We start from the raw sequence: 56,409 nt of genomic DNA, 5'->3' as shown, positions 1-56,409 counted from the left end.
GCAACCATGGGCAATCCCCTTGGCAGAATTCCCATTCCTATGCCGATCTTGCCGATGATCTAAGTGCGGTGATCGACGGGCCTTGTGATGTCTTGGGCCATTCCATGGGGGGCAAGGCGGCGATGGTTCTGGCGCTGTCCCGCCCCGATCTGGTGCGCCGGTTGATCGTGGCCGATATTGCCCCGGTGGGATATTCCCACACCCAGATGCCCCTGATCCAGGCGATGCGCGGGCTTGATCTGTCCACCGTCAAAACCCGGGGCGAGGCCGAGGCCGCCCTTGCCCCCGCCATTCCCGACTCCGGCGTGCGGGCCTTTTTGCTGCAATCCCTTGATGTGGCCGCGCAAAAATGGCGCCTGAACCTTGATGTTCTGGCGGCGGAAATGGACAAGATCATCGGCTGGCCCGCCATGACAGGGCAATACACCGGGCAAACCCTGTTTCTGACCGGCGCGCTTTCCGATTACGTTCTGCCCGAACACCGCGCCCGCATCCGCGAATATTTTCCCGCCGCACGGTTCGCGAAAATCCCCGGGGTCGGGCATTGGCTCCACGCCGAAAAGCCCCGCGAATTCGAAGCGGCAGCCCGCGCGTTTCTGGATCGCAGCGACCCGTCGCAGGTGTCCTAACCCCCGGTCCGTTCCCACAACAGGCGCTGATCGCCGCCCAGCTTTGAATTGACCAGCGCCACGCCCTGCGCCGCCCCCTGTGCGGCCTGATCGTCGGGAAACAACGTCAGATAGGCGGGCAACCACGCCAGCGCGTGCGGCTCCAGTTTCTGGGTGCCGTCGAAATAGGTTTGCACCTGCCCGGAATATTGCGCCGTGCGCGTGCCACCGGCTGCGTAATCCTCCAACGCATAGACGACCACCCGGGGCAATGCGCCGTTGCAGATGCCGGCCAAGGTGGGGCCATCATCAGACGCGAGCGCTATGATCGTGACAAGGGGGGCGATGGCGTGAAACTGATAATGCAGCCCCCATTTACCGCGCCGGGTTTCCTGGGGCAGGCTGCCGTCGTCGCGGGCGCTGCACAATATCCGCGCGACCGAGGCAAAAGCCCAGTACCGCGCCGCATCATCCCCGGTCAGATCGCCGGTCAGGAAAATCGCCAGACTGGCCCAGGCCCGCAGATTGCCACGCCGCGCGCCGTGGGTTGCATCCTTTTCCCAGAAATCAATCTGTTCACCCGCGCGTTTGGTCAGCCACCGCTCAATCGCGGCGGTGCGGTGGTTGGTTTCGGCATAGGGGCGCACCTGACGATAGGCTTCGGCGATCCCGGCAAGACGCCCGCCAACCGAAAGCTGCGCCGTCAGGCTGCCCAGATCGGACAGGGCATCGGCCCAGGCCCAGGCCGCAAGGCGCGCAACCACGCAATTGGCCAGATCCGTTTCAGCGGCCCCGCCCCGCGTCACCGTATTGGCGGCGCGCGCCAGATCGCGGATGAAATCATCCACCGGGGCCAGTGCCGCGTTTACCTCGGCGTTGCTGTCATCGTCGATGATCGAACGGGACGGATCATCCGCCACATAGCGGCTGCCGTAATCCAGCGCGACAACCGGTTCGGTCGCGGCGAAACATCCGGCGGCGACAGGCCCGGCCAAGGCGAATGACAGGCACAGGGCCGACAGGGCGGGTTTCAACATCACTGACTGGCTCCGTTGCTTAACCCGACAAGGCGGGTGATTTCGCGGGCCTTGTCGCTGCCCTGGGCCGCGGCGCGTTGCAACCAGCCAAGGGCCTGTTCCCGATCTGCGGTGACACCAATGCCAAAGGCCAATGCCTCGCCATATTCGGTCATTGCGGTGGTATCGCCTGCCTCGGCGGCACGGGCCAGCCACGCCATGGCAGCGGCCAGATCGCCCCCCGCCACCGCGTTTTCGCGCAGGACAAGCCCGTGAATGCGCATGGCGACAGGATCACCGGTTTCAGCGGCCACACGGTACAGCGTCGGCATGTCCAACTGCGCCTCAATCAACGCGCGGCTGTCTGCATCGGCCCCGCGCAGGGCCGCCAGATAACTGCCCAACACGTCAAGGTCTCCGTTATCCAGCGCTTCGGCCATCATGATGGCGGCGCGATCCGTGTCATACACCGGGGTGCCTTTGGTCACGATCATGCGGAAGATTTCGCCATCTGCGCGGGTATCGCCCCGGGCGCTGGCCTGTTGCAACAGATCAAGGGCGCGGGGCATTTTATCGGGGTTGCCACCGCGCAGATAGGTGCGGGCCAACGTGATCATCCATGATGTCCGTTCCACGGCCAGTACATCAGCCGCCGCCAGCCACCGGGCGATGCCACCCACCTGCCCCAGTTCTTCGCTGAAGGCGGTCATTTCCATGGCCCCGCCAAAGGTGCAGGGCATGACCCCGGCAGCGCGGGTCATGTAATACGCGGGGTTGGCCGAATAGCGGGCGGCGAACAACTGCGCCGCATAATCACCGTCACGGTCGATCACCGGGTGGTATTTATCAAACAATGCCTGTTGCTGCGCCGGGTCTGTGGACAGGGCCGCCAAGGCGAACATCGCGCGCCCATATCCAAGGGCGGACGACCCCGCCAGCACCTCGGCTGCACTGATGCGGGCCTTGGGGCCGATCCGGTCAAGCACGCCGGGGGCATACATTTCTTCGATCAACTGCTGGCTTAACCAGACGGCGAATCCGGGGCCAGAGGTGGCATGGCGTTCGCGCAGGGCGGCATAGATGATGTCATGGGCCGCAGGATCGCCGGTCAGGCTCAGGTCAAGTTTCGCCTGCGCCACCAACCGTGCGTCAGTGTGCTCAAAGTAATCCGCCCAGAAATCACGCATGGCACCGTCGGCAAAGGCGGCCTTTTCGATCAGACGGCGCCACATGGCCAGACCATCGGGCGATCCGCTGAGCGCGAAGGATTGAATTTCCGCGATCCGGGGCCAATCGGTTTCCATCCGCAACCCAAGAAGCGGCCCGTATTCCTCGGCGGAATCCGACACGCCAATCGCCAGTTTCTGCCCCAGCCAATAATCGGCTGCGGCGCGGTCGGGGGGTATCGGCCCGGCACACATGGGCGCTGCGGATCATGATCATCGGCTGCGCCCCGCCCCGGTCCGTGACCACGCGCGCCAACAGATCGACCGCGCGATCAACCTTGGTCACGTCGGGGTTGTCGGCCAGTATCAGGCGCGCCAACAGGACATGGCCGTCAAGATTGCCCCGCTCCACCGCCTGTTCCAGCAACACCCGCGCATCCGGCACCCCGGCCCAGCGGCCCTGATCCTCTAGCATTGTTTCGGCCAGTTGGGAAAACGCCCAGCCCGGCGCATCGTTGCGGGTGACAAGTTCACGCAGGGTGGCGATCCGCATCGCGCGATAGGCGGGGATGGCCGTTTCATGGCGGCGCAGGAACAACGCAAACTGGGAAAGACCGCGCAGATCACCCGACAGCGACGCCGCGCGATAAAGATCAAACGCACGGGCCTGATCCTCGGGGGCCAGCGCGCCCCGTTCCAGAACGCGGGCCAGTTCGATCTGTGCATAAGACAATTCAGCCGCCGCCGCCTTTTCCAGATAGCGCAGCAGGATGTCGTTGGATTTCTCGAACCCTTCGGCGCGGATATGGTATTCAAACACCTTCCATGCCGCATGGCCGCTGCCCAGATCGGCGGAAAAGCGATACCAGTCATGGGCCAGTTGCGCATCGGCGGTCACGATCCGGCCAAACCTGTATTGGGTGGCGATCCGGGTGGTGCGTTGGCAAATCTGCGGGTCCAGCTCGCCCACCATGTTGCTGAACGCGGTGGTGACGGACAATTCCAGCGGAACAACCCAATCCGCCGGCGCCTTGTCGGCCAGTTGCAACGCCGCCAGCGCCAACAGGGCCTTGGGTTCGCCCGAAAACCCCGCATCGGTCAACAGGCGGTCGGCCAGCACGGGATCCGCCGCAATCCCGATTCCGCTGCGCAGATAGCGCGACAGCACCAGCTTTGACGCGGGTTTCATCACGTCGATCAGTTTGGCCAGTTCCGGCACCAGACCGCTTTTGGTCAGGTCATCAAACTTGCCCGCCGCGTCCAGCGCCGTGATCCGCATGACAAGGGCGGTTTCCCCCACGAACGCCGGGTCGGCCTTTTCCAACAGGTCCATGGCCCGCGCCGTGGTGTCAAACCAGCGGATGCCGTCGATCTGGGTCAGCCGGTTCATATCGCGCCGGATGCTGCGCATGGGGCGGTCGGGCAACACGCGCCCATCCCATTGCCCCCAGAAATCGGTCGTTTCATCATCGGTTGGCGGAGAAACACAGATCGGCGCGGTGGTGATCGCGGGGGCGGAACGCCAGATCAAGCGTGTTTTGCGCCTGCGCCGCGCCGCCAACAGACAGCGCGAACAGTGACGCCAACACGCACCGAAGGCCCGACAGCCGCCGGGTGGGGGGCGATTGATGTGGGCCTTCGGTCATCACGGGTTACGCCGTATAGGTGTTTGGCACCGCCACGGCGGCAAGCGCCTGATCGGCACCGGTCAACACAACCGACACGCCACCACGGCGTTTCAATTCGACCCCCGCCACCGAGGCAAGGGTTTCATCGCCCACCCGGAAATCAAAATCGAGGGTCAGCGGCGCCTTGAGGGCCACCGATTTTGACCCCGAAACAGGCACCGCCTGAAGCGCCAGCGCACGGGCGGCGGGCACAAAAAGATCAACGCCGTCGCGATTGCTCAGGTTATACAGCGACACATCGGCCTTTGCCGGGTTCAGTTTCAGATCATCCACCAAAACCAGAGGCGCAGCACCATCGCGCAATACCACGGTATAATGGGTGCTGGGCGCCACCGTCAGATCAGCCGCGCCGCCCATGTGGGTGACGGAAACAACCCCGGGCATCACGTTGACATAGGACGAAAGACCGCCGGTAAAGTCACTCAGCCGGGTGCCACCCACGGCGGCAAATGTCTGACCGGGGGCGAGAACGCGGATAAAGCTGGATTGCGGGTCGAATACATCCTGATAGAGGCCCGCATCGCCAGCGGCAAACGCGGCAGTGCCGGAAATGATGGCAAGGCCCGAAACGATAAAACTGCGTCGGTCGATCATGGTTCAATCCTTTATATTTTTGGTTCAGGGGGCAGGCAAAAATCGTGGGCGCGTCGCCCAGTGGAACAGGAACAGTGATGGCAACACTGGTGGCCCCACCGGGCCACAACCCGGTCAGCGGCATATAAAACCGACCATTCAGGCGCAGACGCTTGCCCCGTTGAATTGTTTTGCTGCGCATCCGGCCCGCATCATTGGCAAAGCGGAATGTTGCGGCTGATGTCGCCGCGCTGGTGGTATCAAGCAGCAATGTATGCCCTGCCCCAAGGCCCGCAGGCAAGGTCGCGGTCAGGCCAAGCCGGTCGTCATCCACCTCAACCGGCACCGCAATGGTGCAAAGCCCGGCGGCCGCCGCGATCAGTTCGCGCATTTCGCCATCGCCGGTTTGTGCCAGATTGGCATAGATCGGGTTTTCCCACACCAGAAACGCAGGCGGCGCTTTCTGAAAATCATCTGACGTCAGATAGGATGTGATCGCGCCATACTGGCCACCGCCGGTGATGGCGTAATTCACAACCTCAAGGCCCGCATGCTGTGCCACGAACCCTGGAAAATTGCTGACCGCAAGGTTGGTAAAGGATGTTCCCGCCATCGCGACGGGCAGAACATCGGCGGGGTCGCGCGGCGCGGGTGCCTCGCCGTCCGGGCCGGTGTCAGGCGTGTCATCGTCAAGCCCGATGTCCACGAGCGTGTCGTCGTCAAGACCGATATCCAGCACCGGCGCATCATCCAGCCCGATGTCCAGTGCCGGCTCATCGCCCAACCCGATATCAAGCGGCGCATCATCGCCCAGCCCGATATCAAGCGCACCCCCGGCCACCTTGGTGCCAGTGGCCGCGACACGGGTGTCATAGGTCATGGTGGTGGGTTCGGGCAGGGTTTCCTTGCAGCGGCGCTGAAGAATGCGGCGCATCCCCGAAAACGGCACCTTTTCACCGGCTTCAACGGTTTCATAGGTGGTCTTGGCCAGAACATCATAAACCGGCTGCGCCTTCAGCACCTCTGCCACCGCCTTGGCGCCCAGCTCGGCCCCGTAGGCGTTCCAATGGGTATCGGTCCCGAAAAAGACGTGGCGCCCCGGATCGCCCTTCAACATTCCCGCCCGCAGATCAACGGTGACAACCCCGGCCTCGTTCAGGCGGTCAAGGATTTCGCGCTGCACATCCGTCGCCACGGCAAGGTCAAACCCCATCAGCCTCGCGCGATCGGGCAGGAATTGGGCCATGGTCACGGCCTTGGTCGGGATCGGCGCGAAAACCAATGTGGTGCCCCGCGTGGCCAGCGCCCGTGACAATTCGGCCAGATCGGCCACCGTGGCGTCGGAAAACGGCCGGTCCATGCGCAAGTCAGATACCATGCGAAAGAACACGCCGTCGCGCCCCTCGATGGTTTCAAGATCGACATCGGTTTCCAGCCCGGAACAGCCATAGGCGCTTTGCGCCCAAACGGGTGCGGCACACAGGGTGGCTGCCAGCGCGGCGATGGTTGCAAGCACTCTCATCCGTTCGCCCCTGTCCCTTGTGCGGTGGGGGTAAGGGTTTGAATGCGCGCCTCAAGCACCGGCAGAAAATTCCCGGCGATCAGTTTGATCCGTATGGAATCAGATTTGCGCGCGCTGGTCAGATACCCGCGCGCCTGAACCAGAACCGCCGGATCATCCCACCCCGTCTGAATCAGATCCCCCGCCAGCCGAAGCGCGATCACCGCGTTGCCGATGCCGTGGCTGCCGGATGCCAGCGCGGCAATCTCATCCGGCATCGCCCCAAAGGGGCGCTTTGCCAGATGAAACCTCATCATCGCAGCCGAGGCCACCGAATTGCCGACGCGGGCATAGGCCAGAACGATATTTTTCAACAAATCCAAACGCGCCGGGCTGGTTTGGGCCGGATCAACCTGCTCCAGCGTCCGCACCAGGCCAATCAGCCCGGCAACCCGGCCCGTCGAGGCGGCAAGGCCGTAATAATGCGCCAGATTTTCGGGGGCGACGACGTGCCCTTCGGTTTCAAGCTGCCTGATCAGGCGCAGGGCGGCAACGCCGTCACCCGCATCGGCAAGGGCGCGCAGGGTGTCTGTCTCGACCGGCTGCCCATTGACCATCCGTTCACGGGCAACCCGCAGTTCGCGTGTCTTGAGATCACGCCCGCTGCGCACGCCCGGGGTCAGGATGACGGCGCGGCGGCGCGCCGTGCTGTCATAGGTGCCAAGGCCGGTCAGATCCAGCAACATCGGCGGTGCAGATTGCGCCATCAGCGGCCCCGCCATCAGCAAAACCACGATCAGCGGCACGGCCAACACCCCGCCAATTTTGGCCAAACGCATCATTCCACGCCCTTGCCCTTTGCCAGATCGGGGTCGGTAAGATAGCGGATGGGGATTTCCCAGATCACCGTTTCCGGCAGGGCCAGCGGATCAAGTGCCGCCAGATAGGTTGCCATCGGTTCAAACGGCCCCTGCCCCTCTTCTGCGTGGTTGATGACATCGCGGTGCAGGGCCAGTTTCAGCGCCTCGGCAAAGCTCCAGTTCGGGTTGGCGGAATAGGACGTGCCAACCAGATCAACGCCGCCGCCCCCGCCGCCAAACAAATCAACCAGCCCCGTTTCAGCCGCCTGAACCGTGGCGGTATAAGGGGTGACGCTTTCACGTCCCAAACCCAGAATCGGCGCAAGAGTATCGGATGTGATGTATGTCACCAGATCACCGGCAAAGGACGTTTGCACGCCGGTCTGTACCGTGAATGCGTCATTGCCCCGGGCAACCAACCCGCTGTCAGCGATACGTTTGGCGACAGCGCGCGCGCCTTCAGGCGTCCAATGGGTATCGGTTGCCAAAAACGGGGCCGGCAATGCGGCAAGTGCGGGCCGGGTATCGACGGCGGCAATGCCACGCGCTGCCATTTCTGCCCTGAATTGATCGTAGAGCACCGCCAAAGCCCCGGACACCGTAGCATCCCCGGCGTCATCACGCAGCAGATCAACCTTGGCCGGAACCGGCACCACGACCAGGTGCACGCCCTCGGCGCGCAGCCCTGCGGCGGTCTGTTCGATCTTGTCCAGCGCGACACCATAGGCGGCCGCATCAACCGGGCGGAATTCCTCGGCGGTGAACAGATGCCCTGTGTCCCCCACCACCACGCCGGAACGGCCCTCGTTCAACAGTTCGTATCGTGCCGCGCCGATCAGCCCGATCGAGGGTGCCTTGTGGGGCAGGTTATCACGGTACAGCCCGTCAATGGCATGGGTAACCTTGCCATTCAGCAACCCATCGAACCCCGGCAAACGGACACCGGGAACGGTGAACAGCGCCAGATTGGCGATCACCGCATAGCCGAAAAAGGCAACCGGGACGGTCAGCTTGAGCGCAAGAGAGGGGGCGGGAAACATCATCGCATCGGCCCTTAGAATTGGAAATACAGGAAAGGTGAAAAGTTCTGCTCGGCCAGTTTCATCACCGTGAACGCCCCCAGCATGACAAGGCCCATGGACACGGCCCCCTGCACCAGTGGCAGCGCGGCGGTGCCATCGGGGCGGATGCCAACATCGTCGCGCCGCTCAAACAGCGACCAGGCGCGCGGCTCCAGCACACAGATGGCGGCGGCCAGACAGGTGAACGCCAGACTTTCGCGTGTTACCGACAGCCACAGGGCCGGGTCGCCCAGCCACCCGTGCAGGCCCAGCATGGCGGCGTAAATCTCAAATCCCTGCCCCACATGTTCGGCCCGGAACATCACCCAGCCGATCAGCACACACAGCAACGTCAGCGGCAGCGCCCAGGGCAGGCTGGCGGCGCGCCGGTCATGGCCCGTGGCCCGCTCGATCGCCAACAATCCGCCATGCCACAGCCCCCACAAAGCGAAGGTCCAGTTCGCACCGTGCCACAGCCCGCCCAACACCATCACCGTCATCAGATTGCCATAGGTGCGCAGCGCCCCCTTACGGTTGCCGCCCAGCGAAATATACAGATAATCACGCAGCCAGTTGGACAGGGAAATATGCCAGCGACGCCAGAATTCGGTGATCGAGCGGCTGATATAGGGAAAGCGGAAGTTTTCGAGAAAGTTGAACCCCATCATCTTGCCCAGCCCGATGGCCATGTCGGAATATCCCGAAAAATCGAAATAAAGCTGCAACATATAGGCCACCGCCCCGGCCCATGCCAACGCCATGCCAACATCGCCTGAGTTGTCAAAGGCCAGGTTGGCAAGGGGCGCGACGGCATCGGCCAGCAGCACCTTTTTGGCCAGACCAATCAGGAACCGCGCCATGCCATCGGCGAACATCTCGGCGGAATGGCTGCGCTGTTTGAATTGATCCTCAAGGTCTTTGTAGCGCAGGATCGGCCCCGCGATCAGTTGCGGAAACAGCGCGATAAACGCCGCGAAATCAACGAACCGCGCGTCGGCTTTGGCATCGCCCCGGTGAACATCAATCAGATAGCTGAGCGCCTGAAACACATAAAACGAAATGCCGATGGGCAGGATAAGGCGCCAATGAATGCCAAGCCCCGCCGTATCGGTGCCAACCAGCGCGGCGAAACTATCAAGGAAAAAGTTGAGGTATTTGAACACGCCCAGAACGCCCAGACATCCCACCACCCCAATGCCCAGCCACACCCGCCCGCGTGGGGTGTGCCGGTGCTGTGACACCTTTTGCCCGACAACATAGGCAAACGCCGTGGTCAGAAACAAAAGGCCCAGAAAATCGACCCGCCACCAGGCATAAAACACGTAAGACCCCGCCAGGATCGTATATGATTTTGCCCGGGTCGGGGTCATGTAATAGACCGCCAGAAACAGGGGCAGGAACAGAAACAGGAAGGATTCAGACGAAAATACCATGTCTTAATGCTCTTGAATTGCGGGGCAAACGGGGGTGTTGGTCGGGGCAACGGGCACGCCGCCGCCCACCAGAACGATGCGCGCTTTTCCGGTAAGATCGCGCAACAGATCGGGGGTCATGAATTGCACGTCGCCCGCCAGAAACCGGGGGAACTGATCCTGAAAATCGTTGCCTTGCAGGTCAATCTGGCCCGGGGCTGCGGTTTCAATGCCGACCCGGTTCACGGCAAAGCGGTTGCCCACAACCCGGGTCACCGCATCACCGGGCAATTCCGCCACCAGCAGCCCCGCCCGTTTTGACGCAATCACGGCACTGTTTTCCAGAACCACCTCGCGCGAGGCGCGCAGCGCGATACCCTCTTGGCGGGCCGCAAAAATGCGCGCGCCGCTGATATTCACACAGTCAGAGTGTTCAGCGTGAACTCCGTTGTGACGGGGGTGCCAGATCGTGACATCGCGGATCGTTGTGCCCGCACTGCCCGGCAAAAGGGCGATGCCACTTTCGCGCGGGTTGAAAATTTCATTCTCGCGAATGTCGGTTCCGATGGCATTTGGCGCAATGCGAATTGCATCGCCCGCCGCGCCGTCAAGGAATGTATTGCGATGAATGCGCGCAGTGTTCGTGGCCCGTAAAATCAGTGCCGTGCGCTGCGGGTCAATAAACCGATTGTCCATGACATCAACGCCCACACCACCCACGAAAACCGTGGATGCAACAGCGCGCAAGGCCGATCCAGTCAGCGCCGAGGCCAGTTCACCCTGATAGAAACTGTTCACCACAACCGAAAGGCCGCCAAACGCCAGATCCGCGCCGAACCCCAGATTCGCGAAATATGCGCCATGGGCCGTCATGACCCCACGCCCGGCCGTGGCGACAAAGGGCGCAAACGCAGGCGCGGCCTTATTGCGCAACCCCGCGCCGACGATGCCGCCACCGCGAATATCAAGCCTGCCAAAGTTGGCAAGAAAGGCGCCGCTTTCCCGGTTCAGGGTCAACACGGCCCCCTTTTCCAGCACCAGCGTCGCGCCTTCTTCGACGACCAGCGGAATATTCAACCTGCCCTTTTCAATCGCCCCGGGAAGCGCCCGTTGCGCCTCGGTCAGCAGCTCGGGCAGGGTTATCCTGCCTTCGGTCAGGGACAGCGCCACCGCGCCCCGCCCCCCTGTGCGGACAGAACGATTGCCCGGGCGTCGGCCTCTCCGTCGCGGGCCAGTTTCAACAACGCCACCCGCAGATCGACCTTCATCAGATTGGGTGTGGTCGCGCCGCCCACTGCCCCGGCGCCTGCGATGTTTTCAACCGCTGGGTCGGGGGCGTTTATGCCCTGGGCCTGTTCAACCAGATCGTGATATCGTGCCTCGGTTTCCGCCATAAGCAACGCCACCGGGCGGGCGAACGCCTGTGACGATACCGTCAACACCAGCGCGGCTGCAAAGGCCAACACCCGAACCGCCGCACCCCACCCGCCACGGGGCAAGGCGGCGGTGTGCAAGGTTGGATAAAAGACAGGCCGGGCGGTCATTGTTGGTCCTTGTTCAGTGGCGTCGCGGGGTGAAGGGCTGCATTTTTACCGCAGGAATTCGGGCAGCAGGCTGCGCCGGAATCGCAGGCGCGCCACCTGGCCGACACTGGCGCCGGCGGTTTCATCCAGTTTCATTTCCACCTGAACCATCCTGTCTCCATCCGTTGGCGAGGGCAGGATTTCCGGTGTCGCCGGCACGATGGTGCCATCGGCCAGCACCAGTTCGGCCTGCTGGCCCGCGACCAGCTTGACCGCGCCTTCGGCGCTGATTTCCGTGGTGGCCACCAGACCAGGCGCACCGGACAACAGGCGAATGATCGGCGTGCCTCGCATGATCGTGGCCCCCTCGACGAAATTGCGCATTGGCAGAATGGTGCAATCGCATGGCATTTTGACGCTCAGGTAATCGCCCGAATTGGCCGAAATCGCATAGACCACCTCGCCTTTGGCGGCGTTCGGGTCCACATAGGTCAACTGACCGGCCGCCGTCGCCGACAGGGTTTGCCCCGGGGCCGTGACGATCACGGGACGCGCCTCATAGGAAAACGCAAAACGCTGGTGCGCCAGATTAAGCGCAACAAGGGCCAGCCCCACCGTCAGGCCAATCACGACACCGCGCCGCACCACATTCTGAAGCTTGTGCGACAGACCGGGCTTTTCAACGATTTTCTTGGCCTTGACCGTCAGCGGCCCGGAATACGTCATCATACCCCCAAGCGACACGATATCACCGGCGATATAGCTGTTCAGCAGATAGCGCAGGGGCGCCAGATGTTCACCCGTGGGTTCGGTGAAATGAAGAATGAACACGTCTTCATCAATAATTTCGACCCAGGCATCGCAATAAAGCAGCACCGCAAAGCCTGAAAAATTCAGGCGCAACGCCGCCGACACCACCAACCCCTCAAGATCGCCATCCAACGGCCCCGACACAACCGCATCTGTCAACGAAAGGCTGCGCCCCTCCAGAACCTGCGCCCCGATCAGAACGGTGAACGGCACCTCGAGCCGCGGATGTTCGCCCTGATGGGCAAAACCGACAGGCAGGGCGACGGCACCTTCGGAAGATTGCAAATCGGCATGTTTCATAGGAAATCAGACTTTCGGGGAATTAAGAACTTTTGAGACCTGCATTAAGATTCATAACCCTCCTGCAAGGAAAAGCAGGCCGACCAGAAGCCAGCCAAATGTAAGAAACGTCATGTAAGTGGAACTTGCCGCGATCATCCGCTGGCCAGCGGAAATGCGGGACGCGGCAACATTCGTCGATTGGCGGGTCCATTTCTGTCGGTCAAGGCGGAACAGAACGAAACTTTTGATCAACGCCCCGTAAAGCTGACAGAAATAGAGCAGGAATGGAAAAGAGATCGGAAAGCCAAGCCGCCCCCGGAACGCCGTAATAAGCGTTACATAGGTATAGCGCGTCAGCATGATCCAGGCGACATAGGCCACCAACATCGCAACGTCGTAAAACAGCGCTGCCATCACGGCCAGGGTTGGCCCGGCGATGGTTGTCCAGATGGACACTCTCTGATCCAGAATAGACCACCAGGTGAACAGGCCGATCTTGGTCGGCGACAGTTTCAGGGCGCGCCCGTTGGTGCGCAGCATGTTCCCGAACCACCGTACCGTCAGCACCCGGGCCGACCCATAGAATGTCGGCATCGGCTGGGTTTCAGCCGAGCGTGACTGAACATCAGGCAGATACACCATCTGATAGCCGTTCTTGAGCAACCAGAACCACGTCGATTTGTCATCGCCCGTCAGAAAATTCACCCGCCCCAACCGCAGGTGATCAATATAGTCGGACTGCACCTGGTCGATAAAGTCGGGATTGGTGGCCAGGCTGGCGCGAAACGCCGACATCCGGCCGGTCAGGGTCAGCACCCGCTTTGACAACCCCATGGAACACATCATGATCTGGCGCTGATCAAAGCGCATCTCGAACCAATCGCGAAACAATCCCTTGTCACAGATTGAAATCGCTTCGTCCGTGGTTAACGCGCCGACTTTCGGGTCACTGAAAACCGGCACGATTTCGTCAATGATGTCGTGGGGTACGGTGGTATCCCCATCGGCAATCAGCAACACATCGTGTTGGGTGGGATAATGACGCGCGATAATGCGCAAGGAGCGCGCAAGTGCGTCGCGCTTGCCGGTCGCGGGAATGCGATCAACAATCAGTTTGACAGGTTGATTGGCCGCCTCCGAGGTATCAAAAATCTGCTGGATCAAACGCGCATCGGCACCGTCGACCACAGATGCCACAACCGTCGCGCCATCGCGGGCCTGCGCCGCCGCTTTGAATATGGAACGATAGACCTCGATCGTGGTTTCGGGCTGAATCATATAGGATGTCACGAGGACATAGGCGTGGGATTTGTGCCCCGACGCCGCAAAGCGTGCCCGCGCCGCCGCTTTGCGCCTGGGATGCGCCACCACGCGAAACCACAGCCCACGGGAAAAGTTGATCGCGCCCCACGTATAGCGCCATGTTCCCAGAACGCCGACCCCGATGACCGCCGCGGGGGCCGCGCCCAGCAGATCCTTGGACATGACCGAGCCGAGAATCACGACCATGGACAAATAGGCGATATGGCTAAAGACAATCACGATGGATCAATGCAGGTGATTGCGCGGGCAAACCCGCCAGCCAGCGCGACACATAGGACGGACGCCGCGTTTGTTTTTGTTAACCATTTTCTGCCCCACTCAACACTGATGGCGCACTTCTAAGATGCGCTCAGGAACAGACTTCACTTTGAAATGAGGAGAAAATATGGCAATCGAGCCAGTTTCGTTTCGCAACTGGAAACGATGCAATCGTGCAACAGGGCCTGCACGGCAACATTCAGGCCAAAACGGCCCTGTCACCACGTCTACCCTAACAGCCAATACACGTCTAGGTTGAAATGACCCTAGCATGAAGATTTTTGAGAAACGACCAAAATCTCTGCCTGATTGGCGAATTGCGAAGAAATCCGCCGATTGCCGTGATCGCAACACTGTTGTGAACCGGACAAACACGTCGCCCCGTTGGAATGTGAACACAAACGCGGCGTCGTTGGGCGCGACCTGTCGGTTTTGCACTATTTTCCCGGGCGCTGACACGATAACTCATGGGCCAGAGTCTAAAATGGTGCCCCACGGGGTGCGCAGGTTGAGGAGATACGCCGATGAAGGTGCTGGTGCCGGTCAAACGCGTGATTGACTATAACGTGAAGGTGCGCGTGAAAGCGGACGGAAGCGGTGTCGATCTGGCCAACGTCAAAATGTCGATGAACCCTTTCGATGAAATCGCCGTGGAAGAGGCCATTCGCCTGAAAGAAGCGGGCGTAGCGGAAGAAGTGATCGCCGTATCCATCGGCGTGAAGCAATCCCAGGAAACCCTGCGCACCGCCCTAGCCATGGGTGCCGACCGCGCGATTCTGGTGGTGGCGACCGACGATGTCCACACCGATATCGAACCTCTGGCCGTGGCCAAGATCCTGAAAGCAGTGGCCGAGGCCGAAGATGCGGGCCTTGTCCTTTGTGGCAAACAGGCCATCGACAACGACATGAACGCCACCGGTCAGATGCTTTCGGCGCTGCTGGGATGGTCGCAGGCCACCTTTGCCAGCAAGCTGGAAATCGACGGCGACCATGCCACCGTGACCCGCGAAGTCGACGGCGGCTTGCAGACGATCAAGGTCACGATGCCCGCCATCGTTTCGGTCGATCTGCGCCTGAATGAACCGCGCTATGCCTCGCTTCCCAATATCATGAAGGCCAAGAAAAAGCCTCTGGATGAAAAGACGCCCGACGATTACGGCGTGGATATTGCGCCCCGTCTGACCATCGTAAGCACGACCGAACCAGAGGCCCGCAAGGCCGGGGTCATGGTCGGTTCGGTGGACGAACTGATTGCGAAACTGAAAGACGAAGCGGGGGTGATCTGATGGCTGTTCTTCTTCTGGGCGAAGTGACCGAAGGCGTTCTGAACATGGATGCCACCGCCAAGGCAGTAAAGGCTGCCGGTGCGCTGGGTGACATCACCGTGCTGTGCTGTGGCGCCAAGGCCACCGATGCCGCCGCCGAGGCGGCAACGATCAGCGGTGTGGCCAAGGTGCTCTGCGCCGAGGACGCCGCCTATGACCACCGGCTGGCTGAACCTGTGGCCGCGCTTATGGTATCGCTGGCCGGGGAGTATTCGCACATCGTTGCGCCCGCCACGACAGATGCCAAAAACATCCTGCCCCGGGTTGCCGCCCTGCTCGATGTGATGGTGCTTTCCGATGTGTCCGGGATCGTCGATGGCGATACCTTCGAACGGCCGATCTATGCCGGGAACGCCGTGCAAACGGTTAAATCCGGCGATGCAACCAAGGTTGTGACGATCCGCACCTCGTCCTTCGATGCCGCAGAAACCGGCGGAAATGCCACAGTGGAAACCCTGTCGGCAGCCGAAAACCCCGGTCTGTCCGAATGGGTCGAGGACAAGGTCGCCGAAAGCGACCGGCCCGAACTGACCAGTGCCAGCATCGTCGTTTCGGGCGGGCGCGGCGTGGGCAGCGAAGAGAATTTTGCCATCGTCGAAAAGCTGGCCGATAAACTGGGCGCCGCCGTGGGCGCCAGCCGCGCCGCGGTCGATTCGGGATATGCGCCGAACGACTGGCAGGTCGGCCAGACCGGCAAGGTGGTCGCACCCGACCTTTACATCGCCATTGGCATTTCGGGCGCGATTCAGCACCTTGCGGGCATGAAGGACAGCAAGATCATCGTCGCAATCAACAAGGACGAAGAGGCCCCGATCTTTCAGGTGGCCGATTATGGCCTTGTCGCTGATCTGTTCGATGCCGTGCCCGAACTGGAAAGCAAGCTCTGAGTCTTGCACCATACCTGCACACAAAGGCCCGTCACCCCCGTGGCGGGCCTTTCGCGTTCGTCATCCTTCATGGCGCAGCACCCGGCTCAGCCGCACCGCGACGGCGTGGTGGGTTTCGGGACCGGGCATCAGGCGGGCGGCGGGGGCTTCGACCTCGCTGAAGACCTTGCCGTCGGTTCCGTGGTCCCCGGCGCTGTCGCCGCTGCAATGTTCAACCATGCTGGCCACCCGCCCGCGCAATTGCCGCAACATCCGGCGGGTCACGAACATCGGGCTGCCGTCCTCGGGCCGCTCTGCCGGGTCGTCGGGGCCACGTTCGGCCAGCCACAGCACAATTACCGGACGCCCGATCCGCGCCATCAGCAGATTCATCCGCTGCACCCAGACCCGGCGCAATTCCTCGCGAATCAGGGCAAAGCGCGCCTCTGATGTCTGGGCCAGCGCGCCGAGCATGTGACCGGTGAAATGAAATTCGGTGAAATCCACCTCGGGAAACACCGCACGCATCATCGGGCTGGCCCGCACGAACCGGTCATTGCGGCGGGGATGCACCGCGTAAAACCGATTGGACAGGTTTTGTGCCCCCGTCACCTGCAACACCACCCGCCGGGCGCGACGGCAGGCCTCGATCACCGTTTCATCATTGAGAAACACATCAACCCCGGAATTCATGTATCCAAAGTTCACCGTGCGCATGCCCAGTTGATCCTGCAACAACGCCGGATAGGGATCGCTGAGGTAGCGCCCATAGGTTTCCGACCCGCCAAGCACCGCGATGTAATCTCCGGTCAATCGCTGTGCGGGACCGCGAAACAAAAGTTTCGATTGGCCGTAGCTGCATGGCGCATAGTCCAACGCAGGCCCCGGCATATTTTCATAAGCCATGACTCACCCAAATGTTAATCTCACCCATGGGCAGCATCGCAGCCAAGGATGATCATTCTGCTAACGTGCAAATTTGAACGATTCCCCCGGTCGGGCTTGCGTTGGTGCTGCGCCGCCGCATAGTGTCGGGCGAGAAATCAGAGGGGCGGATCATGGATATTCAACGGGTCGGTATCGTGGGGGCGGGGCAAATGGGCAACGGAATTGCCCATGTTTTTGCCCTGGCCGGGTATGACGTGTTGATGACCGACATCAGCCAGGACAGTCTGGACAATGCCCGCCGCCTGATCGACACCAACCTGACCCGTCAGGTCAGCCGCGAAAAGATCAGCCAATCGGAAAAAGACGCGGCGATGGGGCGGATCTCTTCCACCCTGAAGCTGACCGATCTGGGCCAGACCGATCTGGTGATCGAAGCGGCGACCGAACGTGAAACCGTGAAAACCGCGATCTTTGAGGATCTGGTGCCACATCTGAAACCGAACACCATCCTCACCTCGAACACATCGTCCATCTCCATCACCCGTCTGGCCAGCCGCACCGACCGGCCCGAGAAATTCATGGGGTTCCATTTCATGAACCCGGTGCCGGTGATGCAACTGGTCGAACTGATCCGCGGCATTGCCACCGACAAGGAAACCTTTGACGCCTGCCTTGCCGTGGTTGAACGGCTCGGCAAAACCGCCGCCACAGCCGAGGATTTTCCCGCCTTCATCGTCAACCGCATCCTGATGCCGATGATCAACGAAGCGGTTTATACCCTGTATGAGGGCGTTGGAAATGTCTCCAGCATCGACAAGGCGATGAAACTGGGCACCAATCACCCCATGGGGCCGCTGGAACTGGCCGATTTCATCGGGCTGGACACCTGCCTTGCCATCATGAACGTGCTGCACGACGGGCTGGCCGACACGAAATACCGGCCCTGCCCGCTGTTGACCAAATACGTCGAGGCGGGGTGGCTGGGGCGTAAATCCGGGCGCGGGTTTTACGATTATCGCGGCGACGAACCGGTGCCGACCCGTTAATTGCCGCCCAGAAAATCCAAAAGCTTTTCCTTGGCTTTATCTTCCAGCTTTTTCTTTACCGCATCCTCGGCCGAGCGGCCATCTGTGATCGGCGTGCCAAGCTTTTCCTCCAACCGCTTACGCGCCTTTTCCTTGGCCTTTTCCTCCAGCTTCTTGCCCTCTTCGCGCAGCTTGTCCTTGGCCAAACCTTCAAGATCCAGCTTGAATTTCGGCGCGGCCCATGTGCCGGTGATCAGAATCGGCACCTGAACCCGGTCATCGGCCAACAGGCGCGGCACCACGCGGTAATTCAGGGTTTGCGCGCCCAATCCCACCTGCCCGGCGCCCGTGGCCGCCATCAACGGCGATAGAAAGCTCAGATCGTCGTTGCGCAACACCCCGTCGGTGATGGTGAATGACGCGCTGATCCGGTCGAATATCGTCTTGCTGCCTGCGCCGCGAAAATTCGGATCAAGAGTACGCAGCATTCCCACCAGATCAAAGCCCAGCAATTCGCCCGCCCCGGTGGAAAGCCGCCCTTCGCCTTTCAGTGAATTCATCAGGGTATTCATATCGTTGCCCACCCCCAGAACGTTGATTGCCAATTCGCCCTGCGCCACCAACCTGTCATAGCCCAACAGCTCGTTGAACAGCTTGGAAATGGCCAGCGCCGAGCCGTTGACATCAACCCGGGTGGACAATCCGCCCCGGCTGTTGACCACCACCTTGCCATCAATATTACCGCCATAGGCCTGAAGCTGGCGAATGTCGGTGACGGCGCGGCCATTGTCGAGTTCGGTATAAAGATTGGTCGCCCCCAACATGGTGCCGCCGATCTTGACCGACGTGGCGGTCAGCGACAGTTTGGCATCCAACGCCTGCAATCCGCTGACGTCAATCGGTGCGCTGCTCCACCCGGTGGCCGTGGCACCACCGCCCGTTTCATCCCCCGACAGGCCGGACAAATCCAGCGCGCCGGTGGTCAGTTTGGCGTTCAGGGCCGGGCGTTCGCCGTTCAGGTCCACATCCGCGGCGCCCGCAAATGTGTTGCTGTCCAGCGTGATCGTACTGCCCCGCAGGTTCAGCACATTTTTGGTAAAGGTGATATCGCCCACCAGCGCCACCTTGCCCTGCCCCAGCCCCCGCGGCAATGCGACGGGGGCTCCCCCAACGCCGCCATCACATCGCCCAGATCACCCAGATCGGCGGTCAATCGCCCCGCCGCCGCCAAAGGCGTCAGCCCCGCGCGCCCGGTAAAGGCGGCCTTGGCAGCCCCCAGCGCCAGATCGGCCGTGACCGGCACAGCACCCCGTTCGACAAAATCGGCCAGGCCGTCGATGGTGCCTGTCAGGCGCGCCGTCTGACCGTTGATCAGGGCGCTGAAATCCACGCTCGTCTTGCCCTGCATCGACGGGATCGCGATGCTGGCATCCATCGCCGTGAGCCGCAGATCGCGCCCCGAGCGGTGATCCAGCAGGCGCAGCGCCCCGCGTTTCACTTCGGCCTTGTCGATGGTCAGGGCGGGCAATCCAGTGGCGGTGCCGTCACTTTTGCCATCGGCTGCGCCTGCAAATTCCCAGTTGCCTTGGCCCTTGGGGCCGATTTCCAACAGGATTTCCGGCGCGATGGCGCTGACCCCGGTGATATGGATCGTGCCGCCGATCAGTTTTGCCAGATCGACCGAAACAGACAGGCTTTCGGCGCGCAGCATCGGCCCCGCATCGGACCAGGGCGCGTTGGCGATGGTCACCGCCCCCGTGGTGACGCCCAGATTGGGCCAGATCGTCGGGCGCACATCCCCCGTCACCGTCATGGCGCGGCCCGTGGCCTGCTGAAAGCGGGTTTCGACCAGATTGGCGATCTTGTCGGCGGGCAGGAAAAGCAGCGTGATGATTGCCACCGCCGCCAGCACAATCAGCCCCAGAACCAACCGGAAAATCCACCGCATACCTGCCTCCGCCCGTTTGTTTTGGGAATCCTAGGGGAAAGCGGCCCCATGGCGCAACCTCGGGCTTGTCCGTGCCTGCGCGGCGGTGCGCATGAAACACATTCGGGAGCCTCCGGCGGGAGTATTTTGATCAGTAAAAAGCGAAAGCCTGGTCCTGCCTTTGGGCGGCTGGGTTCAGTAAAAGCTTTGCGGGTCGATGTCGATGGCCAGACGCAGGGTGTTTGGGAGTTTGAACTGCGCCACCCATTTCGATAGTGCCCCCTGTAACGGGGCGCTTTTGTCGGCCTTGACCAGAAGGCGCACCCGGTGGCGGCCGCGGATGCGGGCGATGGGCGCCGGGGCGGGGCCGTAAAGTTGGGCACCGATGGCGCGCAGGGGGCCATCGCGGCGGGCCATGTCTGTGGCGACGCCGAACACCTCTTGCGCGTCGGGCGAGGACAGGATGATCCCGGCCATGCGGCCATAGGGCGGCACCCCGGCGATCTGGCGTTCATGGGCCTCGGCCTTCCAGAACCGTTCTTCATCGCCGGCAAGGATGGCGCGGATCACCGGGTGTTCGGGTTGATAGGTTTGCAGCATGGCCGTGCCGGGTTTGTCGGCCCGCCCGGCCCGGCCCGCCACCTGCCGCATCAGTTGAAAGGTGCGTTCGGCGGCGCGCAGATCGCTGCCTTGCAGCCCAAGATCAGCGTCGATCACCCCCACCAGCGTGAGCAGGGGGAAGTTATGCCCCTTGGCCACCAGTTGGGTGCCGATGATGATGTCGGCCTCGCCTGCTGCGATGCTTTCGATATGGGCCTTGAGGGCGCGGGCGGAGCCGTAGAGATCAGAGGACAGCACCGCAATCCGCGCCTCGGGGAACAGCGCCGTTGCCTCTTCGGCCAGCCGTTCGACGCCGGGGCCGACGGGGGAGAGGCGGTCTTCGGCCGCGCAGTGGGGGCATATGTGCGGCATGGGTTTGGTTTCACCGCATTGATGGCACACGAGCCGGTTCTGAAACCGGTGTTCCACCATACGCGCATCGCAATGATCGCAGCCGATCTGATGCCCGCAGGCCCGACACAGGGTAATCGGCGCATAGCCGCGCCGGTTGATGAACAGCAGCGCCTGTTCGCCGTTTTTCACCCGCTGTTCCACCGCGCGGCGCAGGGTGGGCGATATCCATTTGCCCCCGGGCAGATCCTCGGCCCGCATGTCGATGGCGCGCATGTCGGGCATGACAGCAGCGCCAAAGCGGCTGGTCAGTTCCAACCGCTGGTATTTTCCCGCCTGTACGTTGGCCCAGGTTTCAAGCGACGGGGTGGCCGAGGCCAGCACCACCTGCGCGCTGCATAACGAGGCCCGCAGCACCGCCATGTCGCGGGCGTTATAGAGCACGCCATCCTCTTGTTTATAGGAGGTGTCGTGTTCCTCATCCACCACGATCAGGCCCAGATCGCGGAACGGTAAAAACAGGGCTGAACGCGCGCCCACCACCAGTTGCGCGCCCCCCTCGCCCACCATCCGCCAGCAACGGCGCCGTTCGGTCATCGTCACGCCGCTGTGCCATTCGGCGGCCCCGGCGCCAAACCGGGCCTGCACCCGGGTCAAAAACTCGCTGGTCAGGGCGATTTCAGGCAATAACACCAGCGCCTGCCGCCCTTTGGCCAGACAGGCGGCGACGGCCTCAAGATACACCTCGGTTTTGCCTGACCCGGTGACACCGCGCAGCATGGTGGTGCCGTATCGAGCGCTGTTCACGGCGGTGCGCAGAGTGTCGGCGCCCGCCGCCTGATCGGGGGTCAGGGCATGGCCCGGCAGATCGGGATCGAGCCGGGGATAGGGCACATCACGGGGGCTTGCCTGTTCCATCACCGCGCCCTGTTTCACCAATCCCTTGACCACCGAGGGCGTCACCCCGGCGCTTTCGGCCAGTTCGCGCAGGGTAAACGACAGCCCGCCATAATCGCGCAGCACCTCAAGCACCTTGGCCCGGGCATCGGTCATGCGATCGGGTTCACCCTCGCCCAGCCGATAGACAATGCGCATTCCGGGCGGATCGCCCAGCCCCGGCGAGCGTGTGGCAAGGCGCAGCATCGCGGGCAGCGGGGTGAGGGTGTAATCGGCGGCACGGCGCAGGAAATGTTGCATTTCCTCGCGCATGGGCGCGGCATCGAGCACGCGAATCACGCGGCGTACCTTGGCAAGGTCATAGCCGCCCTCGCCCGGCCCCCAGACCACCCCCAGCACCTTGCGCGGTCCAAGCGGCACCTCGACGAACGCCCCGCTCATGCAGCCACCTTCGGGCGCGCGGTAATCCAGACAACGATCCAGAGGCTGGGTTGTCAGCACCGCAATCAGAGCGCCTTCGTCGAAAAAGTCCTGCACCGCGCTCCTCAGGCCGCCTGTCGGCACAGTGGGGCGATGGATGCAGCCACGAACGTCAGCCAGATCGACAGGTCCATTTCCGCCTCTTTCCGTTAGCGCCTACATTGGGCTTTCGGCCCCCCCACCAATGCGCTATCAGGGCGGTAAATTCAACACGAGAGCCAAGAGGATGATCTGATGAAATTCTTTGTCGATACCGCCGATGTGGACGCGATCCGCGAATTGAACGATCTGGGCATGGTTGATGGGGTCACGACAAACCCGTCGCTGATCCTGAAATCGGGCCGTGATATCAAGGAAGTCACCAAGGAAATCTGCGATATGGTGGTGGGCCCGGTCAGCGCCGAATGTGTCGCGCTGGAATATGACGGGATGATCGCCGAAGGCCGCGAGTTGGCCAAGATTGCCGACAATATCGCCATCAAGCTGCCGCTGACATGGGCCGGCCTGAAAGCCTGCAAAACCCTGACGGGCGAAGGCAATATGGTGAACGTAACCTTGTGTTTCTCGGCCAATCAGGCGCTTTTGGCGGCCAAGGCGGGGGCGACGTTCATTTCTCCCTTTATCGGGCGTCTGGATGATCTGAATATCGACGGCATGGAGCTGATCGGGGATATCCGCACGATCTATGATAATTATGGCTATGAGACCCAGATCCTCGCCGCGTCGATCCGCAGCGCCAACCATATGAAAGACGCCGCCCTGCTTGGCGCCGACGTGGCCACCGCACCGCCGGGCGTGATCAAGGGAATGGCGAACCATGTTCTGACCGACAAGGGGCTGGATGCCTTCATGTCCGATTGGGCCAAAACCGGCCAAAAGATCGTCTGACATCACGGCCATCACAACCCATGCGCGTGTTGTGGTGGCAACATTCGACCCTGGCGCGCGATGCAAAAACGCCGCGCCTTGCGTCATGATTGACATTTTCCAACATTAGTGGCTGCTCAGAGGTGTAATCTCAGTATATTACATCACAAATCGACCAATCGAGACGAGGTAGGAATGGGCGAAAGCGCTGTGATCGAAGATGAACTTCGCAACCGGATCATGTCCCATCCCGACGTGATACTGGAAGACCTCGACCTGATGCGCGCCCTTGTGGCGGGCAACGAACAGGCGATGGGCCAGAATATTGTCGATCTGCGTGGCATCGCGATGAAGCGTCTGGAAAACCGGCTCGACCGGCTGGAAGACACCCATCGCAGCGTGATCGCCGCCGCCTATGAAAACCTGGCCGGCACCAACCAGATTCACCGCGCCGTTTTGCGGATGCTCGACCCGACCGATTTTGAAACCTTCCTGCATGATCTGGGCGGCGAGGTGGCCGATATTCTGCGTGTGGATGCCCTGCGTCTGGTGCTGGAAACAGAAACCAACGACGATGACAAAGACATGCGCCGCCTGTCCGGTGTTCTGAGTCTGGCGCAGCCCGGTTTTGTTGCCGATTACCTGACCAATGGGCGCAACCTGCCAGAGCGCCGGGTCACCCTGCGCGGCTGTCAGGGCGGCGCGCCCCGGGTTTACGGTGCCATCGCCGCCGATTTACGCTCCGAGGCCTGCCTGAAACTCGATTTCGGCCAAGGCCGCCTGCCCGGCCTTCTGGTATTGGGCAGCGAAGATCCGCATATGTTCACGCCGACCCATGGCACTGATTTTCTGGTTTTTTTCGCCGGCGTTTTTGAACGTTCCATGCGCCGCTGGCTGGCCTGACGCCATGCTGTCGCCCGCCCTTCGCGATGCATTGCAGCGCTGGCTGGACGGTATGGGCGCCATGGCCGACGCCGCCGACAACACCCTGACCGCCTATCGCGCCGACGTTCTGGGCTGGCTGTCGTTTCTTCAGCACCACATGGATGAAGGCGGCGGCATCGCCATGATCGGCGCGGTGGGCATTTCCGACATGCGGGCATGGATGTCACAGGAACGCGGGCGCGGCGTGGCGCCCCGGTCGCTGGCGCGCAGCCTGTCGGCCGTCAAATCCTTTACCCGCTGGCTGGCCGAGCGTGAGGGATTCGATCCCACTGCGATCCTGTCTACCCGGTCACCGAAATTTCAGAAAAAACTGCCCCGCCCCCTGAGCGAAGACGGCGCCCGTGCGCTGATCGACTCGGTGGAATTGCAAGCCATTGACGGTTGGGTCGCGGCGCGGGATGTGGCGGTTGTCACGCTGCTTTACGGCTGCGGGTTGCGGATTTCCGAGGCGCTCGGCCTGACGGCGGCTGACCACCCCCTGCCCGACAGCCTGCGCATTCGCGGCAAGGGCGGCAAGGAACGGATGGTGCCGGTCCTGCCCGCCACCCGCCGCGCCGTGGCCGGATATGTGGCGCTTTGCCCTCACGATCTGGCCCCTGCGCTGCCCTTGTTTCGCGGGGTGCGGGGCGGCCCACTTGGCCCCGGTGCCATTCAAAAGGTGGTGGCGCGGGCGCGGATGCAACTGGGCCTGCCCGCCACGGCCACGCCCCATGCCATGCGCCACAGCTTTGCGACCCATCTGCTGAACGCCGGCGGTGATCTGCGTGCAATTCAGGAATTATTGGGCCACGCCTCGCTTGCCACGACCCAGACCTATACCGCTGTTGACACCGCGCGGCTGATGGAAGTCTACAATACCGCCCATCCCCACGCGGCAGGCTGAACGGTTCTTGTTTGCGCCGCGCATCCGTTTGCGGCAATACAGGACACCATGACAGTTCAATTTCGCGCCCTTCTCGTTCATCTTCTCACCGCCACGGGTGCGGTGATTGCCATGCTGGCCATGCTCGCCGCTGTCAAAGAGGAATGGGATCTGATGTTCCTCTGGCTGGTCATCGCCTTTTTCGTTGATGGAATCGACGGCCCCCTCGCCCGACGCTACGATGTAAAAACAAACGCGCCGCAGTACGACGGCGTTTTGATGGACCTGATCATCGACTATCTGACCTATGTGTTCATTCCTGCCTATGCCCTGTTTAAATCAGATCTTCTGCCGGGATGGACGGGGTGGATCGCGATTATCGTCATCACCTATACCAGCGTCGTTTATTTTGCCGATAACAGAATGAAAACAAAAGATAATTCATTCTCTGGATTTCCCGGATGCTGGAACATGGTGGTGATCGTGATGTTTGCCCTGTCGCCCAATTTCTGGATTATCCTGGCCATCGTTGCCGCATTGGCCGTGTCGATGTTCCTGCCGCTCAAATTCATCCATCCGGTGCGCACCGAACGCTGGCGCAATCTGTCGCTGCCGATCGCCCTTGCCTGGACATTCTTTGCCGGACGCGCCGCCTGGGTTGGGTTTGATCCCGCGAGCTGGGCGCTCTGGGGGTTGGCGCTGACGTCAATCTATCTGATTTTCGCCGGCATCGTTCAACAAATCATTCCACACCATGACTGACGACGATTGTTGTAAATTGAATATTTTGCGTCGATTTTTCCGCTGAAATTTACCTGAAAAGCCTGATTTCTGCTATCACCGCATCTATATCAACAGCCCGGCGGCCCCTTCCAGACGCAGCAGCGCCACCTTGGATTCAATCCCGCCACGCCCTGAATACCCGCCCAGCCCGTTGGCCGCCAAAATCCGGTGGCAGGGGATGAAGATAGGCAGCGGATTGGCACCGCAAGCCTGCCCGATCGCCTGAGCGGGCGCGCCCAACTCCCGGGCAAGATCGCCATACGTGCGGGTTTCGCCGTATGGGATCGCCAGCATCGCTGCCTGCACCTGACCTTGCAATTCACCACGTCCGCCCGCTAGCGGCAGATCGAAGGTTTGCAATGCTCCGTCGAAATACGCGGCCAGTTGTGCCGCTGCCCGATCCAAAAGCGGCGTATGGTCCGCCCCCCGCCCGCCCCAGTCCAGCGCGGCAAGCGCACCATCCCGGGCCACCAGCGTGAGGCGGCCCAGGGGGCTTTGAACGGTAAGGGCGGTTTCGTTCACCCCGCGTTCAGCGCGCTGTCGCAGCGGCCACAAACGCCCGCGTGGGTGTGGCTGCCCACATCGGGCAGGATTTTCCAGCAGCGTTGGCATTTGTCGCCCGATGCCGGTTGGAACTGCACCCAAATGCCCGGCACATCGTCCAGGGCAAAGCCTTCGCCCTGCCCCACCTGCACCGTCAGATCCGAGGTGATACAGACATCGTCAAACGGTACCGTGGCCAGAATATCGGCGGTGTCCTGATCGACAAAAACCACCGGCGCGGCCTCAAGCGAGGCACCGATGGTTTTCTCGCGCCGCTCTACCTCAAGCGCGCCCAGAACCACCCGGCGCACCCGCCGGATCGTGGCCCATTTCGCCGCCAGTGCATCGTCGCGCCAATCGGCGGGGGTTTCGGGAATATCCTGCAGGTGGATGGAGCTGTCGTCGCCCGGGAACCGCTCCAGCCACACGTCCTCCATGGTGAAGACCAGAACCGGCGCCAACCATGTGGTCAGGCGGTGGAACAGAATATCCAGCACGGTCCGCGCGGCATTGCGCCGCTCTGACGGGCCATCACAATACAGGGCATCCTTGCGAATGTCGAAATAGACCGCCGACAGATCGACCGTGGCAAAGGTGAAAATCGCCTGAAACACGCCCTGAAAATCATACCGCGCATAGCCGTCGCGCACGACCTGGTCCAATTCCGCCAACCGGTGCAGCACCCAACGCTCAAGCTCGGGCATATCGGCGGGCGCGACGCGTTCATCCTCGGAAAATCCCGCCAGATTGCCCAGCAGAAACCGCATGGTATTGCGCAAACGGCGATAGGAATCGGCGGTGCCCTTCAGGATCTCGGGACCGATCCTTTGATCGTTGGTGTAATCGGTTTGGGCCACCCACAGGCGCAGGATGTCAGCGCCGTATTGTTGCACGATCTTTTCGGGAACGATGGTATTTCCGATGGATTTGGACATTTTCATGCCCTTTTCATCCAGCGTAAACCCATGGGTCAGCACCCCGCGATAGGGCGCACGCCCCCGGGTGCCACAGGCCTGCAACATCGACGAATGGAACCAACCGCGGTGCTGATCGGTGCCTTCGAGGTAAAGATCCGCCAACCCATCATCAGACCCGTCGGCACGGTCGCGCAGCACAAAGGCATGGGTCGACCCGGAATCGAACCAGACATCAAGAATGTCGAACACCTGATCGTAATCGTCAGGATTCACGATGCCGCCAAGAAACCGCTCTTTGGCACCTTCTACATACCACGCATCTGCACCCTCTTGTTCGAAAGCATCAACAATCCGGGCATTTACAGCCTCGTTTCGCAGCAGAAAGTCGGAATCGTCCTGTTTTGCGTCCCGCTTGGTAAAGCAGGTCATCGGCACGCCCCAGGCCCGCTGACGGCTTAGCACCCAATCGGGGCGCGCCTCGATCATCGAATGCAGCCGGTTGCGCCCGGAACGGGGCGTCCATGTTACCAGCTCATCAATGCTGGTCAGCGCGCGCTGACGGATCGTTTCGCCGTATTGATCATGACCGTCGCCCACGGGCCGGTCGATGGCGGCAAACCACTGGGGCCGGTTCAGACGAATCACCGGCGCCTTTGAACGCCACGAATGGGCATCGGACAGGGTGATCCGCCGGGTGGCAAACAATGCGCCCGGCTCTTTCAGCTTTTCGATCACCGCCTTGTTGGCGCCGCCCGGTTTGCCGTTGGGTTTCAACACCGCCTGACCGGCAAAAAACGGCAAATCAGGGCGGAAGGAACTGTCATCAAGGATGTTATAGGTCATCTTCAACCCGTGCTTCACCCCGATGGCATAATCATCGTCACCGTGGCTGGGCGCGGTATGAACGAACCCGGTGCCGGCATCCGCCGTCACATGGCCGCCGGGCAACAGGCGCACGTCGAAATCCCATTCGCCATCGGCGCCATCCAGCGCGCGCAGGGGGTGGGCGCAATGCAAACCGGCCAATTCGCCCGCCGACACCCCGCGCAAACGGCGCACCATGTCGGGGGTCAGGCGACCGGCGGCAAACACCTCCTCGGCCAAATCATCGGCCACCAGAAATTTTTCACCGATCATTGCCCAGCATTCTTCTGGCCGCCCGATCACCTCATAGAGGCCATAGGCGATGTCGGGACCAAAACAGATCGCCCGGTTCTGGGGGATGGTCCAGGGCGTTGTCGTCCAGATCATCACGCTGGCCTGATGCAATTCATCGGCCAGAAGCGCGGCATCGGCGCCGCCGAAATCATCGTCCTCGCCCGTGGCCATCACGGTGTTGCCGCCGGAAACCACAGGGAACCGCACCCAGATCGCATCGGACTGGCGGTCGTGGTATTCCACTTCGGCCTCGGCCAGTGCCGTCTTTTCGACCGGCGACCACATCACCGGTTTGCTGCCCTGATACAGCGTGCCGTTCATCAGGAATTTCTGAAATTCCTCGGCGATCACCCGCTCGGCGTGGAAATTCATCGTCAGGTATGGATCGGCCCAATTACCGGTCACGCCAAGACGTTTGAATTCCTCGCGCTGGATATCCACCCAACCAGCGGCAAATTCACGACATTCCTGCCGGAATTCGACCACTGGAACGGCGTCTTTATCCCGGCCCTTGGCACGGTATTTTTCCTCGATCTTCCATTCGATAGGCAGACCGTGACAATCCCATCCGGGGATATAGCGGGCGTCTTTGCCCATCATCTGCTGGCTGCGCACCACCATATCCTTGAGGATCTTGTTCAGGGCATGCCCGATGTGCAGGTTGCCGTTGGCATAGGGCGGGCCATCGTGGAGCGTGAAGCTTTCGCGCCCCTGCTTTTCGCGCAGCCGATCATAGACGCCAATCCGCGCCCAACGTTCCAGCCATTCGGGTTCACGCTTGGGCAGGCCCGCGCGCATGGGGAAATCGGTCTGCGGCAGGCGCAGGGTGTCTTTATAGTCGTGTTCAGGCGTGTCAGCGCACATGAGAAAACCCAATCGGATCAGAGGTCAGGAAAATGTGAGAGGGTCGGCGCGAAAGAGATCATACGCCTTGTCCCGGCGGCTCGGTTGGGTCAGAGCGCCGGGCCGGTAATTCGACGCATGATCAGGTCGATGGTCCACATAGGCGCTGTATAGGCCGCACCCCCAGAGGGTAAAGGCCCCAACACCAGAGGCCATGGCGCAAATCAATCGCCGCCCTGCCCGGGAAACAGACCGGTCAGCGCCCGGCTGACCATGCGCGAAACGGACGGGCGCGGCGCGCGGTGAAACGGCAGGGGGCGGCAGACCTCGATCGCGGCCACACCCACCCGGGCGGTCAGCGCGCCATTCACCACGCCTTCGCCAAAGCGGCGCGATACCTTGGACAACAGGCCACCCCCGGCGACCGAACCGATCAGATCATCGCCCACCGCCACGGCCCCCGTGGCCACCAGATGGGTCAGCACCGTTCGCGTCAGGCGCCAACTGCCCAATGTCCCGCCACGCCCGCCATAGATTTCGGCGATTCGGCGGATCATCCGCAGATTGCTGGTCAGGGCGGTCACCACATCGGCCAAAGCCAGCGGCACAAGGGCGGTGACCGTCGCCACCTGCCGTGCTGCCGCCTCGACCTCAAGGCGCGCGGCGGCATCAAGGGGGTCAGCAGTTCAACCTCGGCCAGATCGAACAATCCGTCCGCATCAAAACTGTCGCCGCGCCGTTCGGCCAGCCGGGTGCGGCCCCATTCCAACTCGGGGCGCGCGGCGTAAAGCGTCAACAGCCGATCGACCACCTTGCGCGCCGCCCCCAGATCACCGGCCGCACGCGCGGTTTCAGCGGCCTTGTGAACGCCATCCAGTTTTTGCAACCGCGCCAGCGCCGCCCATTCTTTCATCGCAATGGCCAGCAGGACGATAACAAATGCCCCCACCAGCGTCGCCGCCGCGTACCCCACAATGGGATGGGCCGCGATAAGGCCGGTAACCACCGACCACGCCGCCAGCGACAGGAAAAACCCGATGATCGCCACCAGCAAGCGCCAAAACCACCGCGCCAGAACCGAAGGGCGGCGCGCGGCCAGAATGGCAACCGTGCGCATCGCCTGGCCTGTTGGCCCTTCAATGGCCAGATCCGGCACCGGTGGCACCTCTCCGGGGGTGGGGTGGGGCGCGGCGTCTGACTCATCCTCGATCAGGATCGGGCCTTTCACCATGGGAATTCTCCGAAATTCATGCCCAGTCCTTTGAGTAATGCGTTTTCATCGCCCGCGTTCACAGCCGATCCCCGATCAAAAACTGCGCCGCCCGATCCAGCCGAATGTGGGGTGGCCCTTCGCCGGGTTTCAGGGTCAGGGGTTGGGGGGCAAAGGCCATGACGCCGTAATCCCCCTCCAGCCACCTTTCCTGTCCGGCCCGCGCCGGGCCAAGCAGATGCATCGGGTCTTCGGGCAGTTCACCGGGATAAAACGCCGCCCGTTTGCCGCTGTTCAAAAGCTGCCCGCGCACCACATCCAGCGTGCCGCCCTTGTGGGGCACTGTGTCTTCGGTGGTGGCGCGCAGGGCGGCGATGGACATGGCGGCCGTCTGTGCCCCGGCAAAATCGGCGCGGGATTTGGCATCGGCTACCAAAGCCTGCATGATCGCCGTCAGGCGCGGGTGCTGACTGTGGTGCAGGTGATCGGCCTTGGTGGCGGCAAACAGGATCTTTTCCACCCGTTTGCCCAGCAAAAGCTGGCTTAACCACGCGTTGCGTCCGGGGCGGAAGGCCGACAGGATGTCGGACATGGCAAGGCGCATGTCCTCAACCGCTTGTGGCCCTGCGTGGATCGCGCCAAGGGCATCGACCAACACGACCTGCCGGTCGATCCGGCTGAAATGATCGCGAAAGAAGGGTTTGACCACTTCGCGCTTATAGGCGTCAAACCGGCGCTCCATCTCGCGCCAGAGGCTGGCGCGCGGCACGCTGGCGGGCTTTTCCAGAGGCGCGAATGTCAGCACGGGCGAGCCCGGCCAGATCGCCCGGCAACAGGAACCGCCCCGGGGTGCAATCGGAAAACCCAGCCTCGCGCGCTGCGTTGAGATAGGCGGTAAAACTGGCGGCAAGGCGGCGCGCCACCGGTTCGTCCAGCCGGGCGGCGGCATCGGTATCCCCGGCCAGCGCCAGATATTCAGCCGCCAGAGGACGCGGCACGATGCGCGCCAGCGTTTCGGCGGACCATTGCGCAAAGCTTTTGTCCAGCAATGCCAGATCCAACAGCCATTCGCCCGGATAATCGACGATATCAAGATGCACCGTGCGCGGCCCGCGCAGCCCGGCGATCAGGCCCGTGGGCTGCACCCGCAGGGACAGGCGCAGTTCCGAAATCGCCCGGGTGCTGGCGGGCCAGTGAGGCGCGCGGCCCGTCAGATCGGCCAGATGGGTTTCGTAATCGAACCGGGGCAATGTGTCGTTGGGCTGGGGTTGCAGATAGGCGGTGCTGATCGTGCCATCGGCGGCGGCCACCAATTGCGGCATCCGCGCACGGTTCATCAGATTGGCCACAAGCGAAGTGATGAACACCGTCTTGCCCGCCCGTGACAAACCGGTGACGCCCAGCCGCACGACGGGTTCAAGAAACGCGCCTGAAAAAGTGGCGCCGATGGAATCCACCCCGCGGCCCAACCCGTCTGCAATATCGCCGATGATCAAATCTGTCGTCCCCTGTGCCTGCACCGCAACATAAGGCGCCGCGCGCCCGGGTTCCAGTGCAGCCCTGATCCACTACCCTGATCCAGCGGCCGCGCCTGCGGCGCGATTCCAGTCTTTGTCTGGCGCCCGTGTCAGGCGGTTCGCCCACACGCAGGCGCGATTGCCTTTGGCTGGTGTCCGGGATACGCAACCGCCATGCCCCGCTTTGCCCTCAGGATTGAATATAATGGCGCCCCCTTTGCCGGCTGGCAGCGGCAGCGCGACCTGCCCAGCGTGCAAGGCGCCATCGAAGACGCCCTGAGGCGGCTGGAGCCTGACGCCCCCGGCATCGGCGCCGCCGGACGCACCGATTCGGGGGTACATGCCACCGCGCAGGTGGCCCATTGCGATTTGCGCCAGGCGTGGGAGCCATTTCGCCTGTCTGAGGCATTGAATTATCACCTGAAACCGCTGCCCGTGGCGATCACCGCCGTGGCGCTGGTGGCAGATGACTGGCACGCGCGATTTTCGGCCATCGAGCGGCGCTATGTGTTTCGTCTGGTGGCACGGCGTGCGCCGGTCGTGCATGACGCCGGGCTGGTCTGGCAGGTGCGTCATCCGCTTGCCCTTGGCCCGATGCAGGACGGCGCGCGCCATCTGTTGGGGCTGCATGATTTCACCACGTTCCGGTCAACCATGTGTCAGGCGAAATCGCCAATTAAGACACTGGATCAACTGGATATTACAGAACACCCCTATCCCGGCGGCCAAGAATTCCGCTTTGCCCTGCGCGCCCGCAGCTTTCTGCACAATCAGGTGCGCAGCTTTGTCGGCACCCTGGAACGTGTCGGCGCGGGCCACTGGCCGCCCGACCGGGTGCGCGCCGCACTGGAGGCCCGCGACCGCGCCGCCTGTGGCCCGGTCTGCCCGCCGCAAGGGTTGTATCTTGACCACGTTGGATATTCTGATCCGCCGTTCCCGCCTGCCCTCTGAAAAATTGTGATTTGCCCGAAATATGTAAAACTGGCAATGTGCCCGGATTGGGCAGAACCGGAATCACCGTAAACATACGGGGTCCGGCAAAAACGAGGCAAGACATGAAAACCATGCTTATCATCGCGGCCATGGCCGTGGGGACAGTTACCTTTGGCACAACCGCAGTTCACGCGGGCACGATCGAACGCGCCTGTCTGCATTCGGATCGCAAGGCAGCGAACCGCGCCCTGTGCGGCTGTATTCAGCAGGTGGCAGACCTGACCCTTGACCGCCGCGATCAGCGTCAGGCGGCAAGATTCTTCAGCGACCCGCACCGCGCGCAGGTCGTGCGCCAATCCAGCAGCCGCCGCGACGAAGAATTCTGGAAGAAATACAAACAGTTCGGCACCAACGCCAAGGCCTATTGCAGCTAAGCGATTGCCCTTGATCGTTTTCCTGACAGGCGCGGGTCTTTCGGCGGAAAGCGGGCTTGGTACGTTTCGCGACACCGGCGGCCTTTGGGCGCAATACGATCTGAACGACGTGGCCACGCCCAAAGGGTTTGGCCGCGATCCTGCACGGGTGCATGATTTCTTTAACCTGCGCGGCAAGGCCTGCCAGGTGGCGCAACCAAACGCCGCACATCTGGCGCTGGCCCGGCTTGAGGCGCGGCAGGGGCGGAAACCCCGAAGCTGAACCTTGCCCCTTCCGAAACCACCAGCCGTTTTGACAAGGCAATCACTGGCTGGGCGAGCGAGACTGTTCCGGATTTTGTGGCGCAAATCCTGACGTCATAAGCGCGATCTCTCAGAAACGCCAAAGGCCCCGCCAAACGGCAGGGCCATCATTGCGATCACGACGCCGAATCAGACGGCGGCTTGCGCCTTGGCGATCTCTTTTTTGATCTTCAGCGCGTCGGCCGAAAGGTCAACATCCTTGGCTTTGGCCATGAACGCATCCAGACCACCACGATGATCGACGGTGCGCAGGGCAGCGGCGGAAATCTTCAACTTGAACGTGCGGCCCAGCGATTCGGACATCAGCGAGACTTCGTTCAGGTTGGGCAGGAACCGGCGACGTGTTCTGTTTTTGGCATGGCTGACATTGTTGCCAGACATCGGGCCTTTTCCGGTCAGTTCGCAACGACGCGACATGGGTTCATCCTATTTCTGGGGTCAGGGGCGGGCACGTATGCCCAATCTGACACTGCTTGACGGCACCGCAGATGCGGCGCCATGAATTCCGTTTCAGGCTCATACGGCGACGGCCCGGGGGCGTCAAGCGATTCATCCCTTTTCGGTGCCGATCAACCCCTGCAAAATCTCTGCCGCTGCCGCAGACGGGGGCGCGCACCGCTGGCCACCTCTTTGTCCAGCCGCGCCATCGCCCCGGCCATGGCCGGATCGCCCTGCAAATGCGCCAATACCCCCTGCCGCACGTCCTCGTGAAACCAGTGCAGCGCCTGATCCCGCCGCCGCCTGTCCCAGTGGCCATTCTCGCGCCGCCAATCGGCCAACTCCTGCATCTTCTCCCACGCCTTCGACAGCCCATCGCCTGCAACCGCCGATACTGTCATCGCCAGCGGAAACCCTTTGGGATCTTCCGCCCGCTTGCGCAGCAGCCGCAGCGCCCCGGCATAATCGGCGCGGGTGCGCTGCGCGGTCGATTTCAGATCGCCATCGGCCTTGTTGATCAGGATGATATCGGCGGTTTCCATGATGCCACGCTTGACCCCCTGCAATTCATCCCCCCCGCCGGGGCCAGCAACAGCACGAACAGATCGGCCATTTCGGCCACCATCACCTCGCTTTGGCCCACGCCCACGGTTTCGATCAGCACAACATCAAACCCCGCCGCCTCGCACAGGCTCACCGCTTCGCGGGTGCGCCGGGCGACGCCGCCCAGTTCGCTCTGACTGGGGCTGGGGCGGATAAAGGCATTGGGGTTGCGCGAAAGCCGCTCCATCCGGGTTTTATCGCCCAAAATCGATCCGCCCGAGCGGGCCGAACTGGGATCAACCGCAAGAACCGCCACCCTGTGGCCCGCATCGCACAGCATCATCCCGAAGGCTTCGATAAACGTCGATTTGCCCACGCCCGGGGTGCCCGACATCCCGATCCGCAGCGCCTGCGGGGCGTCGGGGGCCAGACGTTCCAACAAGGCGCGGGCATTGGCCCGGTGATCGGCACGGCGGCTTTCCACCAGCGTGATCGCCCGGGCCAGGGCGCGGCGTTCGCCCGCAACCACCCCACGGGCCAGCGTTTCAAGATCAGAACCCACCATGGCGCCCCCTTTTCGCCCACAGGTTTGCCCGTGCCATGGGGGAATTGTCCAGCCACCTCTGGCATCATGGGCAAAGCCAAGCGATAACCGCGCCCATGATACACCTGCCCATCGACGATGCCCTGCCCGCCCTGCTGGATGCCCTGCGCGCCCGGGGCCAGGCCGTGCTTCAGGCGCCCCCCGGTGCGGGCAAAACCACACGCGTGCCGCTGGCCATACTGTCGGCGCTGAACCCGGCGGGCAAGATCGTGATGCTGGAACCCCGCCGCCTTGCCGCCCGCGCCGCCGCTGAGCGCATGGCCCAAACCCTTGGCGAATCCGTGGGGCAAACGGTGGGCTATCGCATTCGGGGCGAAGCGAAAGTGTCACGCGCCACCCGGATCGAGGTCGTGACCGAAGGCATCCTCACCCGGATGATCCAGTCAAACCCCGAACTGCCCGGGATCGCGGCGCTGATCTTTGACGAATTTCACGAACGCTCGCTGAATGCCGATCTGGGGCTGGCCCTGTGCCTTGAGGTGCGCGGCGCGCTGCGCGACGATCTGATGCTGGTGGTCATGTCGGCCACGCTGGACGCCGCGCCGGTGGCCGGGTTGATGGGCGATGCGCCGGTGATCACATCACAGGGGCGGGCCTTTCCGGTGGAAACCCGCTGGCTGGATCGCCCGGTGCCAAAGGCGCAACGGTTCGAATCCGCCATGGCCGATCTGATCAGCGACGCCGTGGCGCACACCAGCGGCGGCCTTTTGGCCTTTCTGCCCGGTGAGGGCGAAATCCGCCGGGTTGAACAGGCACTGACCGGGCGTCTGCCCGGTAATGTCACGATTCGCCCCCTGTTCGGTGCCCTGCCCTTTGCCGACCAACGCGCCGCGATCACGCCCGCCAAACAGGGGCGCAAACTGGTGCTGGCCACGGCCATCGCCGAAACCTCGCTGACGCTGGAGGACGTGCGCGTGGTCATCGACGGCGGGCGGTCGCGCCGCGCAAGGTTCGACCCCGGATCAGGCATGTCACGGCTGGTGACCGAACGGGTGACCCGCGCCGAGGCCGAACAGCGCCGGGGCCGCGCAGGCCGGGTGGCGGAAGGCACCTGTTTTCGCCTCTGGGCCAAGGGCGAAGAGGGCGCATTGGCCCCCTTCCCCCCTGCCGAGATCGAGGCCGCCGATCTGGCCGGTCTGGTTCTGGAGCTTGCGCTTTGGGGGGTGTCTGATGCCGCCGCCCTGCCCTTTCTCACCACCCCGCCCCAAGGGGCCTTTGGCGAGGCACAGACGTTGCTGACCGGGCTGGGCGCCCTGAAAAATGGCCAGATCACCGACCATGGCCGCGCTTTGGCCGCAATGCCGCTGCACCCCAGACTTGCACATATGTTACAAATCGCCGGCCCAAAGGCGGCCCCGCTGGCCGCTCTCTTGTCTGAACGCGACATTCTGCGCGGCGCACCGGTTGATCTGGCCCTGCGCCTTGCGGCCCTGCGCGATCCGCGCGCCTTTGCTGACCGTTCCCCCCACCGGATCGACCGGCCCACCCTTTCGCGGGTCACCCAGGAACAACGCCGCCTGACCCGATTGGCCGGCCCCGAGGCCGCGTTGACCCCGGCCCAGCACGCCGCGCTGGCCTTTCCCGACCGGATCGCCCTGCGCCGCAACGGCGACGATCCGCGCTTTGTGCTGTCAGGGGGCAAAGGGGCGATTCTGCCGGCCGATGATCCGCTGGCGAACGCGCGGCTGTTGGTGGTGACCGACACCGACGGCCACCCGCGCGAGGCGAAAATCCGCCAGGCCATCGAAATCACCCAGGCCGATGTCAGCGCCATTCACGGCGATGCCATGGCGTGGCACGACGTCTGTGAATGGGACAGGCGCAGCCGCCGGGTGGTTGCCCGCCAACAGTTACAATTCGGCGCGCTGGTGCTGGAGGATCGCCACTGGCAGGATGCCCCCCGAAGCCCGCGCCCGTGCCATGCTGGACGGGGTGCGCGATCTTGGGTTTACCTTTTCCGCCCCTTCCCAACGCCTGCGCGCGCGGGTCGCGCTGGTCAGGGAAACGGGGGCCGATCTGCCTGATATGTCGGAAACTGCGCTGATGGAGGGTATCGACCACTGGCTTCTTCCGCATCTTGGCCATGTGGGCAGTGCGGGGGCGTGGAAGGGGTTTGACCTCACCCAACCCCTGCGCGCCATGCTGGATTGGGACCAAGCCCAAACGCTCGACCGAGTCGCACCGGCCAATTACACCACGCCCCTGGGCAACAAGGCGCCCATAGATTATTCCGGCGACGATCCCGAAATCGAAATCCGCCTGCAAGAGATGTTCGGCGTTGCAACCCATCCCGCCGTCGCCGGACGCCCCTTGCGCATCACCCTGCTGTCACCGGCCCGCCGCCCGGTGCAAACCACCATGGATTTGCCCGGCTTCTGGGCCAGTTCCTATGACGATGTACGCAAGGACATGCGCGCCAGCTATCCCCGTCACCCATGGCCGGAAAACCCGACCGAGGCCGAACCGACCTTGCGCGCCAAACCGCGCAGCAAATAGGAAATATTGCGCCAAACCGCGCAGTAAGTAGAAACCACGCGACATCAGACCAAGGAACAAACATGCAGCTTCTCGAAGACCTCGCCGACGAACTGGCCCTCGAAGCCCTCGAAGCCGCCGAAACCAGCGGCGATATCACCATCGTCGATCAGGTGGGCGAAGTGTTGGGCGCGTCATCCCAAACATTGCAGGAGGCCTATCTTACCGCAGTTCGGGTGCGCCGCGCCGAAACCCGCGCCCGCGCCTTGCTGGCCCCGTTCAGGAAAACCCCCGGCGCCTGATCGCCCCCTAGAACGCGCGCCGCGCCCGCAGGGCCGCCGTGATTGTGCCGTCATCAAGATAATCGAGTTCGCCCCCGATCGGCACGCCCTGCGCCAGTGAGGTAACGGCCACCTCGGTGCCTTCGACCTGTTCGGCGATGTAATGGGCGGTGGTCTGGCCATCCACCGTGGCGTTCAGGGCCAGGATCAGTTCACGCACCCCTTCACGGGGGATCCTGTCAATCAGACGGGGGATGTGCAGATCTTCGGGGCCGATGGCATCAAGGGCCGAAAGGGTGCCGCCCAACACATGATAGCGGCCCTTGAACACCTTGCTGCGCTCCATCGCCCAAAGATCGGCCACATCCTCGACCACGCAGATTTCGCCGGTGGCGCGGGCCGGATCGGCACAGATCGGGCAAAGATCGCCGGTGCCGATGTTGCCGCAGCTGACACATTCGCGGGCCGTATCGCCCACCTGCTGCATCGCGACCGCCAGCGGGCCAAGCAATTGGCCGCGTTTCTTGATCAAATGCAGCACCGCGCGGCGCGCCGAACGGGGGCCCAGCCCGGGCAGGCGCGCCATCAGATCAATCAGGGTTTCGATGTCAGAGGGTGCCTTACTCATGGCGCGCCTGTGGCCGGCGCTGCGCCATGAGTATTTTTATCAGTAAAAAGCAGCACAGGCGCTCAGAACGGCAGCTTCATGCCCGCAGGCAGGCCAAGGCCCTCGGTCAGTTTGCTCATCTCATCCTGGGATTTCGTGGCGGCCTTTTGCTGGGCGTCTTTGATCGCGGCCAAAATCAGGTCTTCGACCACTTCCTTTTCGTCGGCGTTGAAGATCGACGGATCAATGTCGAGCGCGGTCAGCACGCCCTTGGCGGTTGCCGTTGCCTTGACCAACCCGGCGCCGGATTCGCCGGTGACCATGGTGGTTTCCAACTGTTCCTGCAGTTCGGCCATCTTGCCTTGCATGTCCTGGGCGGCCTTCATCATTTTGCCCATGTCGCCCAATCCGCCAAGTCCCTTAAGCATGTCGTCTCTCCATCTCTATCGGTTTGGGCCAGAGATAAGCGCCATGGCGGCGGGCCACAAGCGCCGCAGTGAAGGTGAGTGTCAATCGTCCTCGAACGGATCCCATTCCTCGTCAACTTCGGGGAGGGCCTGTTCGGCGGCCTCGGCTTTCATCGCTTCGGGGGTGCGGATGTCGGTGATTTCCGCCTTGGGAAAGGCCAGCAGCACCGCTTGCATCAGGGGGTGCGCCCGGGCCCTGGCGCGCAGATCATTGTCGGCGGCGTCGCGCAGGGATGCGATGGTCGGGGCGCCGCCTTTGTTCACCAATGTCACCGCCCAACGCGCGCCGGTCCAGAGTTGCAATCGCTGGGCCAGACGCGCGGCAAGATCGCGGGGGGCGTTTTCTGTGGGCACGAATTCGATCCGGCCGGGGGCATAGCTGGCCAGCCCAACGCAGGTTTCCACCTCGATCAGAAGTTTGGCATCGCGGTTGGCGCGGATCAGCTCGACCACCGCATCGAAACTGGCGAAGCGGGCCAGCGCGGTTTCGGGCTGCACCGCCAGCGCCGTTGCGCCCCCCGCCACGGGGCGCCAAGGCGCGGGCATTGCCCGAGCCGCCCCCCGAGGCCTTGGCCGAGGCCCCCCGGACCCGCCCGCCGGCGGCGGCGGACGCGGCGTGTCCTGCAATTTGCGCAGCAGGTCTTCGGGGCTGGGCAGGTCGGCCACATGGGTCAGGCGGATCACGGCCATTTCGGCGGCCATCATGGCGTTGGGCGCCTGGCCCACTTCCTCGATCGCCTTGAGAAGCATCTGCCACATCCGTGTCAGCACCCGCATCGGCAGCTTTTCGGCCATGACCGCACCGCGCGCCCGTTCATCCGGGCCGATGGTGGGATCGTCGCCCGCCTCTGGGGTAATCTTGATCACGCTGATCCAATGGGTGATTTCCGCCAGATCGCGCAGCACCGCCATGGGATCGGCACCATCGGAATATTGCGCCGACAGTTCCCCCAAGGCGCCTGCCGCATCGCCGCCAAGGATCATATCAAACAAGTCCAGAACCCGCCCCCGGTCGGCCAGCCCCAGCATGGCGCGCACCTGATCGGCAGTGGTTTCGCCTGCCCCATGGGCAATCGCCTGATCCATCAGTGACAGCGCATCGCGCACCGATCCTTCGGCCGCGCGGGTGATCAGTGCCAGCGCGTCATCGGCAATTTGCGCGCCCTCCAAACCGGCGATTTTCGCCAGATGGGCGATCATCACATCGGGTTCGATCCGGCGCAGATCGAACCGTTGACAGCGCGACAGAACTGTCACCGGCACCTTGCGGATTTCCGTGGTGGCCATGATGAACTTTGTGTGGGCTGGGGGTTCCTCAAGGGTTTTCAGCAGCGCGTTGAACGCGTTGACCGAAAGCATATGAACCTCATCGATGATGAAGATCTTATAGCGTCCCTCAGCCGGTCTTGTATTGGCCATGGCGTTGAGTTCGCGCACATTTTCAACCCCCGTGGACGAGGCCGCGTCGATTTCGAGCACATCGAAAAACCGCCCCTCGGCGATTCCCTTGCAGGGTTTGCACTGTCCACAGGGGGCCACCGTCGGCCCGCCATTTCCATCAGGGCCAATGCAATTCATCCCCTTGGCAATGATCCGCGCCGTGGTGGTTTTACCGGTGCCACGAATGCCGGTCATGATGAACGCCTGGGCGATCCGGTCGGCCTCGAATGCATTTTTAAGGGTGCGCACCATGGCATCCTGACCGATCAGATCGGCGAATGTCTCGGGGCGGTATTTGCGGGCAAGCACGCGATATGCGGGGGCGTCTGACATGGGGCTCCGGGGATTCGGGATAAGTGTCTGACCCGCAACTTAGGCAAGGGTGGGTGCCACGTAAACGCCGCAGGGCCGAATGATATGCGAATGATGCCCGCACACAGCGCCCGCTTGCCTTGGGCCGACGTTGCGCCTATATCGAATTGCGCAGCACGGGGCTGCACCCTGATCCGCGGAAAGCCTGACAGCACCCCGAACACACAGAAAACGACCCTCATTTTCGGTTTTTTCTGGCCCGGTCACAGCGGATCGTCGGGCAATGTCAGAGGAAACCCCGATGTCATCCCTTGATGAATTGCGCCGCAAGGCCACTTTACTGAAACGCGCCTATGGCGGGGGCGATACGCCGGCCGCTGGCCGGGTGCGTGCCGTGCTGGGCGATGGCCCTGCCCCCCTGAAACACGCCGATTTCCTGCATGTGATCGCCCGCGAAGCCAATTTCACCAGTTGGCCGCAGATGAAAACGGCGGTCGAGGCCGAAGGCATGGATCGCGCCGCCAGACAGCAACGGCTGAAAATCGCGCTGTTTCATGGCCAGAACCAGATCACGGCACAGCTTTTGGCCGAAACCCCCGATCTGGCGCGCGGGCTTCTGGGGCTGGAAATCGCGCTTTATGATCTGGCGGCGGTGCGCAGGGCGATCGAGCGTGATCCCGCCAGCGCCACCCGGCCCCTTGGGCCGCGTCGCCCCATCCTGCATCTGGCATTTTCGCGCTATCACCAACTGCGCCCTGATTTGCGCGACGACATGCTGGAGATTGCGGATCTGCTGCGCGCCCATGGGGCCGATGTGAATGATGCCACGCCCCGCGAGGACGGCGCGCTTTCGGCGCTTTACGGGGCCATCGGCCATGGCGACAACATGCCGCTGGCCCGTTGGTTGCTGGAACACGGCGCGAACCCGGATGACGGCGAATCGCTCTATCATGCCACCGAATTGGGCCATCATGACGGGCTGATCCTGCTGCTTGCCCATGGGGCCGCCCCGAACGGTACAAATGCGCTGGCCCGGGCCATGGATTTCAACGATCATGGCGCAGTGCGGATGTTGCTGAGTGCGGAGGCCAACCCGAACGCCACGACCAACGGCCAGATCCCGGCCCTGTGTCAGGCCGCCCGCCGGATGAGCGATGGTGAAATGGTGCGGCTGTTGCTGGATGCCGGGGCCGATCCCTCATTGGCGTGGCGGGGCTGTTCGCCCTATGCGCTGGCCCGCGTTATTGGCAGCACTGCGGTGGGCAAACAGATCGCCGCCGCCGGGGGCGACACCACCCTGAGCGACGCCGAAATCCTGCTGGCCCGCGCCGCCGATGGGCAGGCCAGCCCGGGCGCCTTCCTCGACCCGGCCATCCTGCCCGAGGTATACCGCAGTCTGATCTCGGACATCGTCATCCTGCCCGCACGCCGGGGTCATATCGAACGGCTGGTGGCGCTGGGGCTGGAGTATGATCGCCCCGGTCCCATGGGGGTGCCGCCGGTGCAAACCGCAGGTTGGATCGGCGATCCCGAAGTGTTGGCGTATCTGCTGTCGCTGAGGCCCGATCTGACCCGCCGCAACGGGCATGGCGGCACGTTATTGGGCACGATCATCCACGGGGCCGCACACGCGCCTGCCCGGGGCGGGGCCGATCATATCGCCTGCGCACGACTCGCGCTGGAACATGGTCTGGCCCTGCCCCGGGGGCCATCCCCATGGCAGGCACCCCCGAAATGCGCGATTTCCTTGCCGATTGGGCCGTGCGCCACCCCGGTCAGGTGGTCGAGGGCAACGCGGCCTGACACGGCCAGGCGACCGCAGGGAAACCTTCGGTCGCCTATTGCCCCTCTTTGCGCCGCCTGTTCGCCTTGCCTTCACGGTACATCTTGTTCAGCGACCGGTCACGGCGGCGGCTTTCGTGAATACTGGCGCTGTTGTGCTCTTCTTCACGCGCCAGTTTCTGCCAGCGAATCAACCGCTCGCCATCAATCTGCCCGGCGGCAATCGCCGCCTGCACCGCACAGCCCGGTTCGGCCCCATGGGCGCAATCGGAAAACCGGCACGCGCCCGCCAGTTCCACCAGGTCGGAAAACACGACGTCGATTCCACCGGCCACATCCGACAGGCGCACCGCGCGCATCCCCGGCGTATCGACCAGCCAGCTTCCCCCACGGGCGGCAAACAACCCCCGCGCGGTGGTGGTGTGACGGCCACGGGCGTCGTCCTCGCGGATGCCTCCGGTTGCGGCGCCCTGATCGGTCAGGGCATTCAAAAGCGTGGTCTTGCCCACCCCCGAACTGCCCAGCAATGCGCCCGTTCGCCCCCGACCCAACCAGCCGGTCAAACGTTCAACCGCTGCCGGATCCTTGGCGTTCAGCGCCTCAACCGGCACATCCGCGCCCAAGGCCCGCGCCTGCGCCACATACCCATCAGCATCGGCCATATCGGCCTTGGTCAACAGGATGACCGGCGCCACGCCCGCCTCGGCGGCCAGCACCAGATAGCGTTCCAGCCGCGCGGCGTTGAAATCGGCGTTGCACGAAGTAACGATGAACAGGGTGTCGATGTTGGCCGCAATCAGCTGCACCTCACGCCCCGTCCCGGCCGCCCGGCGCTGCAACAGCGAATGCCGCTCAAGCCGCCGCACCACACGGCGCAGATCAGCATCAACCAGCACCCAATCACCCACGGCATAATCGCCCGCACTTTCGCCCGACGGCAGGATTAACGTATCCGCCCCCGCCTCGCCCAACCCGATCACGCCATCGCGTAAAACGGCGGTGATGCGCATGGGCGCCAAATCGGTGAATTCGTCAATGTCGAGCTGCGATGAAAAATGGGCCGACCATCCAAGATCGGCCAGGGAATAGTGTGTGTCAGTCACAGGATTGCCTTGTTCAGCAGAAAACAGGGTCCGCGCGGCGTGGTGCGACGCAGATACCGAATCGGCGGCAAGGCGTGAAAACTCAGGCCCCGGCCCGCCGGAGGAATGCGATCACAATCATCAAAATCCCTCCTTAAACAAGGCAAAACAAAGGGTGAGAGGCTGGACAACGACCCAAGCGGGGCTCGTTACGGCTGCTTCCTTCCGGACCTGACCGGGTTGGCGAGGTGCCTGCCCGCGCCAACCTCTCGCCCCCTACATAGGGCCATTGGCCGGGCATGACAAGGGATGGTGGGCGGGGCGATGGCGTAAGCCGAGCGTCGTCCCGCCGTCCATAAATCTTACTTGTCGTCGTCGTCATCTTCGGGCCCGTCATCGGGCAGATTGAAGAAACTCTCGGCATCCGGCAGATCCGGCTCTTTCTCGTCGTCCTCATTGCCCGACAGGGAAAATGTCTCAAGCCCGGCAATCGCCGTGGGCATCCGGGGCTCCGGCTCCATGCCAAGGCTTTGTTCCGTGCTGACCAGTTTGCGGCGCTCGTCGTCGCTCATCACGCCGCCTTCCTTGGCCTTCTTGGCGTTGGCCTTTTGCACCGCCATGTCCAGTTCCGACTGTTTGCACAGGCCCAGGGCGACCGGATCGATCGGCTGGATGTTGTTGATGTTCCAATGAGTACGCTCGCGGATCGCCTGAATTGTCGGCTTGGTGGTGCCCACCAGTTTGCTCACCTGACCGTCGCTCAGTTCGGGGTGGAATTTCACCAGCCACAGAATGGATGCAGGCCGGTCCTGCCGCTTTGACAGGGGGTGTAGCGCGGACCACGGCGTTTTTCCTCGCCCACCGCTGCGGCATAAAATTTCAGCTTCAGCTTGTGCAGCGGGTCTTTCTCGGCCTTGTCGATCTCGCTTTGGTCCAACTGGTTGTTGGTCACAGGGTCAAACCCTTTGACACCAGCGGCCACATCGCCATCGGCGATGCCCTGCACCTCAAGTTCGTGCAGCCCGCAGAAATCCGCAACCTGGCGGAACGTAAGCGTGGTGTTGTCCACCAGCCACACGGCAGTGGCCTTGGCCATGATCGGTTTTTGCATCGGCTCTCTCCTTTGGCACTGACCCGGGCATGACATTTGGTCCGGGGAAAACGGCTGGTCCGGCTGGACCCTTACCTCGTTTTCGGGGAAGTTACCCCGGATATAGTCCGCCTCGCCCCCAAGGAAAAGAGAAAATGCGCATTTTGCCGCTGCTCCTGCTGCTCATCTCCCTGCTTCCCACCCAGATCAGGGCCGAAGGCGAACCGGCGGGCGCATTCGATTATTATGTGCTGTCCCTGTCATGGTCGCCCACATGGTGCGCCCTTGAGGGCGATCTGCGCGGCTCGCCCCAATGTGCGGCCGGCGCCGATAACGGCTGGGTGCTGCACGGGCTGTGGCCACAGTTCCACCGCGGCTATCCCAGCTATTGTCGTACCACGGCGCGCGATCCGTCGCGCGCGCAAACCCGCGCCATGGCCGATATCATGGGCGATGGCGGTGCGGCCTGGTATCAGTGGAAAAAACATGGGCGCTGCGCGGGCCTGTCTGCGGATGATTATTTCGCCACCGCGCGCCGCGCCTATGGTGCCGTGACCCGCCCGGCAGTGCTGCGCAAACTTGACCGCGCCGTGAAACTTCCCGCTGCGGTGATCGAAGACGCATTCCTCAAGGAAAACCCCACCCTTACACCCGACAGCATCACCATCACCTGTCAGGCAGGCCGCATCCAGGAGGCGCGCCTGTGCCTTTCAAAATCCCTCACCCCCGTCCCCTGCGGGCGCGACGTGATCCACGACTGCACCCTGAAAGATGCGCTGTTCGATCCGATCCCCTAACGGTTCAGCCCCGGCGAAACAGCCCCGCCACGGGCAGGATAACGAATGTCACAACCGGGATCAGCAGCAGCCCGATCACCAGCCCGACCATGCCATCCAGAAACGCCGTCACGGCCCATTCCACGGCGCCGGGGGCGGCCCCGACAACCGCGACCGCGCGCAGGGCCAGCCCGTGGATGATGTCATATGGCCCATGCACGCCCAGTTCGTGCAGCCCATGGACGATGATTTGCCCCCCGACCCAGATCATCGCCGCCGTGCCGACCGTGACCAGCAGCGCCAGAAACCCGGGCATCCCGCGCACGATGGCCTGCCCCACCGCGCGCGTGGCGGCCAAGCGGCCCCTGGCCACCATGGCCAGCCCCGCATCATCGGCCTTAACGATCAGGCCCACCGCACCATAAACCGCAAGTGTGATGATCCCTCCTGCCACGGCCAGCGCCGCCGCCGTCTGCCACAAAGCAACACCAGTGGGCAGGGCCGACAGGATGATCGTCATGATTTCGGCAGAAAGGATGAAATCGGTCTTGATCGCGCCGCGCACCTTCTGTTCCTCAAGATGGGTGTTGTCTGCCTTTTCTGCGGCCAGATCCTCGGCATGGTGATCGCCGGGGTTCAGCGCATGCCAGACCTTTTCCGCCCCCTCAAAACACAGATACGCCCCGCCCAGCATGAGCAGCGGCGCGATGGCCCATGGCGCAAACCGCGACAGCAACAGTGCCACGGGCAGCAGGATCACCAGTTTGTTGAACAGCGACCCCCGGGCGATGCGCCACACGATGGGCAGTTCGCGGGCGGCGGAAAACCCGTGGACGTATTTCGGCGTGACGGCGGCGTCGTCGATCACCGCCCCTGCCGCCTTGGACGAGGCCTTGACCGCCTGCCCCACCACATCGTCAACCGAGGCGGCGGCGACCTTGGCGATGGCCGCAACGTCATCGAGAAGCGCGATCAATCCGCTCATTTTCTGTCCTTCTCAGGGGGAATCAGCCGACGATGCGCAGCACGATCTTGCCGATATGGGCGCTGCTTTCCATGCGGTCATGGGCCTTGGCGGCGTCACTCAGCAGAAATTCACTGTCCATCACCGGCGCGATTTTCCCTGCCGCCAGCAGCGGCCAGACCTCGTGTTCCAGTGCCTGCGCGATCCGCGCCTTGGCCAGATCGGATTGAGGCCGCAGGGTGGAGCCGGTGATCGTCAGGCGGCGCGCCATGACTTCGGCAAAGTTCAGTTCAACCTTGGCGCCGGTCAGAAACGCGATCTGCACCAGCCGCCCGTCATTCGCCAGAGATTTGATGTTGCGTGGCAAATACTCACCCCCAACCATATCAAGGATCAGGTTCGCACCGCCTGCCGCCTTCATCACCTCGACGAAATCTTCCTCGTGGTAATTCAGGGCAACCTCGGCCCCCAGATCACGGCAGGCGGCGCATTTTTCGCCCGTTCCGGCCGTAGTGAACACCCGCGCGCCCCGGGCATGGGCCAGTTGAATTGCCGTAGTGCCAATGCCCGAACTGCCGCCATGGACCAGAAACCGTTCGCCCGCCTGCAAGCCGCCGCGCATGAACACATTTGAAAACACGGTGAAAAATGTTTCGGGCAGGCAGGCGGCCTGTTTCATATCCATGCCATCGGGCACCGGCAGGGCATGATCGGCATGACAGACCACCTGTTCGGCGTATCCACCGCCCGGCAGAAGGGCGCAAACCCGATCCCCGACAGCCCAGCGGGTCACGCCCGGCCCCACCGCCGCGACCTCGCCCGCGCCTTCCAGCCCCGGCAGGTCGCTCGCCCCCGGGGGCGGCGCATAACGCCCTGCACGTTGCAGGGCATCGGGGCGGTTCACCCCCGCATAATGCAGGCGGATGGCGATCTGCCCCTGTCCCGGAACCGGCAGGGGCCGGGCCACCAGTTGCAGGGCCTCGGGGCCGCCTGGGGATGAAATTTCAACAGCTTGCATCGTGTCACTCATCGGTCCGTTCCGTCCCTCTTTGTTCACTGGTGGCGCGTCCAGCGCCCGGGAAAATTGCGCCGGGGCGTCTTTGACGGCGCCTGCACCTTTGACATTGCCCAGTTTGGCAGTGCCATGAAGGGTTTCAGCAGCGGGTTCTTGTTCACCGCCGCTTTTACCTCTTCGATCTTCATCACGTCATCAATGCGCCTGTCCAGAAAATCCCAAGTTGCCTGATGACCGGCACTGTCATCGCCCAGCCAAAACAGCAAAGTCGAGGCGTAAACCCCCGACAGCGTGGCGCGTTTCGTGTACCAGTTCACATCGCGCGACGTATCGCCAAGGGCGCTCCAGATATGATCGGCGGTTTCCCAGAGCGCCCTGGCCCCGTCGGCGGCATGGTTGGGCAGCGCGAACAGGGTGCTGCCCCGGCGCACCGCTTCTTTCTCGGCGCCCTCAAGGCGCAGGCGCACGGCCAGCGTGATCCGGTCGCGAAACCGCAGATCGGACAGGTTTTCGCGCGCCAGTTGCGCCACCATCGCCGCATCCCCGGCCCGGTGATAGGCCAGCGCCAGATCGACGCCGCCCCGTGGAAACAGCGCCCGCGCCTCAACCAGATCCATGCCCGCGTCCCGGGCGGCGGCGGCAAGGGTTGCATCGCTCCAGCCGTCAAAGGCCACATGGGCCAAAGCGGCGTCCAGAATGGCGGTTCTTGGGTCTGTCATCTCGGCCTCCTGCATTTGCGGCAACGCTAGACAAGTTAGCGCGCCTTTGCTATAGGGCCACTTCCTGCAATTCCTTGCAACTCAAACTAGAAAGGTGGTGAAAACCACATGCAGGTCAGTGTTCGTGACAACAATGTCGATCAGGCGCTCCGCGCTCTGAAGAAAAAGCTCCAGCGTGAGGGCGTTTTTCGTGAAATGAAGCTCAAGCAACATTTCGAAAAGCCGTCCGAGAAGAAAGCGCGCGAGAAGGCCGAGGCCATCCGCCGCGCCCGCAAGCTCGCCCGTAAAAAGGCCCAGCGCGAAGGCATGATGTAAGTCATTGTCGATACTGGGGGTTTTGGCCCCAATCAGATAACCCCCGGGGCAATGCACCGGGGGTTTGTCGTTTCAGGGGGTGTGACGCCCCACGGTGAATTATTCCACCGATGTCAGGGTCATCGACGTCAGGCCAACGGCCACGTTCAGCCCGGTTTTACCCTCGACGCTGAACGGTTGCAGGCCGATGGAATCATCATCCCCGCCCAACAGCGCATTGGCCCCAAGGCCGACACCGACCGACGCATCGGCCGACACGCCGTTATAGGTGCCATCAAGGGTCACATCCTCGCCCTTGTGGTCCAGCAATTGCACCACGGCCCATTTCATATAGCTTTCGCCAGACACACCGATATCAATGCCCAGCTTGTCGATGGTGCCCACATAGGTCTGGGTTTCGCCTTCGGCCTGATCAAAGGTGCAGACGGCATCCTTGCTGGACGCGATCAACAGGCCGAACCCACCCTCGACGGTACATTCCAGATATCCCAGGGTGCTGCCTGTCTCGAAGGTTTCGGTTGTTGTCGCCGTCTGGGCCATGGCGGGCAGGCTGAGGGCAGACAGGGCGGCGGCAAGGGTGGCGGTTTTCAGTGGCGTATTCATCTTGGTCATCTCCTTATCAGATGCCGGGGCGCGGGGCCGCACGGCGTTTGGATCGTTGGAGTAAGAATGCGCCGCGTGGGCCATTGTTCCGCACCGTGACCCAGACAACACACCGGCGGAATCTTGCCGCGCGCACCCCGGCACGGGCGCATACGGCGGCGCATTGTTGCCCCAGCACAAAGCCGGATGGTATCAGCGCCTTACCGGACCCGAGGTTTCCCCATGCGCCTGATCGCCCTTCTGTTGCTTGTCACCCTCGCCGCCTGTAGCGGGCGCGCCCCAGAGGTGCAGCGCACCCAGGCCCAAGGCCCCGCGGCCCTGAATGCGCTGATTGCGCAATATGCCCACCGCTATGACGTGCCTGTGGATCTGGTGCATCGGGTGGTGCAACGCGAAAGCAGCTATAACCCCGCTGCCCGCAACGGCCCCTATTACGGGCTGATGCAGATTCTTCCGGCCACGGCGCGCACCATGGGCCACCGTGGCCCGCCGGCCGAACTGCTGAACCCCGACACCAACCTGAAATATGCGGTGAAATACCTGCGTGGCGCTTGGATGGTCTCACACGGCGACCGCGACGCCGCAGTCGGGTGGTATGCGCGCGGCTATTATTACGAGGCAAAGCGGCAAGGGTTGCTGTACGAAACCGGATTGCGCAGATGATCGTCGTCAAACTTATGGCGCAAACCCCGGCTATCGCGATCTGACAGATAAAAAGCTCTGGTTCGCCTCCATGACACTCATCACAATCGCACTCTGGTTTGCCGCGATCAATGTCGTCACTTTCGTGACCTTTGCATGGGACAAATCCTGCGCCCGGCGCGGCGCATGGCGTGTTCCCGAAGCGCGGCTTTTGTTTTTGGCATTCATCGGTGGTTGGCCTGCCGCGAAGTTTGCCCAGAAAACGCTGCGCCACAAAACCCGCAAGATGCCTTTTGCCCAGCACTTGAACGAGATCCCCATCGCGTTACTGTTCTTTCTGGGCATCGCGATGATCGCATGGGCCGTGCTGAGCAGCGACAGCATCCTTGAATATCTACGCGACTTCGGCATCAATATCGTGGACAAGCCCGCCCTGCCCCGCCGGTTCGGCCCTGGCAGCTAAACCGGCAGCGCCGTTGTCCAGCGCACGGTGCGCAGCGCGAACGAGCTTTGCATTTGCGCCACACCGGGCAGGCGCGACAGATGGCGGCGGTGGATCATGGCAAAATCTTCGGTGTCCTGCGCGACGACCTTGAGCAGGTAATCCGCCGCACCGGCCATCAGATGACACTCCAACACATCGGGAATACGCGCCACCGCCCGCTCGAACGCGTCCAGCAGATCGTCGGCCTGCCCCGACAGGGTGATTTCGACAAATACCGTCGCATTCCGTTCCAGCTTGCGGCGGTCCAACAACGCAACATAGCCGGTGATGACGCCCTCGGCCTCTAACCGTTGCACCCGCCTGTGGCAGGCCGACGCCGACAGATTTACCGCCTCGGCCAGATCGGCATTTGTCATCCGCCCGCGTCCCTGCAAGACGGCAAGGATGCGACGGTCGGTTGTGTCAATCACGGTCAGGATGCAGATTCCTTCGATATATTGGCGCCAATACATAGATTTCTCCCAAATGTTCTGCGCTAACGCGCACCATTTATCAAGCCTCTTCGCCGTCGCCGCCCATAGGGTGAGGATATAAACAGGGAGGTTAAGATGCTGATTGGTTGCCCCAAGGAAATCAAACCACAGGAATTTCGCGTTGGCCTGACGCCGAACGCAGCACACGAGGCGGTGGCCCACGGCCACGGCGTAATCGTGCAAACCGGCGCCGGGGATGGCGCCGGATTTACCGACGATGATTACATTCAGGCCGGGGCGCGCATGGCGCAAAGCGCCCCCGAGGTGTTCGAACAGGCCGATATGATCGTGAAGGTCAAGGAACCTCAGGCCATTGAGCGCAAGATGCTGCGCGAAGGTCAGCTTCTGTTCACCTATCTGCATCTGGCCCCCGACCCGGCCCAGACCGACGATCTTTTGGCCTCGGGCGCGACCTGCATCGCCTATGAAACCGTGACCGATGCCCGGGGCGGCCTGCCCCTGCTGGCGCCCATGTCCGAAGTGGCCGGGCGACTGGCGCCTCAGGTCGGGGCCTATGCGCTGCAAAAGGCCAACGGCGGGCGCGGCGTTCTGATGGGCGGCGTGCCCGGTGTCGGCCCGGCGCAAGTGGTGGTGATCGGTGGCGGCGTGGTCGGGACGCAGGCGGCGCGCATCGCCGCAGGCATGGGGGCCGATGTGACGGTGCTTGACCGTTCCCTGCCCCGGCTCAGCCATCTGGACGACGTTTTCGCCGACCGTTTCAAGACCCGGTTCGCAAGTGCCGCAAGCACGGCCGAACTGGTGGCCACCGCCGATATGGTGATCGGCGCGGTCCTGATCCCTGGCGCCGCCGCTCCGAAACTGGTGACCCGCGCGCAACTGTCGGATATGAAACCCGGCGCGGTCATCGTGGATGTGGCCATTGATCAGGGCGGCTGTTTCGAAACCTCCAGGGCGACAACCCACGAAAACCCCACCTACGAGGTGGACGGCATCGTCCATTATTGTGTCGCCAACATGCCCGGCGCCGTCTCGCGCACCGCGACCCTCGCCCTCAGCAATTCAACGATGCCCTTCATGCTGGCCCTGGCCGACAAGGGCTGGCGCAAGGCCTGCGAAGACGATCCCCACCTTTTGGCTGGCTTGAACGTCCATGCCGGAAAGCTGACCAACCATCCCGTGGGGGTTGCCCTGCAACGGGATGTTCTGTCGCCCAAGCTGGCGCTGAAAATCTGAGTCCGAACAAAAAAGGCCCGCCAAACCGGCGGGCCTTGCCACGACTGCCAAATCTGGTGTCAGCGGGGTTTAAGGGATCCCGGATCTCCAACAGAACGTCCAACTCGGACGGGCCGGTTTTCACCTCGGGCACCACATCATCCGGCTTTTCAGCGGCCGATTTCAGCCGGTTCACAGATTTGACCAGCATGAACACCACAAAGGCAATGATCAGGAAATTGATGCAGGCGGTGACGAAGGCGCCATAGGCAAAAATCGCGGCCCCCGTTTCGCGTGCGGCCTCCAGCCCCGTCCCCGACGCAACCTCGCCCGACAACACCACATACATGCTGGTGAAATCGACCCCACCCAGGATCAACCCGATGATCGGATTGATCAAATCGCCAACAAGGCTTTTCACGATGGCGGTAAACGCCGCGCCGATGATGATACCAACCGCCAGATCCATGACATTGCCTTTGGCAATGAAATCCTTGAATTCGTTGATCACAACTGTCCCCACTCACTGTTTGTCTGCAACTTGGTTCGTTACCGCACAGGTGATAGCAGCAATTTCCACAGCTGTAGTGGTTTTTTCGACCGGAAAATCGCTTAGGTGTAGCGGGATTGACATTCAAAGGACTCTCCATGGCCGATCTTTCCGCCTTCCCGATCACCACACGTTGGCCCGCCGCCAACCCGGACGTGATCCAACTCTATTCCTTCCCCACCCCCAATGGCGTGAAAGTATCCATCGCGCTCGAAGAATTGGGCCTGCCCTATGAGGCGCACAAGGTCACGCTGGCCGACGAAGATGTGAAAAGCGATGCCTTCCTGTCGCTGAACCCGAACAACAAGATCCCCGCAATCATCGACCCGAACGGCCCCGACGGCGCGCCGATCGGCCTGTTCGAAAGCGGCGCAATCCTGATCTATCTGGCTGAAAAAACCGGCAAACTGATGGGCCAGACCGCGACGGAAAATGCACTGACCATCCAGTGGCTGATGTTCCAGATGGGTGGCGTTGGCCCGATGTTCGGGCAACTTGGGTTCTTTGCCAAATTCGCCGGTGCCGAAATCGAAGACCCGCGCCCCCGCGAACGCTACATCAACGAGGCAAAGCGCCTGCTGGCCGTGATGGAAAAGCAGATGGAGGGCAAGGATTGGATCACCGGCGAATTCTCCATCGCCGATATCGCCCTTGTGCCCTGGCTGAACGGGCTGGATTACTATGGGGTGAAGGATGCCCTCGGTTGGGACGATAACCCCAATATCGTGGCATGGCACAAGCGGTTCTATGCCCGCCCCGCCGTGGAAAAGGGCAAAAACATCCCCGCCCGGGACTAAACATAAATACCGGGGCGAGGATCAGACCTCGCCCCGAAAAGTTCACTCCGGCAAAGCGCCTGTCAAAACATAGCGCAGGATCTCAACCACCTGACGCGGCTCTTGCGCCACGGCCAATGCGGCGGCGTCCACTTCTTTCAACGCATGGGCGTGATCCGGACCGTGCAGGATGATCAACGATTTGCCCAACGCAGCGGCATAGCCCGCATCGAACGCCGCGTTCCATTGCTTGTATTGGTCACCAAAGCGCACAACCACCACATCCGCATCGGCAATGCCCTTGCGGGTGCGGATTGCGTTAACCATGGCGCCCTTGTGATCGTGCCAATATTTGTTGTCCTCGGCCCCAAGGATCGCCACGCCACAATCGTCGCTTGCGCCGTGATCGGTTACCGGACTGTCAAACGATACGTCCAGCCCCTTGGCCCCTTTGATGATCTGTTCTCGCCAATCCGTGTGAATCTCACCGGACAGATAAACCTTTAACATCGTACTCTCCTTGTGTGTCGGATGCCTCCGGCGGGAGTATTTGGATCAGTAAAAAATAACCGGCTTTTTACTGACTCAAATACTCATTTTCCGCGTTCAGCCGCGCAATGTGCCGCCTGTTGCCTTGGCGACCTTTTCAATGATCTTGCCCGAAACCGCCTCGATGTCCTTGTCGGTCAGGGTGGTCTCTTTCGGTTGCAGGCGCACCGTGATTGCCAGGGATTTTCGCCCCTCACCCAAGGATCCACCGACAAATTGGTCAAACACCCGTACATCGGCGATCAGGGCCTTGTCGGCCCCTGCTGCCGCATTGGTCAGGGTCAGCGCCTCGACGTCTGCATCTACCACAAAGGCGAAATCCCGCTCTACCGATTGCAGATCGGACAGGATCAGCGGCGCGCGGGTGGCGCCGGTATTGCGCGGCATCGGGATTTCGCCGGGCCAGAGGGTGAAGGCCATGGCAGGCCCCTTCACGCCCATCGCGTTCAGAATGCGCGGGTGCAGCTCACCAAAGACCCCCAGCACCTTTTTCGGCCCAAGACAGATCTTGCCATGCCGCCCCGGATGCCACCAATCGTTGGCGCCGCGCAGGATTTGCACCTTGGCGGGGGCGCCCATGGCGGCCAGCGCCGCCTCGGCGTCGGCCTTTACATCGTAGAGATCGACTGCGCGTGCGTCGCCATGCACATCCTTTGGCCCTGTGCGCCCGATCAGCAGCCCCGTGGCCTGCATGTGCTGTTCGCCCGGTTCACCGCCATGAAAGGCGGGGCCGACCTCGAACAGAGCCATATCGGCGATGCCCCGCGCCTGATTGCGTTTCGCCGCCTGCAACAGGCCCGGCAACAGCGCGGGCCGCATATGGGACAGATCGGCGGAAATCGGGTTTTCCAGCCGGGTCGCCGCGTCGCCCCCGTCAAACAGCGCCGCTGTGGCCCCGTCGACAAAACTGTAGGTCACGCATTCGTTGTATCCCAGCGCCGCAATCGTCCGGCGCACCACCTGTTCGCGCTTTTGCATCGGCGTCAGGATCGGTTTCGGCACGCCCGCCTGCGCCCGCGCCATGGGTTGCCCCTTGAGCCGGGTCAGCGAGGCGATGCGCGCCACCTCCTCTACCAGATCCGCCGCGCCGCGCACATCGGGGCGCCAGCCGGGCACCTGCACCATGTCGCCGTCCACCACGAAGCCCAGCGCAGTAAGAGAGGCGCGTTGCACATCAGCCGAAATCTCCATGCCGACCAGGCTTTGCACCCGGTCGGTGTCCAGCGGATAGGCGCGGGAATGGTCCGGCACCGCACCGGCCACTACCACCTCGGACGGCTCACCGCCGCACAGGTCCAGTACCATACTTGTTGCCGCCTCAAGGCCCGGCAGGGTGAATTCCGGGTCCACCCCCCGTTCAAACCGATACCGCGCGTCCGAGTTGATTTTCAACGCCCGTCCCGTGTGGGCAATGGTCACCGGATCCCACCATGCGGATTCCACAAACACGTTGACGGTTTCATCCGACACGCCGGTTGGCGCGCCGCCCATGATGCCCGCAATGCTTTCGGCGCCGGTATCGTCGGAAATCGCCATCATGCCGGGTGCAAAGGTGTATTCCTTGTCATCCAGCGCCATCAGGGCCTCGCCCCCTGCCGCGCGATGCACCCGCAGATTGCCCTGCATCTTGTCCGCGTCGAACACATGCAAAGGCCGGTTTTGATCGTAGGTGAAAAAGTTGGTAATATCCACCAGCGCCGAAATCGGGCGCAGCCCGATCGCCTTGAGCCGCTGTTGCAGCCAGGCGGGCGACGGGCCGTTTTTCACCCCCCGGATCAGCCGCCCGGTGAACAGCGGGCAACCGTCAAGCGTGTCGTCGTCGATGGCGACAGACACCGGACAGGGGAACGCCCCTGCCACGGGTTTGATCGGTGTCTCGATCAGCCGCCCCAACCCCCGCGCCGCCAGATCGCGGGCGATGCCATGCACGCCAAGGGCATCCTGCCGGTTGGGTGTGATCGCGATTTCGATCACCGGATCGACGCGGGCCGGATCATGTTCGCCCAGCCAATCGGTAAACCGCTGGCCCACCTCACCCGAGGGCAGTTCGATGATGCCGTCGTGTTCCTCGGACAGTTCCATTTCGCGTTCCGAACACATCATCCCGTGGCTTTCCACACCGCGGATTTTGCCCACCTGAATGGTCGTGTCGATGCCCGGCACATAGGTGCCCGGTTTGGCCACAACCACGGTAATTCCGGCCCGCGCATTGGGCGCGCCACAGATGATTTGCAAATCACCATCGGCCGTCTGCACCTGACAGACGTTCAAACGGTCCGCATCGGGATGCTTTTCCGCCGATTTCACATAGCCGAGGGTGAAGGCCGAAAGCCGCTCGGCGGGGTTTTCGACGCCTTCGACCTCAAGCCCCAGATCGGTGAGGGCTTCCGTGATCTCGTCAACAGAGGCGGTGGTTTCGAGATGCTCTTTGAGCCAGGAGAGGGTGAATTTCATCGGTCAGCTTTCGGTTATT

The 56,409-nt window shown here is 62.5% G+C and carries 50 protein-coding genes, 1 other RNA gene and 7 pseudogenes (2 of these 58 running past the window's edge); 19 read left to right on the top strand and 39 right to left on the bottom strand.

Annotated features, from left to right (window positions below; genetic code table 11):
- Nucleotides 1-629, top strand: partial view of an alpha/beta fold hydrolase gene (locus tag AC0L7P_RS06930; RefSeq protein ID WP_473435047.1) — the 3' portion only. Its footprint begins 133 nt before the window's first position; 629 of the gene's 762 nt are visible here — the last part of the coding sequence; its start codon lies beyond the left edge, outside the window; the stop codon is at nucleotides 627-629.
- On the opposite strand, the gene AC0L7P_RS06925 is transcribed toward AC0L7P_RS06930, so the two are convergent.
- The 12 genes from AC0L7P_RS06925 to AC0L7P_RS06870 form a co-directional block, all read right to left on the bottom strand.
- Nucleotides 626-1,645, bottom strand: coding sequence for an alginate lyase family protein (locus AC0L7P_RS06925; protein WP_473435415.1), 1,020 nt, complete (start codon nucleotides 1,643-1,645; stop codon nucleotides 626-628). The genes AC0L7P_RS06930 and AC0L7P_RS06925 overlap by 4 nt on opposite strands.
- A complete protein-coding gene (locus tag AC0L7P_RS06920) occupies nucleotides 1,645-2,856 on the bottom strand; it encodes an SEL1-like repeat protein (RefSeq protein WP_473435046.1) in 1,212 nt (403 codons plus the stop codon). Before AC0L7P_RS06920 ends, AC0L7P_RS06925 begins: the two co-directional genes overlap by 1 nt.
- On the bottom strand, nucleotides 2,804-4,321 hold the full coding sequence (locus AC0L7P_RS06915; RefSeq protein WP_473435045.1) for a tetratricopeptide repeat protein: 1,518 nt from the start codon (nucleotides 4,319-4,321) through the stop codon (nucleotides 2,804-2,806). Before AC0L7P_RS06915 ends, AC0L7P_RS06920 begins: the two co-directional genes overlap by 53 nt.
- Nucleotides 4,257-4,436: a hypothetical protein gene (locus tag AC0L7P_RS06910; protein ID WP_473435044.1), complete on the bottom strand. Its 180-nt coding sequence runs from the start codon at nucleotides 4,434-4,436 to the stop codon at nucleotides 4,257-4,259. Before AC0L7P_RS06910 ends, AC0L7P_RS06915 begins: the two co-directional genes overlap by 65 nt.
- A gap of 460 nt (nucleotides 4,437-4,896) precedes the next feature.
- Entirely contained in the window at nucleotides 4,897-6,573 is a 1,677-nt protein-coding gene (locus tag AC0L7P_RS06905) for an alginate O-acetyltransferase AlgX-related protein (protein WP_473435043.1), read from the bottom strand.
- Entirely contained in the window at nucleotides 6,570-7,391 is an 822-nt protein-coding gene (locus AC0L7P_RS06900; RefSeq protein ID WP_473435042.1) for a hypothetical protein, read from the bottom strand. The genes AC0L7P_RS06905 and AC0L7P_RS06900 overlap by 4 nt, the downstream gene beginning before the upstream one ends.
- Entirely contained in the window at nucleotides 7,391-8,455 is a 1,065-nt protein-coding gene (locus tag AC0L7P_RS06895) for an alginate O-acetyltransferase AlgX-related protein (RefSeq protein ID WP_473435041.1), read from the bottom strand. Before AC0L7P_RS06895 ends, AC0L7P_RS06900 begins: the two co-directional genes overlap by 1 nt.
- 11 nt (nucleotides 8,456-8,466) lie before the next feature.
- Nucleotides 8,467-9,906, bottom strand: a complete 1,440-nt coding sequence (locus AC0L7P_RS06890; protein ID WP_473435040.1) for an MBOAT family O-acyltransferase — start codon at nucleotides 9,904-9,906, stop codon at nucleotides 8,467-8,469.
- A 3-nt stretch (nucleotides 9,907-9,909) separates the two neighbouring features.
- Nucleotides 9,910-11,055 carry a right-handed parallel beta-helix repeat-containing protein gene (locus tag AC0L7P_RS06885; RefSeq protein ID WP_473435039.1) on the bottom strand — a complete coding sequence of 382 codons (1,146 nt, stop codon included), beginning with the start codon at nucleotides 11,053-11,055 and terminating at the stop codon, nucleotides 9,910-9,912.
- Nucleotides 11,040-11,429 (bottom strand): hypothetical protein, encoded by a 390-nt coding sequence (locus AC0L7P_RS06880; RefSeq protein ID WP_473435038.1) that lies wholly within the window; start codon nucleotides 11,427-11,429, stop codon nucleotides 11,040-11,042. The genes AC0L7P_RS06885 and AC0L7P_RS06880 overlap by 16 nt, the downstream gene beginning before the upstream one ends.
- 45 nt (nucleotides 11,430-11,474) lie before the next feature.
- Nucleotides 11,475-12,518 (bottom strand): hypothetical protein, encoded by a 1,044-nt coding sequence (locus AC0L7P_RS06875; protein ID WP_473435037.1) that lies wholly within the window; start codon nucleotides 12,516-12,518, stop codon nucleotides 11,475-11,477.
- A gap of 51 nt (nucleotides 12,519-12,569) precedes the next feature.
- A complete protein-coding gene (locus AC0L7P_RS06870) occupies nucleotides 12,570-14,042 on the bottom strand; it encodes a glycosyltransferase (RefSeq protein WP_473435036.1) in 1,473 nt (490 codons plus the stop codon).
- Nucleotides 14,043-14,605: 563 nt separating this feature from the next.
- On the opposite strand from AC0L7P_RS06870, the gene AC0L7P_RS06865 reads away from it, so the two are divergent.
- Both AC0L7P_RS06865 and AC0L7P_RS06860 read left to right on the top strand, forming a co-directional pair.
- Nucleotides 14,606-15,367, top strand: a complete 762-nt coding sequence (locus AC0L7P_RS06865; protein WP_473435035.1) for an electron transfer flavoprotein subunit beta/FixA family protein — start codon at nucleotides 14,606-14,608, stop codon at nucleotides 15,365-15,367.
- Nucleotides 15,367-16,293 (top strand): electron transfer flavoprotein subunit alpha/FixB family protein, encoded by a 927-nt coding sequence (locus AC0L7P_RS06860; RefSeq protein ID WP_473435034.1) that lies wholly within the window; start codon nucleotides 15,367-15,369, stop codon nucleotides 16,291-16,293. Before AC0L7P_RS06865 ends, AC0L7P_RS06860 begins: the two co-directional genes overlap by 1 nt.
- 60 nt (nucleotides 16,294-16,353) lie before the next feature.
- Here the strand turns inward: AC0L7P_RS06860 and AC0L7P_RS06855 are convergent, their stop codons facing one another.
- Entirely contained in the window at nucleotides 16,354-17,178 is an 825-nt protein-coding gene (locus tag AC0L7P_RS06855) for a DUF6473 family protein (protein WP_473435033.1), read from the bottom strand.
- A gap of 152 nt (nucleotides 17,179-17,330) precedes the next feature.
- On the opposite strand from AC0L7P_RS06855, the gene AC0L7P_RS06850 reads away from it, so the two are divergent.
- The gene (locus AC0L7P_RS06850; RefSeq protein WP_473435032.1) at nucleotides 17,331-18,206 is read left to right on the top strand and encodes a 3-hydroxybutyryl-CoA dehydrogenase; all 876 of its coding nucleotides are present in this window, start codon (nucleotides 17,331-17,333) and stop codon (nucleotides 18,204-18,206) included.
- On the opposite strand, the gene AC0L7P_RS06845 is transcribed toward AC0L7P_RS06850, so the two are convergent.
- The 3 genes from AC0L7P_RS06845 to AC0L7P_RS06835 all read right to left on the bottom strand — a co-directional run bounded on the left by AC0L7P_RS06845 (nucleotide 18,203) and on the right by AC0L7P_RS06835 (nucleotide 22,497).
- Nucleotides 18,203-19,300: an AsmA family protein gene (locus tag AC0L7P_RS06845; RefSeq protein ID WP_473435031.1), complete on the bottom strand. Its 1,098-nt coding sequence runs from the start codon at nucleotides 19,298-19,300 to the stop codon at nucleotides 18,203-18,205. The genes AC0L7P_RS06850 and AC0L7P_RS06845 overlap by 4 nt on opposite strands.
- Nucleotides 19,267-20,133, bottom strand: coding sequence for an AsmA family protein (locus AC0L7P_RS06840; RefSeq protein WP_473435030.1), 867 nt, complete (start codon nucleotides 20,131-20,133; stop codon nucleotides 19,267-19,269). Before AC0L7P_RS06840 ends, AC0L7P_RS06845 begins: the two co-directional genes overlap by 34 nt.
- 174 nt (nucleotides 20,134-20,307) lie before the next feature.
- On the bottom strand, nucleotides 20,308-22,497 hold the full coding sequence (locus AC0L7P_RS06835) for a primosomal protein N' (protein WP_473435029.1): 2,190 nt from the start codon (nucleotides 22,495-22,497) through the stop codon (nucleotides 20,308-20,310).
- A 177-nt stretch (nucleotides 22,498-22,674) separates the two neighbouring features.
- Between AC0L7P_RS06835 and fsa the strand changes: the two genes are divergently transcribed.
- From fsa to AC0L7P_RS06815, 4 genes are all read left to right on the top strand, one after another.
- Entirely contained in the window at nucleotides 22,675-23,328 is a 654-nt protein-coding gene (gene fsa, locus AC0L7P_RS06830; protein ID WP_473435028.1) for a fructose-6-phosphate aldolase, read from the top strand.
- Nucleotides 23,329-23,502: 174 nt separating this feature from the next.
- On the top strand, nucleotides 23,503-24,210 hold the full coding sequence (locus AC0L7P_RS06825) for a DUF484 family protein (RefSeq protein WP_473435027.1): 708 nt from the start codon (nucleotides 23,503-23,505) through the stop codon (nucleotides 24,208-24,210).
- Between the two features lie 4 nt (nucleotides 24,211-24,214).
- Nucleotides 24,215-25,135 (top strand): tyrosine recombinase XerC, encoded by a 921-nt coding sequence (locus AC0L7P_RS06820; protein WP_473435026.1) that lies wholly within the window; start codon nucleotides 24,215-24,217, stop codon nucleotides 25,133-25,135.
- A gap of 48 nt (nucleotides 25,136-25,183) precedes the next feature.
- On the top strand, nucleotides 25,184-25,876 hold the full coding sequence (locus AC0L7P_RS06815) for a CDP-alcohol phosphatidyltransferase family protein (protein WP_473435025.1): 693 nt from the start codon (nucleotides 25,184-25,186) through the stop codon (nucleotides 25,874-25,876).
- A gap of 84 nt (nucleotides 25,877-25,960) precedes the next feature.
- On the opposite strand, the gene AC0L7P_RS06810 is transcribed toward AC0L7P_RS06815, so the two are convergent.
- The 4 genes and pseudogenes from AC0L7P_RS06810 to AC0L7P_RS06795 all read right to left on the bottom strand — a co-directional run bounded on the left by AC0L7P_RS06810 (nucleotide 25,961) and on the right by AC0L7P_RS06795 (nucleotide 32,064).
- Entirely contained in the window at nucleotides 25,961-26,419 is a 459-nt protein-coding gene (locus AC0L7P_RS06810; RefSeq protein ID WP_473435024.1) for a methylated-DNA--[protein]-cysteine S-methyltransferase, read from the bottom strand.
- Complete coding sequence (gene ileS / locus AC0L7P_RS06805) at nucleotides 26,416-29,379, bottom strand: isoleucine--tRNA ligase (RefSeq protein ID WP_473435023.1); 2,964 nt, start codon at nucleotides 29,377-29,379, stop codon at nucleotides 26,416-26,418. The genes AC0L7P_RS06810 and ileS overlap by 4 nt, the downstream gene beginning before the upstream one ends.
- 203 nt (nucleotides 29,380-29,582) lie before the next feature.
- A pseudogene (locus tag AC0L7P_RS06800) lies at nucleotides 29,583-30,589 on the bottom strand (YcjF family protein).
- 58 nt (nucleotides 30,590-30,647) lie between these two features.
- Nucleotides 30,648-32,064: pseudogene (locus AC0L7P_RS06795) on the bottom strand (YcjX family GTP-binding protein).
- Nucleotides 32,065-32,259: 195 nt separating this feature from the next.
- Here AC0L7P_RS06795 and truA point away from each other — a divergent pair.
- From truA to AC0L7P_RS06780, 3 genes and pseudogenes are all read left to right on the top strand, one after another.
- Nucleotides 32,260-33,036, top strand: a complete 777-nt coding sequence (truA, locus tag AC0L7P_RS06790) for a tRNA pseudouridine(38-40) synthase TruA (protein ID WP_473435022.1) — start codon at nucleotides 32,260-32,262, stop codon at nucleotides 33,034-33,036.
- A 104-nt stretch (nucleotides 33,037-33,140) separates the two neighbouring features.
- Entirely contained in the window at nucleotides 33,141-33,452 is a 312-nt protein-coding gene (locus AC0L7P_RS06785; protein WP_473435021.1) for a hypothetical protein, read from the top strand.
- A gap of 4 nt (nucleotides 33,453-33,456) precedes the next feature.
- Nucleotides 33,457-33,684 (top strand): annotated as a pseudogene (locus AC0L7P_RS06780) (Sir2 family NAD-dependent protein deacetylase); the annotation flags it as partial.
- 200 nt (nucleotides 33,685-33,884) lie between these two features.
- Here AC0L7P_RS06780 and rpmB read toward each other — a convergent pair.
- A complete protein-coding gene (gene rpmB, locus AC0L7P_RS06775; protein ID WP_473435020.1) occupies nucleotides 33,885-34,172 on the bottom strand; it encodes a 50S ribosomal protein L28 in 288 nt (95 codons plus the stop codon).
- A 132-nt stretch (nucleotides 34,173-34,304) separates the two neighbouring features.
- Nucleotides 34,305-35,301: pseudogene (gene meaB, locus AC0L7P_RS06770) on the bottom strand (methylmalonyl Co-A mutase-associated GTPase MeaB).
- Nucleotides 35,302-35,396: 95 nt separating this feature from the next.
- On the opposite strand from meaB, the pseudogene hrpB reads away from it, so the two are divergent.
- Nucleotides 35,397-37,836: pseudogene (gene hrpB / locus AC0L7P_RS06765) on the top strand (ATP-dependent helicase HrpB).
- A 62-nt stretch (nucleotides 37,837-37,898) separates the two neighbouring features.
- On the top strand, nucleotides 37,899-38,117 hold the full coding sequence (locus tag AC0L7P_RS06760) for a hypothetical protein (protein ID WP_473435019.1): 219 nt from the start codon (nucleotides 37,899-37,901) through the stop codon (nucleotides 38,115-38,117).
- Between the two features lie 7 nt (nucleotides 38,118-38,124).
- Here AC0L7P_RS06760 and recR read toward each other — a convergent pair whose 3' ends face one another.
- The 8 genes and pseudogenes from recR to AC0L7P_RS06720 form a co-directional block, all read right to left on the bottom strand.
- Nucleotides 38,125-38,724: a recombination mediator RecR gene (gene recR, locus AC0L7P_RS06755; protein ID WP_473435018.1), complete on the bottom strand. Its 600-nt coding sequence runs from the start codon at nucleotides 38,722-38,724 to the stop codon at nucleotides 38,125-38,127.
- Nucleotides 38,725-38,786: 62 nt separating this feature from the next.
- Nucleotides 38,787-39,131, bottom strand: coding sequence for a YbaB/EbfC family nucleoid-associated protein (locus AC0L7P_RS06750; RefSeq protein ID WP_473435017.1), 345 nt, complete (start codon nucleotides 39,129-39,131; stop codon nucleotides 38,787-38,789).
- 81 nt (nucleotides 39,132-39,212) lie between these two features.
- Nucleotides 39,213-40,943 carry a DNA polymerase III subunit gamma/tau gene (locus AC0L7P_RS06745; RefSeq protein ID WP_473435016.1) on the bottom strand — a complete coding sequence of 577 codons (1,731 nt, stop codon included), beginning with the start codon at nucleotides 40,941-40,943 and terminating at the stop codon, nucleotides 39,213-39,215.
- A gap of 316 nt (nucleotides 40,944-41,259) precedes the next feature.
- On the bottom strand, nucleotides 41,260-41,922 hold the full coding sequence (locus tag AC0L7P_RS06740) for a hypothetical protein (RefSeq protein ID WP_473435015.1): 663 nt from the start codon (nucleotides 41,920-41,922) through the stop codon (nucleotides 41,260-41,262).
- A gap of 198 nt (nucleotides 41,923-42,120) precedes the next feature.
- The gene (locus tag AC0L7P_RS06735) at nucleotides 42,121-42,360 is read right to left on the bottom strand and encodes a hypothetical protein (protein WP_473435014.1); all 240 of its coding nucleotides are present in this window, start codon (nucleotides 42,358-42,360) and stop codon (nucleotides 42,121-42,123) included.
- Between the two features lie 400 nt (nucleotides 42,361-42,760).
- Nucleotides 42,761-43,807 carry a ribosome small subunit-dependent GTPase A gene (gene rsgA / locus AC0L7P_RS06730; RefSeq protein WP_473435013.1) on the bottom strand — a complete coding sequence of 349 codons (1,047 nt, stop codon included), beginning with the start codon at nucleotides 43,805-43,807 and terminating at the stop codon, nucleotides 42,761-42,763.
- 153 nt (nucleotides 43,808-43,960) lie between these two features.
- Nucleotides 43,961-44,057: signal recognition particle sRNA small type (ffs, locus tag AC0L7P_RS06725), an RNA gene on the bottom strand.
- 91 nt (nucleotides 44,058-44,148) lie between these two features.
- Nucleotides 44,149-44,897 (bottom strand): annotated as a pseudogene (locus AC0L7P_RS06720) (DUF1013 domain-containing protein).
- 134 nt (nucleotides 44,898-45,031) lie between these two features.
- On the opposite strand from AC0L7P_RS06720, the gene AC0L7P_RS06715 reads away from it, so the two are divergent.
- Complete coding sequence (locus tag AC0L7P_RS06715) at nucleotides 45,032-45,673, top strand: ribonuclease T2 family protein (protein ID WP_473435012.1); 642 nt, start codon at nucleotides 45,032-45,034, stop codon at nucleotides 45,671-45,673.
- 4 nt (nucleotides 45,674-45,677) lie between these two features.
- Here AC0L7P_RS06715 and AC0L7P_RS06710 read toward each other — a convergent pair whose 3' ends face one another.
- The 3 genes from AC0L7P_RS06710 to AC0L7P_RS06700 are packed head-to-tail and all read right to left on the bottom strand — an operon-like array spanning nucleotide 45,678 to nucleotide 48,350.
- Nucleotides 45,678-46,637 (bottom strand): DUF808 domain-containing protein, encoded by a 960-nt coding sequence (locus tag AC0L7P_RS06710; RefSeq protein ID WP_473435011.1) that lies wholly within the window; start codon nucleotides 46,635-46,637, stop codon nucleotides 45,678-45,680.
- Between the two features lie 22 nt (nucleotides 46,638-46,659).
- Nucleotides 46,660-47,646, bottom strand: coding sequence for an NAD(P)H-quinone oxidoreductase (locus AC0L7P_RS06705; protein WP_473435010.1), 987 nt, complete (start codon nucleotides 47,644-47,646; stop codon nucleotides 46,660-46,662).
- Between the two features lie 23 nt (nucleotides 47,647-47,669).
- Nucleotides 47,670-48,350 (bottom strand): COQ9 family protein, encoded by a 681-nt coding sequence (locus tag AC0L7P_RS06700; protein ID WP_473435009.1) that lies wholly within the window; start codon nucleotides 48,348-48,350, stop codon nucleotides 47,670-47,672.
- Between the two features lie 108 nt (nucleotides 48,351-48,458).
- Here AC0L7P_RS06700 and rpsU point away from each other — a divergent pair, with 108 nt between their 5' ends.
- Nucleotides 48,459-48,665, top strand: coding sequence for a 30S ribosomal protein S21 (gene rpsU, locus AC0L7P_RS06695; RefSeq protein WP_007118112.1), 207 nt, complete (start codon nucleotides 48,459-48,461; stop codon nucleotides 48,663-48,665).
- 99 nt (nucleotides 48,666-48,764) lie between these two features.
- Here the strand turns inward: rpsU and AC0L7P_RS06690 are convergent, their stop codons facing one another.
- Nucleotides 48,765-49,268: a DUF992 domain-containing protein gene (locus tag AC0L7P_RS06690; protein ID WP_473435008.1), complete on the bottom strand. Its 504-nt coding sequence runs from the start codon at nucleotides 49,266-49,268 to the stop codon at nucleotides 48,765-48,767.
- A 222-nt stretch (nucleotides 49,269-49,490) separates the two neighbouring features.
- On the opposite strand from AC0L7P_RS06690, the gene AC0L7P_RS06685 reads away from it, so the two are divergent.
- Together AC0L7P_RS06685 and AC0L7P_RS06680 are read left to right on the top strand one after the other, a co-directional pair.
- The gene (locus AC0L7P_RS06685; RefSeq protein ID WP_473435007.1) at nucleotides 49,491-49,931 is read left to right on the top strand and encodes a transglycosylase SLT domain-containing protein; all 441 of its coding nucleotides are present in this window, start codon (nucleotides 49,491-49,493) and stop codon (nucleotides 49,929-49,931) included.
- Between the two features lie 70 nt (nucleotides 49,932-50,001).
- A complete protein-coding gene (locus tag AC0L7P_RS06680; protein ID WP_473435006.1) occupies nucleotides 50,002-50,373 on the top strand; it encodes a DUF1294 domain-containing protein in 372 nt (123 codons plus the stop codon).
- On the opposite strand, the gene AC0L7P_RS06675 is transcribed toward AC0L7P_RS06680, so the two are convergent.
- Nucleotides 50,370-50,867 carry an Lrp/AsnC family transcriptional regulator gene (locus AC0L7P_RS06675; protein ID WP_473435005.1) on the bottom strand — a complete coding sequence of 166 codons (498 nt, stop codon included), beginning with the start codon at nucleotides 50,865-50,867 and terminating at the stop codon, nucleotides 50,370-50,372. The genes AC0L7P_RS06680 and AC0L7P_RS06675 overlap by 4 nt on opposite strands.
- Nucleotides 50,868-50,963: 96 nt before the next feature.
- Here AC0L7P_RS06675 and ald point away from each other — a divergent pair, with 96 nt between their 5' ends.
- A complete protein-coding gene (ald, locus tag AC0L7P_RS06670; protein WP_473435004.1) occupies nucleotides 50,964-52,082 on the top strand; it encodes an alanine dehydrogenase in 1,119 nt (372 codons plus the stop codon).
- 70 nt (nucleotides 52,083-52,152) lie between these two features.
- Here the strand turns inward: ald and mscL are convergent.
- Nucleotides 52,153-52,572: pseudogene (mscL, locus tag AC0L7P_RS06665) on the bottom strand (large conductance mechanosensitive channel protein MscL); the annotation flags it as partial.
- A gap of 137 nt (nucleotides 52,573-52,709) precedes the next feature.
- Between mscL and AC0L7P_RS06660 the strand changes: the two are divergent.
- Nucleotides 52,710-53,408, top strand: a complete 699-nt coding sequence (locus tag AC0L7P_RS06660) for a glutathione S-transferase family protein (protein WP_473435003.1) — start codon at nucleotides 52,710-52,712, stop codon at nucleotides 53,406-53,408.
- A 42-nt stretch (nucleotides 53,409-53,450) separates the two neighbouring features.
- Here AC0L7P_RS06660 and AC0L7P_RS06655 read toward each other — a convergent pair whose 3' ends face one another.
- From AC0L7P_RS06655 to AC0L7P_RS06645, 3 genes are all read right to left on the bottom strand, one after another.
- Nucleotides 53,451-53,897, bottom strand: a complete 447-nt coding sequence (locus AC0L7P_RS06655; protein ID WP_473435002.1) for a YtoQ family protein — start codon at nucleotides 53,895-53,897, stop codon at nucleotides 53,451-53,453.
- Nucleotides 53,898-53,993: 96 nt separating this feature from the next.
- The gene (pheT, locus tag AC0L7P_RS06650; RefSeq protein WP_473435001.1) at nucleotides 53,994-56,390 is read right to left on the bottom strand and encodes a phenylalanine--tRNA ligase subunit beta; all 2,397 of its coding nucleotides are present in this window, start codon (nucleotides 56,388-56,390) and stop codon (nucleotides 53,994-53,996) included.
- A gap of 14 nt (nucleotides 56,391-56,404) precedes the next feature.
- Nucleotides 56,405-56,409 carry the final stretch of a YrhK family protein gene (locus AC0L7P_RS06645; RefSeq protein ID WP_473435000.1) on the bottom strand. Its footprint extends 274 nt past the window's final position, so 5 of the gene's 279 nt are visible here — the last part of the coding sequence; its start codon lies beyond the right edge, outside the window; the stop codon is at nucleotides 56,405-56,407.

It is taken from the genome of Oceaniglobus sp. K40-3 (assembly GCF_055808395.1).
This window is presented reverse-complemented; position numbering and strand designations above follow the sequence as displayed.

Excerpts from the sequence above, each read along its gene's own strand:
- AC0L7P_RS06875 (WP_473435037.1), bottom strand. The coding sequence starts at position 12,518 with ATGAAACATGCCGATTTGCAATCTTCCGAAGGTGCCGTCGCCCTGCCT.
- AC0L7P_RS06840 (WP_473435030.1), bottom strand. The coding sequence starts at position 20,133 with ATGCGGTGGATTTTCCGGTTGGTTCTGGGGCTGATTGTGCTGGCGGCG.
- pheT (WP_473435001.1), bottom strand. The coding sequence starts at position 56,390 with ATGAAATTCACCCTCTCCTGGCTCAAAGAGCATCTCGAAACCACCGCC.
- rpmB (WP_473435020.1), bottom strand. The coding sequence starts at position 34,172 with ATGTCGCGTCGTTGCGAACTGACCGGAAAAGGCCCGATGTCTGGCAAC.
- AC0L7P_RS06900 (WP_473435042.1), bottom strand. The coding sequence starts at position 7,391 with ATGCGTTTGGCCAAAATTGGCGGGGTGTTGGCCGTGCCGCTGATCGTG.
- AC0L7P_RS06690 (WP_473435008.1), bottom strand. The coding sequence starts at position 49,268 with ATGAATACGCCACTGAAAACCGCCACCCTTGCCGCCGCCCTGTCTGCC.
- AC0L7P_RS06750 (WP_473435017.1), bottom strand. The coding sequence starts at position 39,131 with ATGCTTAAGGGACTTGGCGGATTGGGCGACATGGGCAAAATGATGAAG.
- recR (WP_473435018.1), bottom strand. The coding sequence starts at position 38,724 with ATGAGTAAGGCACCCTCTGACATCGAAACCCTGATTGATCTGATGGCG.
- AC0L7P_RS06895 (WP_473435041.1), bottom strand. The coding sequence starts at position 8,455 with ATGATGTTTCCCGCCCCCTCTCTTGCGCTCAAGCTGACCGTCCCGGTT.
- AC0L7P_RS06865 (WP_473435035.1), top strand. The coding sequence starts at position 14,606 with ATGAAGGTGCTGGTGCCGGTCAAACGCGTGATTGACTATAACGTGAAG.
- truA (WP_473435022.1), top strand. The coding sequence starts at position 32,260 with ATGCCCCGCTTTGCCCTCAGGATTGAATATAATGGCGCCCCCTTTGCC.
- AC0L7P_RS06740 (WP_473435015.1), bottom strand. The coding sequence starts at position 41,922 with ATGGGCAAGCAGCAGGATCAGCCCGTCATGATGGCCCAATTCGGTGGC.
- ald (WP_473435004.1), top strand. The coding sequence starts at position 50,964 with ATGCTGATTGGTTGCCCCAAGGAAATCAAACCACAGGAATTTCGCGTT.
- AC0L7P_RS06825 (WP_473435027.1), top strand. The coding sequence starts at position 23,503 with ATGGGCGAAAGCGCTGTGATCGAAGATGAACTTCGCAACCGGATCATG.
- AC0L7P_RS06925 (WP_473435415.1), bottom strand. The coding sequence starts at position 1,645 with ATGTTGAAACCCGCCCTGTCGGCCCTGTGCCTGTCATTCGCCTTGGCC.
- AC0L7P_RS06860 (WP_473435034.1), top strand. The coding sequence starts at position 15,367 with ATGGCTGTTCTTCTTCTGGGCGAAGTGACCGAAGGCGTTCTGAACATG.
- AC0L7P_RS06815 (WP_473435025.1), top strand. The coding sequence starts at position 25,184 with ATGACAGTTCAATTTCGCGCCCTTCTCGTTCATCTTCTCACCGCCACG.
- AC0L7P_RS06760 (WP_473435019.1), top strand. The coding sequence starts at position 37,899 with ATGCAGCTTCTCGAAGACCTCGCCGACGAACTGGCCCTCGAAGCCCTC.
- AC0L7P_RS06910 (WP_473435044.1), bottom strand. The coding sequence starts at position 4,436 with ATGACCGAAGGCCCACATCAATCGCCCCCCACCCGGCGGCTGTCGGGC.
- AC0L7P_RS06735 (WP_473435014.1), bottom strand. The coding sequence starts at position 42,360 with ATGACCCCGGCGTGCGGGCAGGATGACGATGTCCGAGATCAGACTGCG.
- AC0L7P_RS06685 (WP_473435007.1), top strand. The coding sequence starts at position 49,491 with ATGCGCCTGATCGCCCTTCTGTTGCTTGTCACCCTCGCCGCCTGTAGC.
- fsa (WP_473435028.1), top strand. The coding sequence starts at position 22,675 with ATGAAATTCTTTGTCGATACCGCCGATGTGGACGCGATCCGCGAATTG.
- AC0L7P_RS06905 (WP_473435043.1), bottom strand. The coding sequence starts at position 6,573 with ATGAGAGTGCTTGCAACCATCGCCGCGCTGGCAGCCACCCTGTGTGCC.
- AC0L7P_RS06700 (WP_473435009.1), bottom strand. The coding sequence starts at position 48,350 with ATGACAGACCCAAGAACCGCCATTCTGGACGCCGCTTTGGCCCATGTG.
- ileS (WP_473435023.1), bottom strand. The coding sequence starts at position 29,379 with ATGTGCGCTGACACGCCTGAACACGACTATAAAGACACCCTGCGCCTG.
- AC0L7P_RS06710 (WP_473435011.1), bottom strand. The coding sequence starts at position 46,637 with ATGAGCGGATTGATCGCGCTTCTCGATGACGTTGCGGCCATCGCCAAG.
- AC0L7P_RS06675 (WP_473435005.1), bottom strand. The coding sequence starts at position 50,867 with ATGTATTGGCGCCAATATATCGAAGGAATCTGCATCCTGACCGTGATT.
- AC0L7P_RS06660 (WP_473435003.1), top strand. The coding sequence starts at position 52,710 with ATGGCCGATCTTTCCGCCTTCCCGATCACCACACGTTGGCCCGCCGCC.
- AC0L7P_RS06880 (WP_473435038.1), bottom strand. The coding sequence starts at position 11,429 with ATGACCGCCCGGCCTGTCTTTTATCCAACCTTGCACACCGCCGCCTTG.
- AC0L7P_RS06890 (WP_473435040.1), bottom strand. The coding sequence starts at position 9,906 with ATGGTATTTTCGTCTGAATCCTTCCTGTTTCTGTTCCTGCCCCTGTTT.
- AC0L7P_RS06850 (WP_473435032.1), top strand. The coding sequence starts at position 17,331 with ATGGATATTCAACGGGTCGGTATCGTGGGGGCGGGGCAAATGGGCAAC.
- AC0L7P_RS06785 (WP_473435021.1), top strand. The coding sequence starts at position 33,141 with ATGAAAACCATGCTTATCATCGCGGCCATGGCCGTGGGGACAGTTACC.
- rpsU (WP_007118112.1), top strand. The coding sequence starts at position 48,459 with ATGCAGGTCAGTGTTCGTGACAACAATGTCGATCAGGCGCTCCGCGCT.
- AC0L7P_RS06745 (WP_473435016.1), bottom strand. The coding sequence starts at position 40,943 with ATGTCAGACGCCCCCGCATATCGCGTGCTTGCCCGCAAATACCGCCCC.
- AC0L7P_RS06680 (WP_473435006.1), top strand. The coding sequence starts at position 50,002 with ATGACACTCATCACAATCGCACTCTGGTTTGCCGCGATCAATGTCGTC.
- AC0L7P_RS06820 (WP_473435026.1), top strand. The coding sequence starts at position 24,215 with ATGCTGTCGCCCGCCCTTCGCGATGCATTGCAGCGCTGGCTGGACGGT.
- AC0L7P_RS06705 (WP_473435010.1), bottom strand. The coding sequence starts at position 47,646 with ATGAGTGACACGATGCAAGCTGTTGAAATTTCATCCCCAGGCGGCCCC.
- AC0L7P_RS06715 (WP_473435012.1), top strand. The coding sequence starts at position 45,032 with ATGCGCATTTTGCCGCTGCTCCTGCTGCTCATCTCCCTGCTTCCCACC.
- AC0L7P_RS06655 (WP_473435002.1), bottom strand. The coding sequence starts at position 53,897 with ATGTTAAAGGTTTATCTGTCCGGTGAGATTCACACGGATTGGCGAGAA.
- AC0L7P_RS06855 (WP_473435033.1), bottom strand. The coding sequence starts at position 17,178 with ATGGCTTATGAAAATATGCCGGGGCCTGCGTTGGACTATGCGCCATGC.
- AC0L7P_RS06920 (WP_473435046.1), bottom strand. The coding sequence starts at position 2,856 with ATGTGGCGCCGTCTGATCGAAAAGGCCGCCTTTGCCGACGGTGCCATG.